Genomic DNA, 50,837 nt, shown 5'->3' with positions numbered 1-50,837 from the left:
AGGCCCGCCAGATCGCCCCGACCGATTGCGCCGTGTTGCTCGTCGGTGAATCCGGCACCGGCAAGACGTTGCTCGCCCAAGCCCTGCACGAATGGAGCCCGCGCGCCACCGGCCCATGTCACCACTTTGACTGCGCACACGTGCCGGTTGCCGAGTTGGCAGCGGAACTGTTCGGCCTCGGCGACGGCGGCCGTGGTAAGGGCGGCCGACTGGAACTGAGCGCCGGCGGGACGTTCATTCTGGGCGAGGTGGACGCGCTGCCACTGGCACTCCAGTCGCTGTTGTTACAACTCCTGGAAAGTGGGAGTTTTGAGCGCACGGCCAGCGCGCCGCCGGTCGCGGTCGACGTGCGTCTGATCTGCACCGCGCGCCATGATCTGCAAGCGCCGGTGCGAGCCGGTGAATTCCGCGAGGATCTCTACTACCGGCTCAGTGGCGTGTGCCTCACTCTGCCACCGCTGCGCGAGCGGCCGGACGACATCCCCCTCTTGGCGCGGCACTTGATTCAGAGGCACGCCGCGCTCGTCGGTGACCGGGCGGTTCACCTCGCACCCCACGCGCTCGACGAGTTGCTGCGGCATCCCTGGCCGGGGAACGCCCGCGAACTGGAGCACGTGATTGAGCGGGCGCTCGCGTTCTGCGGCGGATCAGAGATTCGAACGGAGCATATCTTGCCGCTCGGAGGTGAAGCTGGCGAACCGATTGGACCGCCCACGCTGGAACTGGTCGAAACGAGTTGCTTCAACCTCAACGAAACTGTGGCGGATATCGAGCGTCGCATGATCCTGCTCGCCTTGAGGCAATGCGACAACAACCAGGCCCGCGCGGCGCAGCGTCTCGGAATTCCGCGGACGACCCTGCGCGACAAGATGGCCCGTTACAGCATCCCCGGCGGATGAACCGGGGCCTCAGGCCGCTTGACGATGATCTGTTCGGGCGCGGAGGTGCGCAGCGGGCTTATGGCAAGCAGCTCTGAAGAGCCGAGAAAGCCCCGGGGAGTTCTTAGAACGCAACACTGCGTGCAACGGCGTTATAAATCGGTCCGCCGGGTGCGCTCACAGCCGAAATCCGATAACCCCGCACGAAAGCTGTGCCATACTAACGAATAGGGATCCAGTTTGGAGCCAGGCGCCGCAGGCCATGGCGGCGGGCGGGCGCGTACGCGCCTGGATGGTGGTGGCGATGGTGGCGGGGTTGGGAGCGGGCGCGGTCGTGGGGCAGGACTCGGGGGCGATCGTGGGGTGGGGGCGGCAGATCATCTTGCCGCCGAGTGTGCTGAGCGATGTCATCCAAGTCTCGTCCAATGGTCCGAACAGTCTCGCGTTGCGAGCGGATGGGTCGATCGTGGCGTGGGGGGCCTGCAGGAATGACATGTGCAACGTACCCGCGCCGAACGTGGATTTCCTGGCCATCTCGGTGGGCGAATCTCACTGCCTGGGCTTGAAGGCCAACGGATCGATCGTGGCGCGGGGCTCGAATCACCAGGGCCAATGCGACGTACCCGCGCCAAACACTGACTTCATCGGTGTCGCGGCGGGCAGTGGCGACGGTGTGCATCACAGTCTTGGTTTGAAAGCCGATGGCTCGATTGTGGCGTGGGGGGCAAACAATCATGGTCAGTGTGACGTTCCCGAACCGAACACGGACTTTATTGGCGTTGCTGCGGGTGTGACCTGCCCCCGTTTTACTAATACGGACACATAATACTGGACATTCTGTGGCTTTGTGATATAGTTCATGCATGAGTCAACTCGATACACGCAGGCTTTCGCCAGACGCGCAGGAGCAGCTTCGGGTGCGGGTGGTGACGGCGATCCGCGGCGGCGTGAGGAAGTCGGCGGCCGCGCGGACCTTCGGCGTCTCGGCACCTCGATCGACACTTGGCTGGCGAAAGTCGAATGCGGCAACATCACCTCGCTGCGGTTGAAGAAGCGGGCCGCCGGCCGAGCCGCGGCTGCCGTCGCATCAGGCGGCCACGATCGTCAAGCGTATGACGGATCGCACTCCCGATCAGCTCAAACTGCCTGTCGCGCTGTGGACGCGCGAGGCAGTGCGCGACCTCATCGCCCAGCGCACCGGTCTGGCGGTTTCGGCGCGAACGGCCGGCCGCTACCTGAAGCGTTGGGGCTTCACGCCGCAAAAGCCGCTGCGGCGGGCCTACGAGCGCGACCCGGTGGCGGTGGAGCGTTGGAAGCGCGCGGAGTATCCGGCGATCGTGAAGCAGGCCAAGGCCGAAAACGCCGAGATTCACTGGGGCGATCAGCTTGGGGCGCAGCGATCATCAAGCCGGCCGCAGCTACGGCCGACGCGGCGTGACGCCGGTGATCCCGGGCACGGGACAGCGCTTCCGGGCCAACATGATGTCGAGCATCACCAACCGTGGCCATCTGTGCTTCCTGGTCTTCGACGGCTCGTTCAACGCCGAAGTCTTCATCCGCTTCTGCCGTCGGTTGCTGCGTCAGCGGCGCCGGCGCGTGTTCCTGATCGTCGACGGTCACCCGGTGCACCGCTCGGCCGCCGCGCGACTGGCTGCACGCCAACCGACGACGCCTCCGCATGTTCTTCCTGCCCGGCTACAGCCCCGAACTCAATCCAGACGAGTACCTGAACAACGACGTCAAGACCAACGCCATCGGCCGGCAGCGGCCCGCGACCAAGGACGAGCTAATCCTCAATCTCGAACAATACCTCCGCGACACCCAGCGCCGACCCAACATCATCCGAAACTACTTCCAAGCCGATCCTGTCCAATACGCCGCAGGGTAGACATGTTCAATGTTTAGTGACCGGGGTAATATTTTGGTACTTGACTGTCCAGCCAGTGGCGATCGGGCGGGCCATAGGACAGTGATCGATCTGTCACCGGGGATGATACGCCGTATTACGGACGCAAGAACGGCGCTGCAGAATGCATTGATGGCTGCTGCGCCAGTTGAGGCGACGTCCAAGAGGATAGGTTGCGAGACCGGAGATCGACTGCGCGATCTTCTGCAGTTCGTATATCCAATTCAGGATAAGGCGTACAATCCCACTATGATGTACGATCTCGCGAGCGGACAGCACTGCCGGTCCTTTGCATTTAATTGGTTCAATGATACCGGACACTGGGGAGCTGATGAATGTGGTTTCTGATATGACCAAGTGGCCAAGGCTCCGGGGGCGATCGGCGCTCGTATTGTACGGATGCAGTGCTCTCTGTGTGATCGCCGGAGTGGTGGCTGTCCAGCTGCGGCCGAAGGCAGCCGACCTCGAGAGAGCCGCTGCAGAGGCGCAATCTCTGCGTTATGCACCCTATGACATAGCCGATGGTGCGCTTGTGTACATCAAGTGCACAGGCCTGACACCGTCGTCGATCTGGGATTTTGCAGTGCGGGAGCCCAACCCAACACAGGTGGCGCCGCGCGATCGCTATGGTTACATCGCCATCATCCTACCGTATGGTGAGTTTCTACACGATGAATCTGTACTAAGCGCAATACAGTTGCATTTTCCCCACTCACCCCATGCATATGAGGCTCGGGACGGACGGCTTATCTCGGTGGTCAGCGGTAAGCCGGTGTCGATCCTAACGTTGGAAAAGCCTTTTGAGTCGCGGGTCGATCTTACTCACGTGAATGTCTATTTGTGGAACGCATGGTCGCGACTGGAGGCGGGTGCGCCTACCGGCGACCTCAGCATCGATGAGTACGCGGCGGACGATGTGAATTGGCTGCGAATCCGGAGGGAGACGAGCGAGTCGGACGCGCGCTCGACTAAATATTACCCCGGCCACTAAAGGTTGGACTGTCTAGAACCTATCCCATAACCGGACACCTGTGTACTCCGTATACTGGAGCATGATCAAGCTCACGGATGAACACCTGCGATGGTTGGCGGAACGGATTCCCGATCATGAGGCCAGTCCCAAGGGCGGCCGGCCCGCGGCGGACAAGTACAAGGTCCTGCAAGGCATCTTCTGGATTCTGGACAACGGGGCGAAGTGGAAGGACCTGCCGCGGCGATTCGGGGCCAAGAGCACGGTCCACCGCTGGTTCCAGATCTGGACGCACGCCGGCGTGTTCGAGGAGATCATGCGCAGCGCCGGGCGGCTGGTGGAGCAGCGCGGCGGCTACCGACTGTACGAGTGCTACATCGACGCGACCTTCTCCAAGGCCCGCGGCGGCGGCGACGGCATCGGGGCCACGAAGGTGGGAAAAGGCGTGAAAATCATGGTTCTCGTGGACGCCCGCGGCCTGCCCGTGGCGATCGATACCGCCTCCGCCGGCCCGCACGAGAGCCAGCTCGTGCAACGGCTCTTTGACTTCATGCTGACCGCCGAGACGCCGCCGCGCCTGATCGGCGACAAGGCGTACGACAGCGATGAGCTGGACGAGCAACTGGCGGAGTAGGGCATCGAGCTTATTGCGCCGCACCGCTCGAATCGCAAACTGGAGAACTATACCCAGGACGGCCGCCCCCTGCGCCGCTACAAGCGCCGCTGGACCGTCGAACGCACGATCGCCTGGATTCAACACTTCCGACGGCTGTGCATTCGCTGGGAGAAGTCGACTACGTTGTTCCAGGGCTTCCTTCATCTGGGCTGCACAATGCTGCTGCTCAAAGAGGTTTTGGGATAGGTTCTATGCACCGCCCGCAACGGTCGCAAGCACTGCAAATAGCAACGCTTGCGCACCGCTGGGTAGGGGTGGGGAACTGAGGGCGGTGGGGCTCGAACCCACGACCCACGGCTTAAAAGGCCGTTGCTCTACCGACTGAGCTACACCCTCAGAATACGCACACGTGCCCGATTATAGCGATCGGCTACGAGCTTTCGTCCGCGAACACGTAGCTGTCCGCCTCGACCTCGTAGATACCCGTGAAACCCTCCTCCAGCTTTTCTGTCCCGACGAACTCACGAAGCACGGGATTTCGCTCGCCCATGCGCCGGGCGAAGTCCATCACCAGGCCGACGGCCTCATCGTGGTTGCGGGCCACCACCTGGTACGCCCGCACGAAGCGCGTGTAGCGCGGTGTGTGCTGGCCGCGCTCCCGCACTTCGGACAACCCTGGACGATAGTCCGCCTCGATCATGAGACTGAACCAGTAGCCGTTTTGCACATGCTCACCGGTGGCCTCGCGATAGGCATCACACAACTCGACCGAGCAGGCATTGTGTTCGTACGCCTGGGTGAGCAGCCGCTCGCACCGCGGTAGCATTCGATGGCGCGCGAAGAAATCCATCGCCATCTCGAAGGCGTAGCTCAACTCGCCGTGATCCTTGAACCGCGCACGTGTCAGGATCCGCTCATAGATCACCCGGGCGGCCGTCCGCTGGCCATCTTCCTCGAGTATGAACGCGCGCAAGAGCCACGGCCGGGTCGTCTCGGGCTCCAGATGCTGCAGCAGGCGCAACTGCTGGCGGGCAAGCCGCAGATTGCCGGCCTTCACAGCGGTGACACCCCAGTTGAGGCGCAAGGTCGGAGAATCGGCGTCGAGCGCCTCGGCCCGCTGATAACAAGAGAAGGCGTCCTCGTACTCCTCGTCGTCGCTATGCAGAATGCCGAGTGCAATCCACTGGGCGGCGTCGTCCGGTACCAGGGACAGATAACGCTTCAGCGTGGATTTGGCTTCCTTGTAACGGCACATCTCGGTAAGCGCGACCGCACGTCGCTGCATGATCCAGTCCATGTCCGCGCCAAGTTCCAGCGCCCGATCATACAGTTCCAATGCGTGCTCGTAGTCCCGCATCTTCTCGTACACGAGCGCCAGGTTGGCGAGCGCGACCTCGTCCTCGGGCACCAGATCGAGCGCTTCTTCGAGCGCATCACGGGCGTCCTCGAGCTCCTCGTTGTTCGAGAGCACGACCCCCAGTGTGGCGAGCAGGCGGGCCGACCGCGGAAATTCCTCCAGCAGCGGCTCGATGGCCTCCAGCGCCTCCTCGTCCCGGCCCATCTCGCTGAGCGCCCAGGCCCGCAAACTACCCCATTCGATGCGGTCTTCGCTTTCGAGGTTCTGGGCGTCGACACGATCGAGACACCGCAGTGACTCATCGGGCTTGCCGTCCTCCAGCAGACGGTTGGCCTCATCCAACAGGGCGTCGATCTCTTCGGGCTGCATCCATCATCTCTCGGGCCAGTCGTTACCGAGATTTCCGCCGCGGACCCGGAATTCCGGCCGGCCGCCGACGTATGCTCGCCTGACCACTGCCCGTATTATACCCGATCCAGCTGAGCCTGCCGGTGCGGTGCTACCCCGGTGAAACGTCTCAGCAGTTCAGGAGGTTTGACATGCAGCCGCCTCGTCATGGTTTGTACGGTCTGATCCTGCTCCTCACCGTTGTCACGCTCGGGAGCGGTTGCGCCCAAATGGGATATGATCGTATCCGGATTGGACAGGACCCGCGGGAATACGAACGGGCGTTTCCAACCGAAGACCTGCGGCAGACGCGCGCCGGGCTGGTGTATCTCGATGAGGGTGGGCGTGAGCGCGCGACGGCCGTGGTGGTACTGCTTACCCGTGATCGACTAGTGGCAGGTCGGTTTCTGGCACGCTTCGAGGAAGATCGGTTCGGACTGCCGCCTCAGACCCGGTATGCGCTGACGGGAGAACTCGATCCCGTCCTGAGCCGACTCGCGAACGTCGGGCCGGTGGACATGTTGCGGGTGATTGCGGACGACCTCAGCCGGCCTGAGGACGATGCCTTTGTGCGCGATGCCCAAGCTTGGGTGGCGGTGGGTCTTATCCGGTTGTTGCAGCAGTGGCCACAGGTACAGGACGCCGGTCCGGCGGTTCCACGGCTGGCGGATGTCCTGCAGCAGGTGCCCGGTGGTGGCGTCGCCCAGGTGCGGGTGACTCCGGCGGGGGTGATCCAGGTCGATTACACCGTGTGCGTGGGGCGATAACCGGGATTCGCTGGCTCGTAGAGGTCGGCGGCGGCGGTCAAGGCGGCCAGACAAAAGCGAGAAACAGGAACGTGGAACGGCAGCACGCGCAGCCGTTCCACGTTCTGGCAAGACGATCATTCTCAAACGTTATGGGCAGGCGCTCACGCACGCGGCGGGCGGGTTCTTCAACAGGGCGATGAAAGGCGAGATGTCGGCGAAGTTCACCACGCCGTCGCCGTTCGCATCACTGTTGAGATACGGTCCGAAACCGGCACCGAGGTCGCACGTCCAGTTCCCCGCATTCCCGGCCTTGAGAGCCGCGATGAAGGGCGAGATATCAGCGAAGTTCACCACCGTGTCGCCGTTGGCATCGCCGGGGCAGTTCGAGGGTGGCCGCGGCACAGGTACTCCAAGCAACGCCTGTTCCTCGTCGGTCGTGCCGATCCGCGCCATCCTGACGCGCAGGTACACGACGCCATCGTCGCTCAACATGAAGCCGCCGCCGCTGAACGCGTACGACTCGATATCGCGGATCACGTAGTCGGAGACACCGTTGCCGCTCGTGTCGATTTCCGTACCGACCGCCATGAGCAGGACCGCGTTCGAGAGATTCGCGGCATCGGGGGCGTAGAAGAACCAGCGCTGGATCGAGCTGCCGGTGCCGGCCCCATAGCCGTAGACCACCTCATTGTGATTATTGATCGCAATACCACGAACGTCATTGCCGTTGGCAAGGAAGATGCCGTCGATCGTGTCGCCCTCCCGGACGGAAACAACCCCGTTGTAGGCAATGAACGTGTTGCGGTCCGTCGGGCCGGAAGAAGTGCCGGTGTAAAGATAGTTGCCGAGGTTGTTGACGGCGATGAAGCGGACGGTGGTATACAGCGTGCCATCCGAGAGTGGGGTGCCCTGCTGGGCCACGAAGGCACCGTTGAGGTAGATGTGATCTTGGGTGCTGGTCGAACCGGTTTCCATGCTGACGATGTGGATGTGGTTCTGGCCATCACTCGAGAAATCGTAGACGAAGTTCGAACCTGCGGTGCGCACGATCTTGCCGGCGAGGGTATCACCACCGCTGAAGACCGGCACGATCGTGCTCGGGTCGGTCGGATCGGTCATACGCACAAAGTGGCGGTTCGTGGTCGAACCCCCCGCGCCGGCCGGCTTCGAGCCCGTCACCCAGTACGCGGTGCCGTCAGGCAGCATGCGCGGGGCGCTGTTGAAAACCGACTCCAGAGTCGGGTTCCACGGCATGAGATCGGTTTGTTTCAACACCGGACCGGCGTTGGTGTAAGCGGCATCGTTGCCGTTCACGCTCGGGCCGAAGATGAACTGCCCGGTGTTGCTCACGCCCAGGCGCGCTTCCTGCCCCGTAACCACATTGACCGTGTCCCAACTGTGGAGCCAGAGCACCTGGTCGCCCCAGTAGATGCCGCGGTCGGCATTCGTCAGGGTGAACATGAAGTACGGGACACCGTTACCATCGACATAGGCATCGGTCGAGATGGATGAGATGGTGCCGGGAACGCCGGCGCCTGTGTCCACGACGTCGCCCACCTTGAGTACGATCTCGGCCGACTGGGGTGGAATCGCCAGGGCCAACGATCCGCCGACGGCTACCAGTGCCGCGGCCAGACTTTGCAACGTGCTGTTTCGCATAACCTTTGCCTCCTCCAAGCCAGTGCGTGTCACCGGAATCCATCCGGGCGCCAGTCCAGCGCCCAGTCCGGCTGCACGCGTTACCCAAGAACCTCACACTTGTGCATGCGACCGCTCGCAACACCCGTTCCCGGAATGGTTGTGCCAGGGGGCCGCGCGCTCCTCACTGCGGTTACGGACCGCCGAATGCCCGCTGAAACGCGGCGACGTCCTCCAAGGCAATGTCGCCATCCGCAAACCAGTCGAAAACTCCGCAATCGGGCCCCAGTGCTACCCCCGGCCCCCGCAGGCAATCCGCCAGTGCGAGAAAATCGCCCGCGTCGAGTGACCCGTTGCCGTTCCAGTCGCCGTCGAACCCGACGCAATCGGTCGCGTAGATCTCGATGTCGTCGATGTTCCAACCACACGCTGACCACCCTGCATCCGTGGGACCCAGCGACCAGCGCAGATACACCGTCGACTGGTTGTCGGCCACCGCAGAGATGTCGTAGTCCACCCGGCGCCAACTGTTGTCCGTCACGGTCGCCGTGTTCTGCCAGAGGGGCACCCAGGTCAGGCCGTCGTTACTCACTGCCACCTCGGCGTAGTCAAACGGCCGCCGCTCCACTCCCAGCCAGCGCCAGTAGGAAAGCCGCAACCCCCACTGGACCCGACAGTCGATGGGCGTACTCGTCAGGTAGCGCGGCGCAGGCATCAGATTCGGATAGTCACCCAACAGGTTGTAGCCGTACACATGATGACCCGTGTAGCCGGTGACAGGATCCGGAGAGCCCTGCGTGCCACCGCCTCCCGTCGGTTGGCCATAAGCCCACAAGCCCTCGGTCGCCCAGCCCGGATCGACGTCCAGCGGCTCGGCGAAAATCACGCCACCACTCAGCATGCCGGCCGTAAACAACGACAGGGGCGCATCGGACGGCGCACTGCGTACGCCGCCCTCCGCTTCCACCGTAAAGAAATATTCCGGTTGCGCACGGCAGTGGGTGGGCGGCAGGAAGACCTCGAAAGCGGCGGGGCCAATCGCTGTCAACGGCAAGGTCGTGAAAGGGGCGCCGGGATCGTAGCGATAGTGTACGGCCGCGGTCGCGCTGAAGACGGACTCGACCCCCGAGGTGATCGCCACGGCGAGGCGGGTGGGCTGGCCCGCGTAGAAAATCTCGGGGCGGCCCTCGGGGAAGTTGAACTGCGTCGCCCGCACGGCGGAACTGTTGGCCAAGAACAACAAAGCCGGCAGGATTTCCTCGTTGTTCGGCCGAATCTGGCTCGCCGGCAATACGAAGCCGAACTGCCCCGTGTCACGCAACTCGTATGTAAAGGCCCAGGTGCCGCGCGCGCCGTAGCCCCAGTCTTTCGACGCCCCCGTCGTGGGATAGATCGTCGTGTAGGAGGGTCCGGCTTCGTAGAACTTCCCGTGCACGCCCAATACGAGCTGCTGCATGGCGAGGCCGAGCTCGCTGAACACTTCCTCGTCCGGGCATAACTCCGGTGTATAGCCCCAGGGCCAAAGGATGAGCTGCGAGTAGCTGTGAATGTCCAGCATCGCGCGCACCTGCCAGTTCGCAAGGAAGACATTGCGCAGGGCCTGTGTTTCCGGTTCAGAGAAGGGAAACGGGCCGCGGAAGGTGTTCGAGCTCCCGAAACTACTGGACCCGATCCCACCCCACTGGTAGGCCCAGTTGCGGTTGATGTCCACGCCGAAGGTGCCGTTGCCGTTGTCGCGCCGGTTCTTGCGCCACAGGCGATCCACGCTGCGCGTGTACTCGTAGCCATCAGGATTACCGACCGGTATCAGTACAAACGCCACGTGATCGAGCAGGTCCGTGATCTGCGGATCGGTACCGTAGCGCGCCAGCAAGTGATCCACGAGATACGGCACAACGGTGGTCGTGATCCACTCACGCGCATGCACCGTGCAGAAGTAGAAAACAACAGGCGCTGCCTCCGGCAGATTGGGACCCGCGACGCGCACACCCCAAATCGGGCGGTCTTCGATCGTGGTTCCGGCGATGAACATGGTTGCCAGGGTGGGGTGCGCCGCAGCCCGTTGGGTCAGGTAGTCCACAATTTCGTCATATGACCGATAATCATCGAGAAACTCTCGTGGCCCAACGCCGCGCTCCTGGTCGATCAGCGCCTGCACATCCGCTATCCAGATCGTGTAGCTGAAACCGGCTGCTGTGAGCGCCTGTTCCTGACCGGGCGCCAGGAGCACATCCGCAGTCCGGGTCGCGGGCGAAGCGGCCCAGAGATCGCCGCCCAGGGCTTCGATGCGCTCCAGGTCAGCGGCGGTTGCGATCGGCACACGCGCCACACGGTAGCCGTCGTAGCGGCGCGGTTCCGTGGCGGATGCGGCGCACACAGTACACCATGCCAGACAGAATAAAGCCGCCCCTGCTAGCGCAAAATCGCGGCCGGTCGTCATCCCGAAGTTCCTCCTCCGGTGGGTCCGCGCCCTGTACACAGAATCGCGGCAGCGTGCTTCGCGCAACCCTCACCCGCACGGCCAGTATACCGCGCGTGAGCCCGGTCGCAGCACCCAGACCGCGATTTTCGGGCAAGGGGGGCGAATTTCCACACACATCCGAGACCGCTCAGACCTCCGCAACCCTGGCCGCTCAGGCGCGGAACGCCGCTGGGAAGAGCCGCTCGATCTGCAAGTAGCGGTAATCGAAGATCGCGGCCACATCCCGTCGTACGGAAATGCCGTGCGCGATGCGCCCAAGTAATCCGAACGGCAGCGCGTAGCGCACGATGTCGGTCATCAGGGTGCCGGAGGGGTGGGGTTCGAAGAGATGGGTGTGATGCCAGAGGTGATAGGGACCGCGAATCTGCCGGTCGACGAAGCGTTCAGCCTCCTCGCTATTTTGTGTGGGTAACCTGAGCGATGGCCGGCAGCTTGAAGTCGAGTTTTCCGGCGATCAGGTAGACCATGGTGATCAGGTAGTGGGTCGAGCGGAAGCCGCGGGCTTTTCTCTTGGCCGACTGGATCAGGCTGTTGATCGCCTCCAGCGGTCCGTTACTGATTCGCGAAGTGAACCAGCCGCAGCACGCCGGCCCAGTGCTTCTTGATCGTCTTGGCCGCCTTGATCATGGCCGGAATCCGGCTGTGGGTGGCCAGAAGTACCACTGCTTGAGCAGCGGTTCAGCCTCTTCCACGGTGTCGCAGGCGAAGAGATCCTGGAAGACACTCTTCATGTGCGTGGCCCGCACGGTCGCCAGCTTGCTGGAGCGCAACTCGTCAAAGACGCGGGCCTGCTTCTCGGTGCGGTTCCAGTCGTTCTTCAACCAGACGTAACGCGTGCCCTTGAGTTCCGGGTGTGTCCGCTGTTCCTCACGCCGGACCTGATCGACCGCAGCCCCCAGCAGCTTCATCAGGTGGAAGTTGTCGAAGGTCAGTTGGGCCTCCGGGAACTGCTCGCGCAGACCGTTGATGAACGCCGCCGACATGTCCAGGCAGGCCTCCTCAATCTGCTCGGCCCGCCCGCCGTGAGCCTCCAGGTCGCGCTGAACGCCGCGACGGTCCGGGCATCCTTGCCTTCGGTGGCGAACAGCACCCGGCTTGGCTCGTTGCCCAAATCCATGAACACGCTGATGTAGTTGTGGCCGCGCCCGGGAAGTCTCGTCCACGCCGATGGCGGTCACCGGCGAGAAGTCCGCCGCGCGCGGGCCCGCTCGACATAGTGCTGCAAGACCCGCCACACCCGCGTGTCGTGCTCACCGATCAGAACGGCCACCTGCGCGGCGTCATGCCGCCCTGCACCAACATCAGGATGAACGCCTCCATCAGCAGCGTAAAACCCGAACCCGGCCGCGACCACGGCACTTCAACCGTCTTGACCCCGTGGTCCGGACACTCGACCCGCGGTTGCCGGGCGTGCAATAGCGTCTTGTGCTGAAAGAAGTTCAGGTGCCGCCAGGTCCGCTCCGTGCCGTCGTAGGCCCCGCAACCGCGTCCGCACTCCGGGCAAGCGAAGCGGCTGCCGGAAGGGAAGTCCAGCCAGAGTTCCAGCTGCTGCCGGTCCCCGAAAACTCGATCTTGCTGACGACCCACGGCTGGCCAGCCCCAATGCCACCCGGAACAGCTCCTGCATCTGATCGCGCATCACTCGGCTTCCTTGCAGTCTGGCCGCGAACTCTCCGGCGGCTTCCTTCTCACCGGAGGGAAAGAAGCCGGGGTTCAGGGGCAGAGCCCCTGGCGGGGTTTGGGGCGGAGCCCCATCGGATGCCGCTGCGGCCGCCTGATCCGCCGCATCCTCTCCGACCGCCGCCCGATCGAAAAGCGCCAGACCCCGCACAACTTACGTCACCAAGCTCACGGTCTTACCCACACAAAACAGCGAGGAGCCAGCGTTCATTGGGATGCCACGCTTCGATTTGCGTGCGCCAGCGCAACGGAATACCGCGCCAGCGAATGCGGTAGTCGAGCAGCAGGCCGGCTTGCATCGTCACAGGAAGTGGCGTCCGGATCTCAAAACGCATCCACGACGGGGTGAGGAGGTCGAGGTTCGCCGCGTCGGCAAAGAAGGGAAAGATGTCCGTCACGCGCCGCGGGACGACTTGCCGGCGCTCGAGTACATATTCTCGCATGCACGATTATCGCCGCCCGGCCGTGAAGGAGCGGGCTTTCAGCCGTTTTCTCGCAGGGCTTATTCGCCAGCCGCGGGCGCAGCAACAGTATGCGGCAGCGTGTGGCGCGGCGGCAGCGGATCTGGCAGCACGCCGCGCACCCTGGGCAGCAGGTACAGCCCTTCGACCACAATCCAGACCTGCATGAGCTGCACCGCGAGCGCGAGCGCCACGAGTAGGTAATTCCGGTCCGCCCACCAGCCGACCACTTCGTAAGACAGCGCCCAGCCGGGAATCACGAGCATGAGGATCGTCGGCACGACCAGGAACCAGACCGGCTTCCGATGACGCAGCAGGTAGAAGGCGATGACGAGGAACGCCAGCCCCGCAAGCAGTTGGTTCGTCGCGCCGAAGATCGGCCACAGGATCATCCCGCCAGAGCCGGGTCCGGCCGGGCCGCTGATCAGCGCAATCGCACCGGCCGTCACGACCGCGACGGTCGTCGCGACGTAGCGATTGGCCAGCACGGGTACGCCAACCGCCGTGCCGAGTTCGGCGACGACATAGCGTTGCAGGCGTGTGGCCGTATCGAGGGTCGTCGCCGCGAAGGAAGCTATCAGGACAGCGATCAGACCGATGGCATACTGGATCGGAATGCCGAGTGTGTGCAGCAGGTTCGCACCACCCTCGATGAAAGCCGCAAGCTGGTTCGCGAAGCGGAGCTCACGCCAGGTGTATTGCCCGTACAGGTGATGCCAGGCGGCCGCACCGGTGAGTGCGCCCCCGTCCGCGTCAACGAGCGCTACAGCCCGGCCGGTCCCAAGGTCCCACACTCCCATGCCGATGGCGGCGGTACAGGCGAGGATGACCACGACGGCGAGCCCACCTTCGAGCAGCATCGCGCCGTATCCCACCAAGCGGGCAGCGCGCTCCGAACGAAGCTGTTTGCTGGTCGTGCCGCTCGAAACAAGGCAATGAAAGCCACTGACTGCACCACAGGCGACGGTGATGAAGAGGAACGGGATCAGGGGCGGCGCATCGGCCGGCGGCCTGGTCACCGGAGCCGTGACGAAATGGAGACTTCCGAGGAAGGAGGCCATCACGAGTCCCGCGCAGAGCAGCGCTAGCGCGACGAAGAGCTGGTGGCTGTTGATGAAATCGCGCGGCTGCAACAGCGTCCAGACCGGCATGACCGAAGCGAAGAAGCAGTAGACGAAGAGGATCAACGTCCACGCGACGACGGCATTGGCATAGGGGGAGAGCCCCGCACTTTCCGCCGCGGCGCCGGTTCCGCCCAGCGCCAGCCAGGGGTTCTTGACGATGTCGAGCGGCAGGTGGTACGCCCCGACGTATACGCTGGCGTACATCAGCACGACCGCAATGATCGAGAGCGCGGTCACATTGCCACCTCGGCGATACACGAGGTAACCCACCGCAATGGCGATCGGCACCTCGATCCAGATCGCAAAGACCGATACAGGATAGGCCGCGAAGATGGTCGCGATGACGAGCCCGAACACCGCCAGGACGATCATCAGCGCCAGAAACAGCACCAGCAGCAGGAGGATGCGCACCCGTGGGTTCAGGACCCGTGCCGCGATCTCGCCGATCGTCTGCCCACGGTTGCGCAGACTCACCACCAGCGCACCGAAGTCATGCACGGCGCCGATGAAGATGCTGCCCAGCAGCACCCACAGTAAAGCCGGCAACCAGCCCCAGAATACGGCCAAAGCCGGCCCCACGATCGGCCCCGTTCCGGCAATGCTGACAAAATGGTGTCCGAAGACAACCGACGACCGCGTTGGCACGAAGTCCCGGTCGTCCCGCAGGGCCTCGCTCGGACACACGTTCGCAGCGCTCAGTTCAAAGACCCGCCTTCCGAGCCAACGCCCGTAGGTGTAATACGCCACAAGGTAGGCGACGAATGCGCCGCTGGCGACAACAAGCGGATGCACGTGAGAACTCCGGCCGGATCAGCCACCGCAGACAAGCGGGCGAACTGGAACTTCATGCTACCCGTGCGACCGGCCCCGCTTCAACCACGCTCTCCGGGCACCTGGATCAGGTGCCGTACTGCCGGAGCTTCAGCAGCAATTCAACCTCCCCGAGCGGCATCCGCAGATCACGCGCAATCGTGGTGGCACTCGCGCCGCCATCGGCAAGGGTGTAGACTTGTGTGCGTCGCGCCGCCATGGGCACCTCGGACGGCGTTTCACGCGGACGCCGCTCGGCCGTGGGTAAGCCCCCCACCGCAGGCATGGAACCCGCCTCCAACCGCCGCCGTTCCGCGGCCGGCGCAGTTATGCCGGGAGCCGGGCCGGCATTTCCGCCCGTGCCGTCGCCGCCGGACGCACCGCGCAACCGCTCAAGCTGCGCGATCCGGGCATCCGCATCGCGGATCAGCGTCTCGATCTTCACACAACGCGTTTCGATCTGCGCGTTGATGTCGCGGGAGAACTGTTCCAACCGCACGAGCAACTCGTCCAGTGAGCTGCCGATGTCGCGCTGTTCGCGGATGCGCGCCACCTGCTCCCGGGTCACCTCGCGGGCTGTCGCCCGTCGCCGCTCCGAGCGCCGCAGCATCGAGATCGACAGCATCACCAGGCACATCACCGCCAGCAATGCCATCAGTCCCGGATCCATCGCTACTCCGCTGCTTCGTCCGCAGCCGAGCGGCTGCTCCACGCCGCCAACGCCGCGGCCTGTACCTGTCGCAAGGCCACGCCGCGGGCCCGCGCCGCGGCGGCACAATCCTCGTACTCCGGCCATGCCTGGAGCGTCTCGGCGCCACGACGGCCGACCTTGATGCGGATCTCTCCGTAGGGCGTTGCGACCGACACTTGGGTCCGGGTCAGCTTGCGCCGTTCGCACAGGAACCGCCGCACGCCCAGCGTGGGGGTTTCGCGGAAGAGGACCTCCTCGACGCGCAAGACATCGGCCGGCGCTACGAGCACCGTCAGAAGCTGCCCGGGGCGCCCTTTCTTCATTCCTATCGGCACCACGTACGCGTCCAGCGCACCCGCTTCCCGGACCCGCTCCAGGGCGTAACCTACTACCTGGCCGGTGACATCGTCGAGTTGCGTCTCGAGCACGACGACTTGGTCCGCCTCCCCGCCGGCAGCATCCGCCGTCCCGATCAGCAGCCGAAGGAGATTCGGCCGGGAGTGGTTTTCACGCGTGCCGGCACCATAACCGATGCGCTCGATGGTCAGCGCGGGCAACGGCCCGAACGACTCCGCCAGAGTGGTGAGCAGCGCCGCCCCGGTCGGTGTCGTCAGCTCCCCCAACTCGTCGCAAGCCGCCAAAGGCACACCCCGCAGCAACTCGGCCGTCGCGGGCGCGGGGATGGGCATCGTGCCGTGATCACACTGGACGGTACCGTTCCCGGTGGGCACGGGCGAGCCGATCACGCGGTCGATCTCGAGTGCGACGAAACCCGCACATGCGCCAACGATGTCCACGATGGCATCGTCGGCGCCGACCTCGTGGAAGTGCACCTTCTCGACCGTGGTCTGGTGGACGGCGGCCTCCGCCTCGGCCAAACGCTGAAAGGTGCGCACCGCCAGTTCCATCACGCGCGCTGGCAGCCCGGCCCCGGCAATGAGCTCGAGAATCTGCGGGAGGTGTCTATGCTTGTGCCCCGTCTTCGGACCCAGTACGACCCGCAGGTGCGTGCCGGCGATGCCCCCGCGTCGCACGATCGTCGTCTCGACACTGACATCGGGCAGGCGGAGGCGGGCGACGGTGGCTTGCAACTCGGCGAGCGGGTAACCGGCATGCACGAGTGCGGCGAGCAGCATGTCCCCGGCGATACCACTGATACAGTCCACGTAGGCCAAACGCATGCGGGCTACTCCTGAGACAAACGGACCGAAGGTGCGTATGAAGGACCGCATTGACCGGGGCGACGCTGAACGCGTTGCCCCTATCGTACCGCGCGGTTGGCCCAGACGTAGGCAACGCGGCAACCAGGTAACAAGCGTGCCAGACACCGGCGGCCCATGGCGTGGCGTTGCCGCGCTGCACGCCCGCCGCTACAACGCCGAACGCGGGACGGATCGTGCGTGCTTTGGCCGCCCCCCCGCGAGGTCCTATGTTCCACGCCCCTGACCATGCCATGACCGCAGACTCGCCCACTTGGGCCGGCCGCGCCGCGTTGCTCGCGCTGACCTGCGTGGTGGTCGTGAACCTCGCGGTGGTGGCGCCGGTCCGTAACTACCTGCTGGACTTCCGCGCGTATTATGCGGCCGGTGCGGCACTGCGAGCGGGCCTGGACCCGTATGACACCGCGCTGGTCCAACAACACATCGCACTGCCTGGTCAGCAGTCCATCGTGCCGTACGTGTACCCCCCGCCCACGCTCGCGCTCGCATGGGCGTTTGCAGGACTACCCTATCCGGCGGCGCAGGTTCCGTGGGCCCTGCTTCAAGCCGGTCTGGGGGTGGCGGCGTTCATCTGGGTCTGCCGCACGTATGGGCTGGCACTCGGTGGACCGGGGTCGGTCCTGCTCGGCGTGGTGTTTGCCGGCAGCAGCAGCGTGGCCCAGCTCTTTCGCTGGGGGCAATTCGACCTGATCGTCGTAGCCCTGCTCGCCGTGGCCGGGCTCGCCCTGACCCGCGAGCGACGCGTACTTGGCGGCGTGCTGCTCGGCCTGGCAACGATCGCGAAAGTCACGCCCGGCGCCTACCTGATCGTCCTCCTGATGCGGCGCGAATGGCGGGCGCTGGCTGCCGCGGCAGCCACGATACTCGCAACACTCGGAGTGTCGGCCGCACTGCTCCCTGCCGGTACCTTCGTCGCCTGGCGTGCCAACCTCGCGCGCCTCTCCGGGGAAGTCACGGTGCACAATCAGAGTTTGCGCGGCTACCTTCTGGCGGGCTTCACGGAGTTCACCGAAAAGGGCGTGTTGTCAGTTCCGTGGGTCGCGCTGGCACCTGCGACCGTGCAAGCCGCCGCCATCCTGTTGGCCGGACTCATTCTGGGGGGAACGTTGCTGTGGGTCTTCCGGCACCGGAAGCACCTCACGACGGCCGAGAGCATCGCGGTACTCGTGCCGGCGGTGCTCCTGGCTGCACCGCTGACGTGGATGCACCACGGCGTGCAGTTGCTGCTGCCGCTGGCGGTTCTGGCAGCCCGGCTGGAACGTGGCCCGCAGGCAAAAGGGTTCGGCCTGGCGTGCGTGGCCACCGCCACCCTGCTGATGCTCTGGCCCGTGCAGCAATTCGAACTGGAACTGGCTCCGGCACTGCGGCACATCGTCGGGCCGACGTTCACCTACGGCGTCGCGCTGACGTGGCTGCTCGTGATGACTTGGGGACCGGTGAAAGTGAAGCCGCCGTCGGAAAGCACGCTCTGAGCAGCCGCCCCCGTTACACGTCCAGGTTCTTGACGTGAATGGCATTCGCCTCGATGAATTCGCGGCGTTTCTCCACGTTCTCACCCATCAGCACACTGAACATGTGATCGGCCTCGGTGGCGTCGATCTTGGTCTGTTCCGGATCGTCAGCAAGCGTACCCACGATCACTTTGCGCAGTACACGTTGCTCGGGATTCATCGTGGTTTCCCAGAGCTCTTCCTTGTTCATCTCGCCCAACCCCTTGAAGCGCTTGACCTCCCAGCCCTTCGCACCGGCCGCCCGTACTCCGTCGGGCACAGCCGCCAGGTTCTCCAATTCTCGCGCGTCCCCCTGCGCCGTGCGGAGCACGAAGATAGCCGGACTGAGCTCACCCGTGGCAAGCTCCTCGCGCTTCAAGAAGAGATCCTCGACCATGCAGCCGAACTCGGCGAGACGCACGAAGCAGCGCTCCAGGCCCGCGACCTCGGCCAACTCGTGTCGCACGTAGGGCTGGCCCGCCGTCGTCAACTCGCGGAGATGCTCTTCGGCCGCCGCATCATGGTCGAAGAAGCGCTCTTCGCCGGCGGCCTGAATCCGCACGGTCGGCAGGCGGCCGGTCTGGGCCCGCCGCTCCACAAACGGTTGGAACAGGATGCCGCGGCGCGCCAGGACGCGGGCGTACCGCTCGATCTCCTCCAGGATGTTCTGCAGCTCGCGCACTTGAACGGCGCTCAACTCGCGCGGCTCCGCCCCCGCCCGCTGGATCAGAAGCAACGTGCGTTCCTGCCCCAGTTCCGTCAGGCGACGGTTCAGGGCCCCGTCATCCAGCAGGTAGGAGCTGGTCTTACCCTTGGCGAGCTTGAACAACGGCGGTTGCGCGATGTACACCGAACCGTTGTCGATCAGCGGACGCAGGTGCCGGAAAAAGAAAGTCAGCAACAGGGTCCGGATGTGCGAGCCGTCCACGTCCGCGTCGGTCATGATGATGATCTTGCCGTAGCGCAGCTTGGAGAGGTCGAAGTCCTCCTCGCCGATGCCGGTGCCGATCGCCTTGATGATTTCCAGAATCTCCTCGTGGCTCAGCACCTTGTGAATGCGGGCTTTCTCGACGTTCAGGATCTTCCCGCGGATCGGCAGGATCGCCTGCGTCTTTGCGTTGCGATACCCCTTCGCCGATCCGGCCGCCGAGTCGCCCTCCACGATGAAGAGTTCGGTGCTCTCGATGTCCCGACTGGAGCAATCCACCAGTTTCCGCGACAGACCCATGCCGCTGAATGCACTTTTGCGCGCCGTTTCGCGCGCCTTGCGGGCCGCCTCCCGCGCAATCGCCGCCTGCACCGCTTTGCCGACGATCCGCTTGGCCTCCGTCGGATGCTCCTCCAGGTAGCTCCCCAGCATCTCGTTGACGGCCGTCTCGACGAACGTGCCGACCTCGCTGTTGCCGAGCTTGGTCTTGGTCTGACCTTCGAACTGCGGCTCCGGAACCTTCACCGAGACGATCGCGGTCAGCCCCTCACGCACATCCTCGCCCGTCGGGGTCGGGTCGTTGTTCTTCAGCAGGTTCGTCTTACGCGCATAAGCGTTCAGCGTGCGCGTCACGGCGGAGCGAAATCCCGACAGGTGCGTCCCACCCTCCTCGGTGTTGATGTTGTTCACGAAGGAGAGTGTGGTTTCGCTGTAGGCATCCGTGTACTGCAGCGCTACCTCGAGGATCAGACGCTGGTCGGAATCCTCTCGCGTGAAGGAGACGATCGGGTGCAGCCCCTCGCGGCCCTCGTTCAGGTGCTCCACAAACTGCAGCACGCCGTGCTCGAAGTGAAACAGCTCTTCCTGGTCGGTGCGTTCATCACGCACGGCGATGCTCAGGCCCGCGTTCAGGTACGCCAGGTAGCGCAGGCGACGCACGAGCGTGTCGTAGTTGAACTCGATCTCGCGGAAGATCGTGTCGTCCGGCTTGAAGCGCACGTATGTCCCGGTGCGCTCGGCCGGCCCCTCGTCGCGGATCGCCTGCACCGTCCGCCCGCGCTCGAACTTCATCGACCAGGTGCGCCCGTCGCGTTTCACGCGCACCTCGAGCCACTCCGACAGAAAATTCACGACACTGACGCCCACCCCGTGCAACCCACCCGAAACCTTGTACGAATCGCGGTCAAATTTCGCGCCCGCCCCCAGCGTCGTGAGGCAAACCTCCAGCGCCGTCTTGCCGATCTCGGCCTTCATTCCCACGGGAATTCCGCGGCCATCGTCGTCCACGCCCACGCTGCCGTCGGCGTGAATGACCACGACGATGTTCCGGCAGGCGCCGGCCATCGCTTCGTCGATCGAATTGTCCACGACTTCGTACACGAGGTGGTGCACGCCGCGCAGGCCCGTGTCGCCGATGTACATGGCGGGTCGCTTGCGCACGTGCTCCATGTCCTCGAGCACCTGCACACTGCTCTCGTCGTACTGCTTCGGATCGTTCCGCGGCGGCATCGCCGGGATCGAGAGACTGTTCGCCTCGTCACTCATCATGCTTACTCTCAATCCGTCTCGGCGACCGGCGGTCGGCCAACATCGAACCGCACATCGCGCACACCCGACATGCTGCGCACCAGCGCCGCCACGAGCTTCTCCCGCTGTCGCCGCAATTCGTAGGCCACCGCGGCGGAGCGCACTCCCACTCGCAGGATCGGCCCATCGACGCCAAGCACCCAAGTTTCTTGCACCAGTGCCGGCGGAGCCACCCGCGCCCAGGCCGCTGCCGCCGCCTCGCGTTGGCGCAGGCGCTCCGCCGCCTGCTGGATGATCCGGCCGAGTACGCTCACGCCATGCTCGGACCGCGGATGCGGTGTCGCCAAGCCCCGGGCTCCGACGCGCTGGCGGTTCAGCCACAGTCGCCGGTACTGGGCCTCAGTCACTCGCAGATCCTCATAAGGAAGAGGGTCACCCAAGCTGGGGCGGATCTCACCGGACACCAAGCCAGATTTCGGGTACCCGACACGGTCCTGTTCCGCTGCTCCAGGTCACCTCGTCAGAGCGATACCGGCATCACGACGTACAGGAAATCGTTCTTGTCTTCCCCGCTGAGCACGCCCGGCCGAAACGAATCGGTCAACTCGATCCGCACGTGCTCGCACGTCAGCACCTTGAGCGCATCATTCACGAAGTTCGGATTGAAACCGATCTCGACCGCTTCACCTTCATAATCGGCCGGCACCTGCACCCGGGCCTCGCCTTGTTCCGGGGAGTTGGCCGTGATGACCACCTCTTCCCCGCCAAAGGCCAGCCGTACGGCGCGGGCCTCGTCACTGGTGAGCAGTGCCGCGCGGCGAATGGCTCCGTACAGGTCGACTCGGGGGAGCTTCGCCACCTTGGTGGTCTGGTCCGGAATCACCCGTTCGTAATCCGGGAAGCTGCCTTCGACCAGCACGGTCGCCAGCATCCGATCCCCACTTCGCAGCAGGATCTGATTCGGCAGAACCTTGACCTCGACTTCCCAGTCCTGCGGTTCCTTGCCGACGTTGAAGACGCTCTTAAACGCGTGCAGTGCCTTACCTGGCACGATGACCGCAAAATCCCCGCCGTGGGCCTTCGGAATCGAGCCCCCCGCTCGTGCGAGGCGCCGGCCGTCCGTCGCCACCATGAACAGCTTCTTGCCCTTCTTCGACCAGAGTACTCCGTTGATGGCGTACCGGCTCATTTCGCGCGCGGCCGCATACACCGTCAGATCGATCATGCGACCCAGTTGGCGCCCGTCTACAACGAGGTCCGGGTCATCCTCGAATGTCGGCACGCTCGGGAAATCGGCCGCCGACTGCACGAAGATCTTGAAATCCCCGCCGGCCCCGCGCACCTGGCAATGCCGCGCATCCGTCTCCAGCACGATCTCCGCGTCTGGCAGTTCACGCACGATACTGAGCAGTCGATCGGCTGACACCACGGTCTCACCCGGGGTATCCACGGAGAAGGTGCTGACACTCAACCGCAGCGCCGCCTCTCCGTCGGTCGCGCTCAGTTCCAGGGCCTCGCCTTCCGACGTCAGTTTGACACAGGTGAGGATCGGCTTGGTCGTACGGCCGCCCGTAATGGCCGCCACGGCCGTGAGCGCATCGAGGAATTCCTGACGAGGCAATCGCGTCTTCATGTCGCAATCCATCGGTGCCGGCCCCCGCTCCGACAACCTGCCTGCGATCGATCCAGCAGCCCTGAACACCTGTCCGCAACGTGGCTGTTGGTAGCCCACGGGCGGCGGCGACTGCGGCCCCATATTTAACGGAAAATCCCCGCCCTCGCCACTGCCCATTGTGTGTTCACACCCGGTCAAGTGCAGCCGGGAGGGCACCGGTCGTTCCGGCCCGGTGACGGGCAACCGCGGGGCAACCAGGCCAGGGCGGTGCAGCGCTGCTGCGCTCGAAAGGCGGCCCCAACGGGCTGTGATGGGCCACGCGACATGGTATCATCCCTGCGACTCAGGCCCCCGGCATTCGGGCCGCTTCGAAGGAGCCGCTATTCATGGCCTACACCACGACCACCGTGCCAACCGGCGAGAAAATCACCATCTCCGGAGGGCGCCTGACCGTCCCCCACCACCCTATTGTGCCCTTCATTCGCGGCGACGGCACCGGTTCCGACATCTGGGCGGCCTCGCAGCTCGTCTTCGATGCGGCGGTTCAGAAGGCCTACCATGGCCAGCGCAAGGTGGCGTGGATGGAAGTGTTCGCAGGGGAAACCGCCTTCGAACGCTTTCAGGATTGGCTACCCGAAGAAACCTTGCAGGCCTTCCGCGAGTTCCTCGTGGGTATCAAGGGGCCCCTCACCACCCCTGTCGGAGGGGGCATCCGCTCGCTCAACGTGGCCCTGCGCCAGCAGCTCGACCTCTACGTCTGCCTGCGTCCGGTGCGCTGGTTTGAGGGCGTCCCCAGCCCGGTGAAAGAGCCCGGCCTGGTGGACATGGTGATCTTCCGAGAGAACTCCGAGGACATCTACGCCGGGATCGAGTACCGCGGTGGCACGCCGGAAGCCCAGAAACTGCTGGATTTCCTCGCCCGTGAGTTCCCCGCCGACTTCAAGAAAATCCGTTTCGGGACCGAGGCAGCCGCACGCGAGTTCTGGGGGCTGGTCGGCCGTAGCGACCTCGACAGTTCCATCCAGGTCGGCCTTGGGTTGAAGCCCATCAGTCGCACCGGCACCGAACGCCTTGTGCATTCCGCCCTGGCATACACGATCCGGGAGGGGCGCCCGAGTCTCACCCTCGTGCACAAGGGCAACATCATGAAGTTTACCGAGGGCGGCTTTCGCGACTGGGGGTACGAGCTCGCCGCGCGCGAGTTCGGCGCCGTCCCGCTCGATGGCGGCCCCTGGCAAGTGCTCAAGGCCGGCACCGCCACGCCGCTTGTCAAAGCCCTCGCCGGTGGCCCGCTCAAGCATGACATCATCATCAAGGACGTCATCGCCGACGCCTTCCTGCAACAGATTCTCACCCGTCCGGCTGAGTACGACGTCATTGCCACGATGAACCTCAACGGCGACTACATCAGCGACGCCCTGGCGGCCTGCGTGGGCGGCATCGGCATCGCGCCCGGCGGCAATATTAACTACATCACGGGGCACGCCATTTTCGAGGCGACCCATGGCACCGCCCCCAAGTATGCCAACCAGGACAAGGTCAATCCCGGCAGTGTCATCCTCAGCGGTGAGATGATGTTCCGCTACCTCGGCTGGACCGAGGTCGCCGACCTCATCATCCGCGGCATGAACGGCGCCATCGGCGCCCGCACGGTGACCTATGATTTCGAGCGGCTCATGACGGGTGCCAAGCTCTTGAAGTGCAGCGAATTCGGAGCGGCGGTGGTTCAACACATGGGTTAAGCGCGTCCCAGCCCAGGCGGAAGCTTCACGGTCGGGCAGCACGGTGCGCTGCCCAGGAACAGGGAGGCCATCATGCAACGTGGGATCTACTGGCTTGCGGGGAGCATCGCGGCGTTAGCGCTCACGTTCGGCTGCGCCGAAAACCAGGCCGGACCCGAGAGTCGGCCCACCGAACGTTCATCCGGAGCCGCGCCCATCTCACGCGCCGGCTGGGCCCGGCTGCAAACCGGTGCGACCTCGGACGAGGTCCTCGGCCGCCTTGGTCACCCCGTGCAGATTCGCGTCGGCATGCTCGTGACCTACTGGTACTACTCGGACCGCGGCGACGCCGGACCCTACGTCTGCTTCGACACCCGGCCCATGACCGTACTCCGCTGGCGCGAGCCCTAGCCGACTGCGGCCGGAACTCCGGCACAGGTACAGCGACTATTCCGCCACGCGGCGACCGGCGCGCTTGCGCTCCGTTTCCTTCAGGAGGCGCTTGCGCAAGCGGATGCCGTCCGGCGTCACCTCGACCAGTTCATCGTCCTCGATGAACTCGAGCGCGATCTCGAGCGTGATCTCCCGCGGCGGTTTGAGCACCACGGTCTTGTCGGCCGAAGCGGCGCGCACGTTCGTCAGCTTCTTCTGCCGGCAGACGTTCACGATGATGTCGCCGTCCCGGCAGTGTTCGCCCACGATCTGCCCCTCGTACACCGCATCCGTCGGCGCCACGAACATGATGCCGCGGTCGGCGAGTGCTTCCAGCGCGTACGCCGTCACCTGGCCGGATTCGCTGGCGACCATCACACCGGCCTGCCGCCCCGGAATTGCCCCCCGCAGGTGCTCGTACTCGTAGAAATTGTGGTGCATGATCACCGTGCCGTTCGTCGCCGTCAGCAGCCGGTTCCGCACCCCGATCAGGCCGCGCGAGGGCACCGTGAATTCCATGAAGGTGTGATCGCTGCGGCTCTCCAGCTTGGTGCAGATGCCGCGGCGCAGGCCAAGCAGTTCCATCACCGGACCGACATGCGGAGTCGGCACATCCACCACGCATAGTTCGATCGGTTCGGTCTTCTTGCCCGCCAGTTCGCGAAAGATCACCTTCGGCTTGCCGACCGCGACCTCGTACCCTTCCCGCCGCATGTTCTCAATCAGCACGGACAGGTGCAGAATGCCGCGGCCCGAGACATGAAACTCCTCCGGCGTCGGCCCCGGCTCCACCCGCAGGGCGACGTTACGTTGCAGCTCCTTCTCCAGGCGGTCGCGCAGGTGGCGGCTCGTCAGATACTTGCCCGACCGCCCGACGAATGGCGAGTCGTTCACGCGAAAGGTCATGTGCAGCGTGGGCTCATCGACGCGCAGCAGCGGCAATGGGCGCGGCTGGTCCGGGTCCGCGATCGTATCCCCAATGTCGATCGGATCCAGTCCGACAATCGCGCAGATGTCTCCCGCCGGCACACTCTCCACCTTGCGGCGGGCCAGCCCGTCGAAGACGTGCACTTCGCCGACCTGTTCACTCGCCCGCGTCCCGTCCCGCCGAATCACGACAACTCTCTGCCCCGCACGTAGTTCACCCGCAAAGACGCGGCCGATGCCGATCCGGCCGACATAGTCGCTGTAGTCCAGCGTCGTCACCAGCATCTGCAGCGGTGCGCCCGGCTCCACCTTGGGTGGCGGTACGAACTCCAGTATCGCGTCGAACAGCGCCCGCACCCCTTCCGGTTGCTCATCCCTCCGTGCCGAGGCCCACCCCTGCGTGGCCGAGGCATAGATCGTTGGAAACTCCAGGGCCGCTTCGTCCGCCCCCAACTCGATAAACAGGTCGAGCACTTCGTCATGCACTTCGCGCGGACGGGCGTCCGGACGGTCCATCTTGTTGATCACGACGACCGGCCGCAGGCCAAATTCAAACGCCTTCCGCAGCACGAACCGCGTCTGGGGCATCGGGCCTTCGAAGGCGTCGATGAGCAGCAGGCAGCCGTCCGCCATCTTAAGCACGCGCTCGACCTCACCGCCGAAGTCGGCGTGGCCGGGCGTGTCAATCAGGTTGATCTTGGTGCCGTGATAGTCGATGGCAATGTTCTTGGCGAGGATGGTAATGCCCCGCTCACGTTCCAGATCATTCGAATCGAGAATGCGATCACCCTTGAGCTGCTGGGCCCGAAACTGGCCGCATTGACGCAGCAACTGGTCCACGAGGGTGGTCTTGCCGTGATCGACGTGAGCAATGATGGCGACGTTGCGAATGCTGGGAATCACAAACGGGTCTCGCTTCGGATGTCCGGGAGCGCCGGAACCGTCGGCACAGGGTCCGCCGGCCGGCGTCGAAACGGTGTATGCTACCCGGAAGCCGGGCCGACCGCACAAGGCACCGCCCGGCACGCCTGGCCGTGGTTTGGGGAGTAGCAGAGTCCTTCCCGCTCATTCTGCAAAACGGCTCGTGACGGTGCGGCCGGTCGCGGGGACGGAGGCGGCCGGGTTGAGCCGGGTGGAGTTCGGGTATGATGCGGGTTGGCGGCGGGTGCGGAAGACCGTGACGCCGTGGGACGAGCAGACGAGCAACTGGGCGAGTGCACCGTCGCTGGACCGGAAGTACCTGTGGTCCGGGTGGCGGCTGTTGCTGGAGACGGACGTGCTGGCGAGCGGCGGGGAAGCCGTGCTGCGGTCGTTCACCTGGGGCCTGGACCTCGCGGGCCTGGGCGGGGCGGTGAACTCGCTGGAATCGGCCGGCACCATCGGCGGGCTGCTGGCGGTGCGGAAGTACGACGTCAACGGCGGGCCCGAGCCCGACGATCCGGTGGACTATGTGTACGTGTACGACGCGATGGGAAACGTTGCCCAGGTGGTGGACTGGTCGAGGCCGGCCAGCCAAGCCGGCGCGGCCGTCGTGGCGCACTACGAGTACGACCCGTACGGCGGTGTGACGAAGGCCGAGGGCGGCTACGCCGCGGACAACGCCTGGCGCTTCAGTACGAAGCAGTGGGACAACGAAACGGGTCTGGGATATTGGGGCAAACGGTATTACTCACCCAGTCTGGGGCGATGGGCGTCGTGGGATCCAGCTTCCGAAATCGGATTCTCCCTCGCGCAACACGCTCTTCCGGCAAGCGATCGGGCCCCTACGGCCGACCTACCTGAATTGAACACCTACGCGTATGTTCTTAACGGTCCGACGCGCGCCATCGATGCCCTGGGGCTCAATCTGTATGCAGTAGACGGGACCTGGAGCGGACAGCCTTGGAGCGCTAAGGGTACGAATACCTGGTGGATCTATAACTTGGCGCGCGAGGTTAAGCAGTACTGGCACGGTCCATATATAGGTATCACTGGGAGTGATGCCCGCGCGATAGCGAAGGACGTTCTGAATCGTATCTGCAGCGACCAGCGCGCCGCCTATGCGAAGTGCGAGGAACAGCCGCTAGTCAATCTGGTCGGCTGGAGCCGAGGTGGCGCGATTGTAACGTATGTAACCCATCGCCTTGCAGACGATGGCTGTTGCGTTTCAAGGGCCTGGTGGGGGAAATGCAATGTGAGGATTCGACCATGGGTGAATTGGCTTGGACTTTTCGATGCAGTAGATATGGCACCCGCGATTCCAAATTGGGCAATGACTGCGCCGACACGTGTTGATCGAATCTCGCACGCAGTAAAGACAACAACGAGTGTGTCGGAGTGGTCCATGTTTCCGACAGCTCCGATTGACCCGCAGACATTCTTCTGGCGCAAGGACGGCACAGGCACAACGCATCGCGACATTGGTACAAACATGTTCAATAACGACGCGTTCTTCTGGATGCTCGCCGAGGCTCGTCAGATTGGAGTGGAGCTCTAGCGATGACGTCGAGTGTGTGGCCCCTAGTCGTGCTCATCATAACCGATGTGCTTGGCGGCGGATCGCTTCTAATCCTATGGTCTCGAGCCACGTACGAGTCGGGTATGGCTGCCGGGTTCCTCGGGGTCGCCCTCGCGCTTGTCCAAGTACCGCTGTGCATTCTTGGCTTCTTTCGCGCCCGTAGGCTGCTGCAACCCAATTTGGCGCTTGTGTATGCCGCCCACCTTGCACTTACGGTTGTCGGGTTTGTCCTTGCGGAGACGGGTGCGCCCATGGCATTGTTCCACCTGCTGCGCTTCGCGTGAGGGTGAATCTGTGATGCAGGTCGGCCGACCGCCGGACGATGTATGCACGCCGTTGCGCGATCAAGCGCGGTACGGCAACGGAAGCAGGCGTGTGTTGCAGCGCCAGGTGGGAGCAGTCCGCTGAGCGAATGTAACTGTCCGGCAAATCGTAACGCTTCACCCGTCTGCAACGGTCGCCACCGGTAGCGGCGGGAGCTTGCCGGTTTGCAGGTAGGTTCGCAGGGCCTGGGAGATCGTCCGCAGCGGGTCGTGGCCGCGGAGCCGGAGCGTGCGGTAGATGCTCATCAGCACGGCCTGTGTCAGCGCTCCGCGGTCCGAGCGGTTCGACTGGCTGTTCTTCCTCAGGATCACGGCCGGCCGGATCTGCCGCTCGGCGAAGTTGTTCTCGAACGGGATCTGCGGATAGTCCAGGAACGTGAACAAATGATCGCCCGTCCGCCGCAAGCGCTTCAGCAGCCGCCGGGCATCGACATCCTCCACCTCGGCCGCGATCAACGCATCCAGCCGCCGACCGATGCGCAGAATCCGGCCGCGGTACTTCTCCGGCGTGAAGTCGCGCCGCTTGCGCAGCCGGATGCCGTCGCGGATCAGGCGCCGCAGCGCCTTGGCGAAGGCCCGCCAGGCCGGGGATTCGTTGTGCCGATCGACCTTCTCCAACTCGCGCAGCAGGTGCACCAGCCAGGTAGGGCTGCGGTACTCCGCTGCCCACCATTCGTCTGACGCTGGTGACGTTTGGCCGGGAGACGATTTGCGGTGCAGAACCTGGAAGGCTTGGTTGACGACGCAGATCACGATAATCTTCTTATGGAGGTCGACGCCGATGAAGTTTCTCACGGTTGGCTCCTTGTGTGGAAACACGCTTCGAGAACGATCACGAAACGCGGTTTACCACGATCTCAAGGAACCGCAACCGGCCGGCGCGGCCTCCACCTCATAGTTTCACCCTACGCGACTTGGCGCCGATCTAAAGCAAGTGCCGCGCTAGTCCGACCTGCTTGGGCAGCGTACACAGTAGGTGCATCATGTATGTAGGTAAGTACTGGCTGTGTCTTCTTGCTACGGTGGTGGTCACATTCGGATACGTCATGGGATGTCGCAAGGACGAAGGGGATGAGGGCAACGCCGCATCCCTGCCCGAGCGACCCGGATGGAGCCAGGCCAAGATAAACGCCCGACTTGAGAGCGCAGTGAGTCAGTACCTTGCTGACAATGCTGAGACCATAGGTGACGTTTACGGTCAACCGGAATTGATGGTCGCGCACTCGCTAGCGGCACTGTCCAGGGCCAGGGAGTATGATGGAAAGATGCATTGTCCGCCGCTTGCACTGCTCGCAGCGAGGGGCATCGACTTTACCGGCTGCGAATACCTCATGCTACTGTTTCTTAACGAGAATCGGGAAACGGACGCGCTCTGCGTGGTGGGTAGTGATGAGAGTGGCGCCAGTGTTCGGTTGATGTTGGAGTGGACGCCGGAATTCAAGGATATCGAGCCCATATTCGTGCATGTGATCCATTGGCCAGCATCCGGAGAAAATCAGATCGTGTTGGAGCGTGATCGAGGTGAATGGCAACGGATCGGGGTGACGCCCGATTGGAGGGTAGCGTTGCCGAGCCTTGACGGGATGGTGCTGTACGCTGCCGCTCGTGATCGGCAGAAAGGCATTGGAAACTTTGTTCGGGTTGTAGACAAGAACCTTGGCGGGAAAACGACAAGTGAAGTGACGGAGGAGTAGCGTGATCCTGACTAAGCGATACCATGGGGTGGAGGCCGAGCAGAACGGGTTCGGCTCCTTGGGACGCCGAGAACCGCCTGGTCCGCGTGCGGCCGGTCGCGGGGACCGAGGCCGACGGTGTCAGCAAGGTCGAGTTCGAGTATGATTCGGGTTGGCGGCGGGTGCGGAAGACCGTGACGCCGTGGGACGAGCAGGCGAGCGGCTGGGCGGGTACTCCGTCGCTGGATCGCCGGTTCCTCTGGTCGGGGTGGCGGATGCTGCTGGAGTTCGACATCCTGGCGGCCGAGCCGGACGAGCCGCTGCGGGCGCTGTCCTGGGGCCTGGACCTCGCGGGCCTGGGCGGGTCGCAGGGCGGCCGGGCGTCGGCCGGGCTGTTCGAGCGGGCCGGGACGATCGGCGGGCTGCTGGCCGTGCGCGTGTGCGACGTGAGCGGCGCGCCCGAGCCCGACGATCCGGTGGCCTACGTCTACCTGTACGATTCGCTGGGCAACGTGGGGCAGGTGGTGGACTGGTCAAAGCCGTTCGGTCAAGCGTCCGCGGCCATTGTGGCCCACTACGAGTACGACCCCTACGGCGGCGTGACCAAGGCCGAGGGCGCGTACGCATCCGACAACGCCTGGCGCTTCAGCACGAAGCAGTGGGACGATGAGACCGGGTTGGGGTGGTGGGGATTCCGGTACTACGACGCCGTGATCGGGAGGTGGATGTCGAGGGATCCGATCGGCGAGCACGGGGGGCGACACCTGTATGGATTCGTAGCGGGTAGACCCGTCACCACCTTCGATCCAACGGGATTGGCGCCGCGCTCAGTCTCGCTGGAACCTCAAATGTCCTCGCGCAACGGCGATGCGTGGATACTAATAGCTGACTCCGGGTGCACACGGAATATAGACATCATTATTGATGGACAATTCGTCACCTCATTCTCCACATCTGAGGTTACTCCCAAGGTTGGGGCTGAGCAACTGTATGCAAAGCGATTCAATCTGACGCGGCTTCGTGAGTCCGGAAGTCTCACAGTGCGGTGGAGCGACCACGGGTCGCGCTTAAACCAAAGCATGACGCTCAGCTATAGCGCAGAAGACAAGATGCATGAGTTTGCACCATTCGGCAATGTTACATATACCCTCGCGGAAAAGGTCGGACTCAGCCGCTACCAGTCTGAGCTAAGGGTGGGTTTCCGGCAATGGGATGCTGTCGGATCGGCATTCTCGGTATCAGGTCCAGGGGTCCCCGGCGGCAGCTTCCAGATGGACAACGTCTTCACTCTCTTCAACGAACGCCACCGGCTACCTGCGATGCGATTTGGGCCGTTCGCGAGATTCACCAGCCCTGCAGTAGTTCGCTCGCTGTTCGTCACAAATCACACCGTAGAGACGGCATTTTACAGTATTCTGGATGTCGCCTCCGCATACGGCGACGCGTCGGGCGAGAGCGAAAGCAAGGCGCATGTCGTCGAACGCGGAGCCGAGTTGGTTGCACCCGGCCGGAGCTATACCTCGCGGCTTGACTCCGTACTCCATGCTGTCGAGGCTCAAGTCTCGCACCACGCCGTGAACGGTAAGTGGTTTAACCCCATCGGTTCTACGTCTTGGTCCGTTACGCATCTGGCACAAGGTGGAGTCATGACCTATGCTGAACTTGGATGGAGTCGAACTCCTGCGATTCCGCGGCAGATATCGCTCCCTCTCCCCGGAAGCCCGCTGCCCGAGAGTCTCCCGTCTCCACCACCAGGAGCGATCGTTGTTCCCTGAGTTGTCAATATCATGCTAAGATCTACAACGAAGTTCCGGCGCCGGCTGCTGCTTGCGCTTGGCGCCGCCCTGTTGCTCGGTGTCGCCATTGCCTGTGCGGCGATGATATACCACGTCATGCTCGGCCACAGAAGTTTACCCAGTCCGCAGATCGAGATATCCGCTGAACAGATGGAGCGCCATCTGCGCTCCGCAGGGATCAAGTTGGCTCCGGGGCGGTCGATACGCAAGGATCTTCCGGCATACGTAAGCCACGGGGAAGGCGCAACTGCTTATCTGGGTGCCGTCCATGGAAGTGACGAGACAATTCCGATGCACGTGTTGATAGTGGTCGACTCTGCTCAGGCGACGCTTCTTCACGAGTACGGTTGGGTAGACACCCTCGGCGATGCCTCCTACTTCTGGCGCTCGCCTGCATGCGATGCGCCCTTGATACTCTGGAGTCGACACGCGCGTGGCCCTTCGGAGCCTAGGAGAGTACTCGATCGCGCCGTGGGGACACAGACGGTCCCTGATAATGACATGCTGACCTGGGCATGCGTTGTCCAAGTGGCCGCCCATGATACCGTGCCAATAGCAATCGGCATGCCCCACAGGGCCTTTAGGTCGTGCACATGGGATCGCGAAGGAGTGTACTGGTATAGGGTAGACATGCGAATCGATGGAGAGTGGAAATCGGCGGCGATAGGTGTATGCTTTATGACGCTCGAAGTGCATGTTGAGGACCCTGACGGGTATCTTTCTGATCTCATGGAGTTACGTGGTCCATGGCTTGAACATATGGTGCAGACACCGCGATAGTTGTGGCCGCGTCAGGGTGGGCCTGCATCGTTCTGTGCGGCCCCGCCTCTGTCCGAGTCATTGGTGCCGACGAATGTTCGATACCTCGTACGGTAGTGTCCGATGCGGCTCGCCGGGTAGTTGTCGTGGCTGAGCGCGCGCTAAACGCTGCGTAGGGAGGGTTAGCGGAGCTATGTTATGAAATGCCATAGGAACGGTCGATCAACACTTGTTCTAGTTGCTGTTGTTGCTACGACAGTCGGGGGCGCGAGCGCACAGACGTCGTCGGGGTTGCACGTCACGGCGAACGGTTCGCCTGGTGCGGTTCTGCCTGCCGCCCAGGCGTGCCTCCAACTCACCCCCGCCTCCTGGGACTTCGGCGAGGTCTGGTTCGGTGAGCCAGTGTCGAAGGGCGACATCACGATCACGAACGTCGGCGCGGGCACGCTCGAGATCACGCGCGTGCAGAGCAGTTGCGGGTGCACGGGCGTGACCGTGGGCAAGCGCTCGCTCGGGCCGGGCGAGTCCACCTTCCTCCGGGTCGGCTACGACACCACCCAGGGCGCCGAGCAGGTCAAACAGACCGTCACGCTGCACACCAACGACCCCGAGCAGCCGGCGGTGAGGTTCGAGCTGCGCGGCCGCTGCCGGCCGCTGTTCGACATGCAGCTCGGCGAGCGGCGCGTGACGACGCCGACGCTGCAATTCGGGCAGCTCTCGCGCACCGAGCCGGCGACCGCGGTGCTGCGGCTGCGGAACCGCTACGACCGGCCGGTGTACCTGTCGCTGCCGAAGGGCGAGCTCCGGCATTACGGTGTCGAGTTGCGGGAGATCGAGCCGGGGCAGGAATACGAGCTGACCGCAACGACGATGCCGCCGTTGCCCTCGGGATCGGTGACGCAGTTCGTGATGCTCGCGACCGACCTCGATTTCCTCCAGGAGCTGCGCGTGCGGGTTACGGGCCGCGTGCCGGCGAACGTGCGGGCGGCGCCGGCGATCCTGACGCTTCCGCCGACGACGAATGGGCCGGTCACTCGCGACGTACGCATCATTTATCCGGGCAACCAGCCGGTGAGCCTGCTGCGGATCGAAGCCGATGACCCGCGCGTCAGGTGGGAGATCGACAAGCCCGCTTCCGTAGCACCAGGTGCAAGCGCGTTCCACCTGATCAAGGTGACGCTGCCACCTGCCGAGGAGATTCCGGCGAAGGGTTTCAAGCTGACTATCACGACCGACTCGCTTGACTCGCACCACCTCATAGATGGGCTGCGGTACATGGAAACCATTCACTACAATCCGGTGAAGCACGGGTACATGCGCTGTCAGCACGCATGGGAACCAGCGGCATGATGAAGACGACTGAACGACCGGGGCGCGCGGCCAGCGCACCCAGGAGCGCGAGAAACAGTAAGGAGCCACCCGAAACACTCCATGTGAGCGCGGCGCTCGGTTTGACGAGAACCAGAACGAGCGGCAAGGCCGCACCGACCGCAAACGTGCCTGCCGACGCGAAGGCCGCCTGAACATGTCGATCCCGACGGCAAGCCGATCGGCATCATGCCGGCGGTGATTCTCGTGCCGACCGCGGGGTTAACGCACGTCATCACCGGGCAGTCCGAGGCGTGTGCAAGTCAATTGCGGAGCAGACACCGGCCCAACACGGGGCGCCTCCCGGGACGGCGGGTGATACCGGCCGGGCGATTTGCTACCCACACGGAACACGCCGGCGCGGCACTCGACGGGCCGGTCTGGCGTCGTCGTGGCGCTGCCGCTATTCTCGCCGCTACGGCGCGCGGCGCGCGGCGGCCAGGAGAGGTGCCAGAGTGGCCGATCGGGCACGCTTGGAAAGCGTGTGTACGGGTAACCGTACCGCGGGTTCGAATCCCGCCCTCTCCGTACGACTCAGCGGGTAACGATCCGCAAACACTTCATTTTCAGGCGCTTACGGTACATTGCCTGTCCGGACCCTTGAACTGACGGTTCTGCACGACTGGCCTCGACCGCCGGAGGCACGTCCTGGGATTTGAGTGCGGATGCGCTGTCCGCCGCTGCAATGGCCTCCCCCTCGGGTGCAACCGGCACCCCGAGACGAAACATCGAGGCCCCGACGGGCGTAAAAAACTGGTTTCCCGGTCGACAAATCATGAAACAATGGTCATTATATCTTGATATGGATGCCGCGCGCCGGCGCCGGCCGCCCAGCCCGCGCTCGCCGACGGCAGAGGTCCCGGAGCGCCCCTCATGCGCGACGCGTGCGGCCGTACAGTTGATTACCTGCGCCTGTCGTTGACGGCGCGCTGCAATCTGCGCTGCGCATACTGCCGGCCCGCAACGCTCGACCCGGCGGACCGACCTCCGGCTGGACGAACGTTGCCGACACCGCCCGTCGCGCTGCCCCTCCGCGCAGACGAGATCGTAGCACTCGTCGCACACCTCGCGGTCCAGCACGGTCTCCGGAAGGTTCGGCTGACCGGTGGCGAGCCCACCTGCCGCGCGGACTTCGAGCCCATACTTCGAAGACTTACGCGGATTCCCGATCTGCGCGAAGTGACGATGACCACGAACGGCCTGATGCTTTCGCACCAGGCACAAACGCTCGCGAGCGCGGGGTTGCGGCGCTTGAACATCAGTCTTGACGCGCTCCGTCCCGACGTTTTCGCCTGCATGACCGGTGCCGCCGCACTACCGCGCGTGCTTGCCGGCATTGCCGCTGCGCGGCGCGCCGGTCTTGATCCGATCAAGCTCAACACGGTTGTCATGCGTGGCGTGAACGATGCCGAGTTGCCCGGGCTGGTGCGTTTCGCTGCTGCTACGGACCTGGAAATCCGCTTCATCGAGTTGATGCCGATGGGACCGCTCGCGGGGCAGTGGTCACAGCACTTCCTGCCTGAATCCGGGATGCGGGCAATTCTGGACGCGGTGGTGGCCGAATGGGAGCCGCTTCCCGGGAACGGTGCAGGGCAGCGCTCCGGTTCGGCCCGGCGCTACCGGGCGTGGCTGCGCGGCGGCGGCACGGGCAAAGTCGGTTTCATCACACCGATGAGCTGTGACTTCTGCGACGCGTGCAACCGCATCCGTATCACCGCCGACGGCCGCGTGCACCCTTGCCTGATGGGCCCGGCGACCGGCGCGCTGCTGCCGGCACTTCGGCCGCACTTCGACCCTGCACGGCTCAGCACCATCCTCACGCAAGCGCTGGCGGGGAAGGCCGCGGTGCACGCCACCGTAGGTACGACAATCATGACGCAGCTTGGAGGTTGACGAATGGCGACCAGGAAGGTGACGGGGAAGCCCGAGGCACAGCGGGCGTCACGTGGCAAGGAGGAGTTGCCGAAAACGTTTCGCGAATTTGTGCTGAAGTTTCCGGAGTTGGGTGCTGCGCACGAGAAGATAGCACACGCGGTGGACGGCGCCGGTCCCCTGGACGCACGGACAAGTGCCCTGATCAAGATCGGCATCTGCCTAGGAGCCGGCCTCGAGTCCGCACTGCGCAGCCACGTACGCCGCGCCCTGGAGCACGGCGCGAGCCCGGCCGAACTAGAGCAGGCCGTGCTGCTGGGAATGAACACCTGCGGCTTCCCCCGGACAGTGGCGGCCTGGCAGTGGACGTGGCAGCAGATCGAACGAGGAACGTAGGCGCGGGCGACTCGTCCGCCAGCGGAGCGTGAGGCCATGCAAGTCATTGTGCACTTTTTCGGAGCCGAGGCACAAACCCTGGGACGAGATCGCCTTGCAGTGGAGCTGCCGGAAGCGGAGCCGACGTGCGGTACGCTTCGCACGTACCTGTCCACGACTGAACGGGTTCTGGCCGAACCACTGCGGACGGCGCGTTTCGCCGTCAATCATGCTTTTGCGCCCGATACACAACGGCTTATGCCAGGGGACGAAGTGGCCCTGATTGGAATGGTGTCCGGCGGATGAACGTTCACGTCATGATCATTACCGGTCCATTACCGCGCGACGCGGCTGACCCGCCGTTCACGGGCGCCGGTGCCGTGTTGCGTTTCGAAGGCATCGTGCGCCCACACGAGAACGGGCGCGCGATTGCCGCGCTCGAGTACACCGCCTACGAGCCGATGGCGAATCGCGTCATGTGCGAGCTCGGATGCGACGTCCTGCAGCGTTTCGGGCTGAGCGCGCTGCTCGCAGAACATAGCCGCGGGCGCGTGGCTGTCGGTGAGTGTGCCTTTCGCTTGCGCATCGCATCCGTACACCGCCGGGAAGGGCTGCTGGCGATGGCTGAGTTCCTCGACCGGTTGAAGCACGATGTACCGATCTGGAAGTCGACCGTGTTCGTGGAGTCCGTGGCGCACAGCAAACCGGCCGCTACGGCACTCGTGGAGAAGCACACGTGACTCCTGCAGCTCGTGAGCCGCGCCCCTGCGAGAGCGCCACGCGCGAACAATCGCCGGTCGCCTTGCTGGCTGAATTCGCTGCGCGGCTTACGCCGTTGGCGACGGAAGCCGTGCCAATCGCACATTGCGGTGGTCGCGTCCTGGCAGAGCCCTTGTGCGCAGATCGCGACAGCCCGGCAGCGGATGTCAGTGCGATGGACGGGTACGCAGTTTGCAGCTCGGATTTCGTCGGTGGCCGGGGGCGCACACTTCCCCTGATCGCGGAGGCCCGGATCGGGTGCCCACCTTTGGCGGTGCGGTCCGGCGGGGCAGTCATCATCGCGACCGGCGCCCCAGTGCCCGCTGGAGCGGATGCCGTCATTCCGCGTGAAGAGGTCGCTGAGCACCTGCACGAGATTGCAGTACCCGCAGGACTCTCTGTTCGACCGGGGCAGCACGTGCGCCGCACAGGGGAGAACACGCGCGCCGGGGAAGTCGTGTTGCCAGCGGGCGTACCGATCACACCAGCGGTTACCGCGGCGCTCGCGGCGTTCGGTGCGGTCACACCGCGCATTCACCGACGCGTACGCGTGGGACTGCTGGTGACGGGTGACGAATTGCTCTGCACGGCAGCACCGGTGGGCGTTGCACCATGGCAGCTTCGCGACATGAACGGACCGGGGCTGAGCACCCTGCTCATCGCGGCCGGATGGGTTGAGGTTGTAGAAATCACACACGCGCGCGACGAGTTCGCCCATCTCGCACAGACACTCGCCAAGCTGCTCGAGCGCTGCGACGCCGTATTCCTCACCGGAGGCGTGTCGAAGGGTGATCGCGACCATGTGCCGGCCGCTGTGCAGCACGCCGGGGCGGAGATCGTTTTCCACCGGCTCCCGATCCGTCCCGGCAAGCCGTTGCTCGGTGCGATCGGCCCACGCGGCCAGGCGATCCTCGGCCTACCGGGGAACCCGGTGTCGGTGCTGGTGACCGCGCGACGCTTCGGCGTGACGGCATTGCGACGCCTCGCCGGTTTTGCCATGTTCGATCCACCCGTGCCGGCGATATCGCTACCCGAATGCGCGGCCGGCTCGGCCGACCAGCCACCGCTGAATCTCTGGTGGTACCGCACGGTACGACTGACGGCCGCCGGCTGTGCTGTGCTGGTGCCCACGCAGGGTTCGGGCGACATCGTCTCGGCCGCCCGCGGCGATGGGTTCATCGAGATTCCGCCACTCGGTACCGGGGCCGGGCCATGGCCGTACTACTCGTGGAAACTGTGAGTGGATCGGAGGACTGCGATGGGCACTCACGCGCCAGACACGCCGCTATCACACGTGGATGAAGGCGGACGGCTTCGCATGGTTGATGTGGGTGAGAAACCCGTGACGGCGCGGCGGGCCGTGGCAACCGGCACCGTACGTGTTTCGCCTGCACTGGCGGTGGCGATCACCGCAAACACACTCGCCAAGGGGGACTTGCTGAGTACCGCGCGGCTGGCCGGCATCCAGGCGGCGAAGCGAACCTGCGAGCTCATACCGCTCTGCCACAACCTGCCACTCGATCACGTGGATGTAGAGGCGACACTCGACGGCGGGTGCGTGCGGCTGCGGGCCGAGGTCCGTTGTCACGGTCGGACTGGCGCCGAGATGGAGGCGCTGACGGCCGTGACCATCGCGGCGTTGACGGTGATCGACATGGGTAAGGCGGTCGATCCCGCAATGGTGATTGCAGAGGTGGCGTTGTGGGAAAAGACCGGTGGCAAACACGGCGACTTTCACGCCGGTGAACAGGGAGCGATCACGGCGGCACTGCGATGACCCCGATCCGTGCGGCCATCCTGACGGTGAGCGACCGCTGCGCGGCCGGAGTCACAAGCGACACCTCCGGACCCGCACTCGCAGAACTGCTGCGCGCCGCACTAGGTGCAGAAATCGCCGCCAGGGCTTGCGTACCCGACGAAATCAAACTGATTCGCTCTCAACTGACGGCGTGGGCGCACCAGGCACCCCGGCCGGACCTGATCGTGACAACCGGCGGCACCGGTCTTGCTCCGCGAGACGTCACACCCGAAGCCACGCGCGGCGTACTCGAACGCCCGCACCCCGGCTTGCTCGAGCTCGCGCGCCTGCGGTGTTACGAAAAGACACCGCGCACATTCCTGGCGCGCGGCGAAGCCGGCACACTTGCCGGTTCGCTGGTCCTCAACCTGCCGGGTTCACAGCGCGGTGCAACGGAGATGCTCGAAGCGCTTCTTGACGTACTGCCGCACGCGATCGAGACGCTGCGCGGCGAGGTGCAGGATGACGGCCGGCCGGAGGCACTGGCTCAAACGGGCAAAGTAATCGAGCACCGAGCATGAATCTGTTTGAGCCCCACCTTGACACCGGGTCCCAGGCGGCCACGCGCCAAGCACGCCCACAACGCGCCTGGGTGCGATTCGATCGCAACGAGTTGGCAGGCAGCTTCGGCGACATTGGGACCGATCTACCGCTGATCATCGGCATCATCCTCGCCGCGGGACTGGACAGCGCCAGTGTTTTCATCGTCTTCGGGTTCATGCAGATCGTGACCGGAGTGGTGTATGGCTTGCCGATGCCCATGCAACCGCTCAAGGCGATGGCCGTACTGGTCATCACGCAGCAACTTGACGGCGGAGTGCTCTACGGTGCGGGTCTGGCGATCGGTGCGCTGATGCTGGTCCTGACCGTGACGGGGATGCTGAGCTGGCTGGCGCGCGTGATTCCGCGCTGTGTCGTGCGTGGCGCGCAACTGGGACTGGGGTTGTCGCTCGCGGGTCTCGCCCTGCGCAACTACGTTCCCGCGATGGGTTGGCAGGGCTATGCCCTTGCGGGGTTCGCATTTGCGGCCACCGTCGTCCTGTGGGGCAACCGCCGGTATCCACCGGCGCTCTTCGTGATCGGCGCTGGCATCGTTTATGCTGTCATCTTCCACGTGGACCTGCAAGGCGTGGCGCAGGGGGTGGGGGTAGCACTGCCGAATTTTTATACCCCCACTTGGGCGCAGATCTGGACGGGACTGCTGGTGCTTGCACTGCCGCAACTGCCACTCTCGCTGTCGAATTCGGTCGTAGCCACACAGCAGTCGGTACGCGATTTGTTCCCGGAACGGCGCCTGGACGTTCGCCAGATCGGAACAACCTACGGCGTGGCGAACCTGCTCTGCCCATGGCTGGGTGGCATTCCGGTCTGTCACGGCTGCGGGGGACTGGTCGGGCACTACGCCTTCGGCGGCCGCACCGGCGGCTCCGTGGTGCTCTACGGTCTGCTCTACGTCGTGATCGGACTGTTTTTCAGCGGGGTTTTTGCACAGGTCGTCCAGGTATTTCCGCTACCGATTCTCGGCGTCGTACTGCTCTTCGAAGCCGTTGTGCTGATCGCGCTACTGCGGGATACGGCGGTCGGTCCTCCACGCGAGCTGACCATCGCCCTGATCGTGGGAATGATCGCGTGGACACTGCCCCAAGGATACGTGATCGGGATGCTGATCGGTTGTGCGATGTACTACCTACAAGACCCTATGGGTGTAGCTGCGGCGCAGGAAACGCTGCCGGGACGTGCAGCATGACCGAGCTGCCCGTGTACATCCTGGCCGGCGGACGGAGCAGGCGGTTCGGGAGCGACAAGGCGCGCGCACTCGTCGCTGGCGTGCCGTTGCTGGTGCACGTGGCCGCAGCGCTGCGGCCTGTTACACCTGAGCCGACCGTCGTGGCGGACACGCCCGGCAAATACGCGGATCTGGGTTTTCGTACCATCGTGGATGGCTACCCGGGACGTGGCCCCCTCGGCGGCCTGCACGCGGCACTCGCCGACCTTGCGGCGCGCGCCGGGGTCAGGTCGTCACAAACAGGCGGCGCTGCCAACGCAGCACTCGTGCTGGTCTCGTGCGATTTCGTCGTACTGCGCGCGGCGTGGATCGAAGCACTCCGGGCTGCGTTGCACGGTGACACCGTCGCCGCAGCATTCGGCGGTGCACACTGGGAGCCGCTGCCGGGGATCTACAGGGCGCCCCTGCTGGAGGTGGTGGAGAAGCGTCTGCAATCCGCATCCGGTGGAGCGCTGCATGCGTTGCTCGACACGGTGAACGCCGTGCGTGTGCCGGTACCGAGCGACTGGCCGCCACTGGCACACGTCAACACACCACCTGAACTGGCACTCGCGATCGATACGCAGCGCATGCACGGAGCGGGGCAGCGTGGTCGTCAATCTGCGGCGGAGTAGTCCCCGCCGCTTGACACAACGCACTCATACGGAGATTCGGGCTCGAGGATCGGCAGTGACATCGCAGTCCTAACCACTTTCCAGTGGTGCACGGTGGTGAGCGCCTCCCATACACTGGCGAGCACGGCGCCGAGCTGCTGGAAGTATGCAACCGCGGTGCCGTTGCGCAGCCGCGCGCCTACCGCTGGCGCCCAATCACCGAGGTGGGCATCGGCGAAACGCTCGAGCGCGGCGCACGTGATCTCCCAGGCCTCGTTCCGCCCGTCCTGTGCGGCGGAGGCGCGCATCACCAGCAATAACGCGACGAATTCCAGCTCGCACACGAGATGATCCGGCTTTTCGGCCGTCCCGGCGGCGGGTTGCCAGCCGAATGCCCGGTAGAAGCCGCAGACATCCCCGAGGAGCGCACCTTTGTCACGCCGGATATAGGCCGTCTCGTTGAGTGGACAGGGCATGCCGCCTTCGAAGAGCCGGTGAAACTCGGCGGTGGCGGTCTCCACGGGTAGTTCACGCCCTAAAACCAGCAGCGCATCGAATTCCCCGGCGAGTACGGCTGCGTGCGCCGGAAAGGCGAGACGTACAAGGTCGGCCACATCCTCGCGGGCGACCTCCCCCAGACGTTCATGTGCTAGAGGTGGCATACGGAACGCGTCTGCCAGGAGGAGGAGAAGATCGGACTGCGCAAGCAGAGTCTGATTGGCGTCGTTTGTGTTCATGGTTCAATCCGCAGGGGGACCCAGTTGCACCAGTGCTTGCGGCCACCCGTGTTACCGTGACCCCCGTCCCAGACAGCCAGGGACACGGCCGCGCTGCTTGCACCAAGCCGCTCAATCAGCGGATCGGTCGGATCGAACGGTCGGTCAATCACGACCGTCCAGCGACCTGCTTGCCATGCCCCGCGGGCTTGGCTGGGCGTGTCGTGTACATGCGTGAGCGAGCCGAAGCCCTCCGCGACCAATTCTTCGACCGGGTGGTCGCGTTCGAAATCCGCCATCGGGTTGCCTGCGCGGTACGCCACCAGCCAGTCGCGGGCGCGCTCGTCGCCGAATGCCGCCGGGAAATGGTGCGGTGGCGGTCCCTCCGCAAACCAGTACAAGTCGTTCCACGTGTTGGGGTGCCGGCTGTAGACGTCCTGAAAGCCCGCATCGAGATCCTGTTGCCAGAGCGCCCGCCAGTAGAGCACACGCACCGGCATACCCGGCCCGCCCATGGTGAAGGGGGCGCCATCGACCATCGGGAACTGAACTGCAATGGCGTCGGAGAAGGTGCTTACATCGACTTCTCGTGCGGGCTCCTCTTGCCCCCAGGACAGCCGCCAGACAATCCTACGATCATCCCGCGCCGCCTGCACACGCACGGTTGCGATCGTGGCGGTGGCAAGCATCGGCGGAGCGGTCTGCTGCGGCTGCAGTGGCAACTCTACCGTTGGCACACGGTCCCAGGCCGGATCGAACGGGTTGCCGATGCCGGGGGCGGCGGGCAGGCGCGACACGCGGATCGTCGGCGGCTCTGGGGCGGCGACGCTGTCCGGTCCCGGCGGAGTGGCGCCCACCGGCGAGGCGACGGCTGTAGGCCCCGGGGTTGCGGCGAGCACCGGGGGCGGAGATTCGTTTGGCGTTCCAGGCAGGACCACGACGACCGGGCGCTGACCGGCGATGAAAACCGCCGCCACCATCGCTGCCACCGTGACGAAAATGACAACCAGCAGGGTGCCAAACAGTTGCGTGCTATGCGGGCGTATTTCCATGGTCTGCCTCATCGCCCGCCCAGCCCGGCGGGCCGCGCGGTTCGCATTACGCGGTGTTATGGCGGTACACGTCGAAGCGCTCGTCATGGTGCGGGCGCTCGTAGCATGGCTCGGTGAACGGAACACGGGCGACTTCGGACCCGGTGTCATCCCAACCGACGGCCTCAGCGCCCTGCACTTCGAAACGCGTGATGATGCGGGGGCTGGCACCGAACAGCAGCAGCGCGCCGAGCAGGTTCCGGTCGTCCTTCAGGTGCCGGTAGATTTCCTTGGCGGCCGCCACGCCAGGGCCCAGCAGTTGCTCAAGAAACGCGTCCGGAACGTGAACCGGCGGGATGTAGTACACATTGGGAGCCGTACCGAACTGCGGATAGCTCGGCAGCGCCAGTTGCCGGATTTTCACGATGTAGTCGAGCGGATTGTCTTCCCGCGGCGGTCCCTGCGTGGTGAGGAAGCCGTGCATGCGGATCTTGCCAATGCATGATTCAACGCAGAGTGCCACTTCACCCTGTTCCACCCGCGGGTAACAGCCGATGCACTTGGAACTTGACCGGCTGATGGCGTTGAAGAAGACCTTCTTGTAAGGGCAGGCCTGCACGCACTCCTGGTAGCCGCGACAGCGCTCCTGGTCGACGAGGACAATTCCGTCTTCGGCACGCTTGTAGATCGCCTTGCGCGGACAGGCCGCCGCACAAGCCCGGCAGCGTGCAGTGGTTGCAGATGCGCGCGAGGTAAAACATCCACATCGGATGGACGCCTTCGAAGTGCTGACCACGGTCGGCCATGCCCGCGACTTCATCCTCCCCGAGATTGGGGGAAGCGTAGTCTTCCGGCCGCGGGGCGTAACCGAGTGGTGTGCCGTTGGGCTGGCCCTCAAAGATCGTGCGACTGCCGAGCTTCTTCCCGTCCTCCCACTTCGCGGGCTCGGCACGCTCAAGCAGCTTGACATCCCAGCCGACCGGGTAGCCCCCCCAAGGCTTGGTCTCAACATTGTTCCAGAACGTCTGCTCCTCCCCCTTGCCGCTGGTCCAGCAGGTCTTGCAGGCCACCGTGCACGTCTGGCAGGCGATGCACTTGTTGGTATCGAAGATATACGCCACCTGCCGTTTAGGCGGCGGGGCGGCGTAGGGGTAATCCATCTCACGACCGAGTTGCCAGTTGCTCTGCTTGGCCATCGCTTGGTTCTCGCGCGGTTGAGGTTGCGGTCGTCTCTCCGTAGTCTGCGTCGGCACACCGACGCTCTCTCGGGCGCCGGCGGCTAGGCCACGAATCCGCCCGCGAAATACTTTTTGAGCGTGTCGGTCTCGTAGGTCGGCCGCAGGCCGAGGGCGGCCGGACGCCACAAACCTTTGCCGTCGATTCCACCGGGCTCGGCGCGCGTGACCTTGACCAGCGCTTCGCGCGGCGCACCGACCGGACAGTGCACATCCGGGACGAACCCCTGCGTGACGGCCTGCCCGAAAACACCCTTCACGGTCAGCGAATCGGTCATCCAGGTGGGCTTGAGCCAGGCCCGCGTGCACGATTGCTGGCTGCCGCTGCGCAGCAGGGCCTGGTAGTTCGTATCGGGGTTCTTGGCGAGGCCGGTGGGGTTGGCCTCGGCGCCGCGCACCGAACCCCAGGTTGCTGCGTAGGCGTTGTGCCACATGCGTGTCACGCCGCGCGGCGTGCCGGGATAGTACCGGGCCCGCGCCAGGAGCCGTGCGACTTTGTACCAATCCGGCTTCTGCTGCCAACCGCGAAAAGGTCGGTCGGCAGGGTCGGCGTCGATCCACACGTAGTCGCCGTCCTCGACGCCCACGGCCCTGGCATCCAGCGGATGAATATCGACGTACAACTCGGATACAAATGGCGTGCGCTTGTCGTGGCGGTGCATGTCCCCGAACGGTCCGAACCACACCGCCACGATGTCCGTGTCTACCGGTGTACTGTGTGACCCGTGGCGGTACTTCGGCGTGTGGAAGATCAGGTTGTAGCCGAACTTGTCCAGTGGGTGCCTGGTCTTCAACAGCTCCTCGACCGTGCGCACCACGTGCCGCGCCTGCCGTGTGTCGGCATCCATCTGCGCCGCGGGTACTCCGTAGTCTTCCGGCCGCTTCGGCCGCAGCAGCGGGTGCGGTGCGGCCACGATGACGTTGGGCTCGTAGAAGGTCGAGTCGATCGGTTCACGGTGCAGGACGAGGTTTTCGCCACTGTCGAGAAACTCGTCTTCCTCACGATAGAACTCGAGCCGGCCGGTCTTCGTGTACCAGGGCTTGTCCTCGTGGGCCTGCTCCCAGCCGCCGTACTTGGGGTAGGTCCGCGTCTGAATCATGGCCGGGATGCCTTGGGCCGCCTGGCGCTCAAGATCCTCGATCCGGTAGCCGCGGAGCGCGTTGGACGCGTCCATGATGCGCTGGAGGTAGGGCCGGGCCTGACCTTGCTTGACGAACTTCCACATGTCGGCGAAACGCGGCTCTTCATTGAGCCGTCCGAGTGCTTCGCACAGACCGGCCATCACTTCGAGGTCGCTGCGGGTGTCGTGGATGCGCGGTAGCGGGGTGGCCGGAAAGATGTAGACAAATGGGTTGGTGACGCTGATCGTCAGGTCGGGATACTTGAACTCCGCCCAGGAATCGACCGGGAAGACGACGTCAGCGTACTCGCAGCTTGCCGTCCACCACCACTCGCTGACGGCGATGAACTCCACCCGCGGGTAACCATTGACCACGTTGTCATAGTGGCCCTTGGCGGTGCCCATCAGCGAGTTGGAATTCGAAACCAGAATCGCCTTGGTCGGAGTGGGCAGGTGGGATTTGCCGGTCAAAGCGTGCTTGCCCATCCGCAGGATGCGGTCGCCGGCATTGAAATAATGGGCCGATTCACCCCGATAACAGGTCCGCACGCGCACCGGCTTGCCGGGCTCGGTCTCGATGTCGAAGGGATCTTCGGCGATGTACTGCGGCATCCCGCTGAAAAACGCGGTGCGATAGTTGCCGGCATATGAGCCGACGTTACCGCCGATATAACCCACGTTGCGCGTGAGCGCTGCGACCAGGAACACGGCCCGGTCCTTCAGGTCGCTGTTAAAGAATTGGTTCGGCCCCATGCCCAGCGCAAAGAGAGTCTTCTCAGGATTCGCAGCCACCAGCCGGGCGAGTGCGCGGAGCGCATCCGCCGGCGCCCAGGTCAACTGCTCAACCTGCTCGGGAGTGTAGCTGGCGTCGATCACGTCACGTGTCACGCTGAAGACTGTGCGGCATTCCACTTCCGCGCCGTCGCGGAGCTTCACCGTCACCGTACCCTCCAGCAGCGGATCGAAATCGAGCGCATCGAAGTGGCCGCCGACCTGATCTCGATTCACCGCCACCGGGCAGCCGGCCTCGCGCGGATCCCACATCACGTGGTCACCCCATTCCGTGCGTCGGGCGGCGCCCACGACCGGGCCGGGCTGCCGGATTGTCGGCGGTCCGGACTCGCCAGCGCGCACCTGTAAGAGGTTGTTCTTCAACTCTGCCTGCTGGTAGTCGGGGAACACCTCCGCGGCCCGCAGCAGCTTGCCGGTATCCAGGCGCACCAGCAACGGTAGGTCGGTGCGGCTCTTGACATAACGTTCGTCGTAGAGCTTCTCCGCGAGAATCACGTGCGCCAGCCCCAGTGCCAGAGCCGGCGTCGTACCGGGGCGCACAATCAGAGCGGTGTCCGCCTTGTTCATCGTGGCACTGTATTCACAGGCAATCACCACGACCTTCGTACCCTTCATCCGGGCCTCGGACAGCCAGTGCGCATCGGGCATCTTGGTGGTGGTCCAGTTCATACCCCAGACGAGCACGACATTGGCGTGCTCGACGTTGCACAAGTCGAACTCGAGCGTCTGTTGGCCCGTCACCATCGGGTGTCCCGGCGGCAGATCGGTGTGCCAGGTGTAGCTGTCCCAATTGCGCGCCCCCAGGGCCCGTTCCGGCTCGACGCCGCGCAGCTTGCTGTCGAGCAGAGCCAGCGCGTTCGCCGTGCGATGATGGGCCATGATCCGCGTGGCCCCCAGCGCCGGCATGCCACCGCGGAACTTCAGCGTCTGCGTACCGGCACCCGCCGTCGCCGCAACCATGAGTTCGTCGTAGCCCTGGGCTTGTAGCCGCTTTTGTCCCTCCTCGCCGCTGTAGGTCCGGGCGATGTCCGTCAAAGCTTTCGCGCTCAGGTCCAATGCCTCTTCCCAGCTCACGGCTTCCCACGCATCCGGTCCCCGGCGCAGGTACTTCTCGCGGTCCACCTCGCCGGTGGTCAAGTCGCGCGGCATGCCGTCCTCGATCCATTGCTTGAAACCGCGGCGCACCATCGGACGCTTGCAGCGGCGGTCACCATAGAACCGGCGCACCAGTGCCAGCCCTTTCTGGCAGCAGCGTGGCTCCCAGCGACGGCTCGCGCGGTTGCCCTCCAGGTCCGTTGCCTTGTGAAACCCGAACGTCGGACTGATCCGCGTCACCACACCATGCTTGACGTGCGCGTTCAGCAGGCAATTGTGCGTGTCGTTGGGCGCACACAGAAAAGTGAAGCTCGAATCGGATTGGAACAGGTTGCGGTAGACCTTTTCCCAATCACGATTCGGATAGCCGCTCAGGGGATTGTCAACGACCAGCGGGTTGAGCATCTGCGTTCGGGCGGCCGCCAACCGCCCCAGCACGCTGAAACTGACCCCCGCGGCCGCAAGTTGGGAAAGAAACTGCCGCCTGGAAAGGCCCGGCTGAAGATCTCCGCCGCCCGCCTGCTCGGGGGATGGTGGCGCAGAACGGAACTGGGCACCGCTGCCAGGATCGCTCATGACATCCTTCCTTCTTTCCGCATGCTTGCGGGGACACGGAACCCGCGCGGTAACAGAGCAGCGGCGTGGCTGGCCCGCTGCCCGGAGACCCCAACGCTGAAATCGAGATTGTTCTTTCGCGATTCGGGCAGTATCCTCGGCGCTGACGCTGTTTGCAGGGTCGGCACCGACCGTACCGCGCCCTGGAAGCCGGCATGCGAGAGGGCGCGCGAGTGTTTCGCCAGAACCGCAGTACGCAGCACGCGATTGCCGCACTCAGTCGGCTGGCTGAGTTGTACGGCGATCCCGGTCGACGCGTTTCTTCGATCGAGATCGCTGCCACCCGCAATTTGCCGAAGCCCGTCGTCGCGAAGATCCTGACCATCTTGGCACAGGCCGGCCTCGTCGCCGGATCGCCGGGTCCGGGCGGGGGTTACCGCCTGGCGAAGCCACCCGGCGAGATCTCGCTTCAGGATGTGGTCGAACTCTTCGAACGCGAGGATGAATCCAATTGCCCTTTTGGCCCCGGTTGGTGTGGCAACCGTGAACCCTGCCCACTGCACGATCGGTTGATCGCGCTGCGCGAACTCGTCGACAACTACCTGAAGAAAACGCATTTCGATATCTTTCAGAGCAAGATCGAATCCTCGGTTCGATCCGTCCGGGCAAAGTCGAACCGCCGTTCTCGCGGCCGATCGTGAGTACGGGCTCGCCGTGAGATGGGCAGCCCACTCTGGGGCACCACGCCCTGACAGGCACCCGCCTGGCGGCCCGCAAGGGTGCGGTAGCCCGTACGCGCGCCGCGCTGGGTTAGGCCCGTGGCGCGACTTTCTCGCTGGGGGCGCACTTCTGCGTGTGAGCTGGCGCTGCGACTCTCGTATGCCGCCAGCCCCAACGCGGTCGCGGCGGCGAGCGACGCGACGATGAGAAGAAGCAGGGCGATCGCGAGCATGCTTGTTTCGCTGCGAGCCACGAGTTGGCCTCCGCTCGCCGAAGTGCCGGCACCAGAATCGCTGCCGCGGTGACTTTACAATTCACGAAACAATGGTAATGATATCGTTATATGGGTGGCGCGCCAATGGGGCCCGTGGCTGCCCGCAGGTTTTTCGGCCGGGCGGCAGCCCGAACATCTGCCGCCGCGGCCGGTGTCGCCCCGGAAGAAGAACCGATGCAGCCGCTTGCACCCCCGGTTGTGACCCCGCCCCTACTGGCCTGGAGGGACGCGGCGCGCGCATCAGGACTGCCGGCCGGCCTCCTCATGCTGCTCGCACTGGAACTCGCGGTGTTCACGGGACTGCTTGCGACCTACGCAGTCGCAGTCCACTCCTATCCGGATGCACTCCGACTCCCCACCCCGGGCCGGCCACATTGGGGGGTTCTGTTGTTGGCCGTCAGCGCCTTGGCGGCGCTCAGTGCGCTCATCGCCGGCCATTGCACACGCCAGGGCGCGCGCCTGCCCGCCGTGCTGCTGTTGACTGCAACACTGTTATACGGCGTGGTTTTGCTCGGCGCCTTGGCGTCCGAGCACGCCGCGCGCAATGCCCGGGCACAACACGGAAGAGTCGTGGACCTGGGCTTGCTGCTCGCGGAGCTGCGCTCGGCTGGGGCGCACGCCCCCGCCCTCCCTGCCGCTGAGCCCGTCGCAACCACCCCCGTGACCGGTGACGCCGCGCTTGGGCGGCAGGCATACAACAACTCGTGCGCGGCTTGCCACGGACCGCAGGGACAGGGTCTCCCGGCGCTGGCACCGGGCCTGCGCGAGGCACCCTTCGTACGCACCGCCACGGATGCACAACTCTATGCCGTGATCGTGGATGGTCGCGCCGCCGCTGCACCGGACAGCGTGAGCGGCCGGGTGATGCCGCCCCGCGGCGGGAACCCCTTTCTATCCGACACCGATGTGCGAAACATCATCGCATTTCTGCATGAATTGACCGGCGGCGGCACTACGGATGCGGTTGCCGCGGCGGTCGACTCGGCAACACGGATTCCTCAATGGGTTGTGCCGTGGCCCGCCGACGGCCCAATCGGTCTTGCCCCGGAAGTGCGCACGGGGCCTGTCACCGCAGCGGCGCATCTGCCCCTATTTTCGCTTTCGGCACCCTGGTGGAGACCCCTCGATACGCTCTACCTCATCTTCACTGGTTTGTTCGCATTGCACGTGTTGTTCGGCATCGCGTCATGCGCCTGGCTGCTGCTCCGCGTGGGGATGGGACCGGTGGACTCGAAAATTCTGGCAGTTAGCCACACTGCCGGTGTGCAATGGGTTGCTGCGGCCGTCGCTTGGATTGTCATACTGCCGCTTTTCCACTTCTGGCGTTGAGGGCGCGCTGCGGCGCGAGATCTGATGTCGGAATCACGTTCTCAACGATTCGTCTTTCCACCCTGGGCCAATTACCTGATGCCGGCTGCGCTGCTGCTGATCGTCGGCGGTGGCATCTACACAACCGCACTGTTGACGTTCGCCGGCGCGCCGAGCTCGACCGCCGTCGGCTATGCGCCGGTCCAACCGATTCCATTCTCACATGCCGTGCACGCCGGATCGCTCGGGCTCGACTGTCGCTATTGCCACACAACCGTGATCAACAGCGCATTCGCCGCACTTCCGGCGACGCAGACGTGTATGAATTGCCACGCGACAGTACTACCGGACAGTCCCAAGCTCGCTCTCCTGCGTGAGTGCTACGAGACCGGCCTGCCGATCCCCTGGAGGAAGGTCCACGATCTGCCCGATTACGTGCACTTCGATCATTCCGCCCACGTGAACAAGGGCATCGGCTGTACGACCTGCCATGGGCCGGTGCAGACGATGGATGTTGTGCGCCAAGTCCACCCGCTTTCGATGGCCTGGTGCCTCGACTGCCACCGCGACCCGACCCCACACCTGCGGCCGCGTGATGCCGTGACGCGCACGGACTGGGATCCCGCCAACAGCGGCCGTACGCAGCGCGAGCTTGGCCGCGAGCTCGCCGAGCTGCTCCGCATTCCCCCCCGCCTCGTGCTGGAGAACTGCTCGACATGCCACCACTAGACGGACATGCCATCACACGAGACGACCTACGGGGCGCCGCCGCCCAGACGTAC

45 protein-coding genes, 2 tRNA genes and 2 pseudogenes (1 of these 49 cut by a window edge) are annotated in these 50,837 nt (G+C 64.4%); 30 read left to right on the top strand and 19 right to left on the bottom strand.

Features of this window, described 5'->3' with window-relative positions:
• The 7 genes from IPM18_07545 to IPM18_07515 all read left to right on the top strand — a co-directional run.
• Positions 1–899: sigma-54-dependent Fis family transcriptional regulator (locus tag IPM18_07545; GenBank protein ID MBK9119440.1), on the top strand; the 899-nt coding region annotated here is incomplete at its 5' end.
• 241 nt (positions 900–1,140) lie between these two features.
• Positions 1,141–1,704, top strand: coding sequence for a hypothetical protein (locus IPM18_07540; protein MBK9119439.1), 564 nt, complete (start codon positions 1,141–1,143; stop codon positions 1,702–1,704).
• Positions 1,705–1,990: 286 nt separating this feature from the next.
• Positions 1,991–2,608, top strand: a complete 618-nt coding sequence (locus tag IPM18_07535; protein MBK9119438.1) for a winged helix-turn-helix domain-containing protein — start codon at positions 1,991–1,993, stop codon at positions 2,606–2,608.
• Positions 2,557–2,766, top strand: coding sequence for a transposase (locus IPM18_07530; protein ID MBK9119437.1), 210 nt, complete (start codon positions 2,557–2,559; stop codon positions 2,764–2,766). Before IPM18_07535 ends, IPM18_07530 begins: the two co-directional genes overlap by 52 nt.
• Positions 2,767–3,199: 433 nt before the next feature.
• Entirely contained in the window at positions 3,200–3,775 is a 576-nt protein-coding gene (locus tag IPM18_07525) for a hypothetical protein (protein ID MBK9119436.1), read from the top strand.
• Positions 3,776–3,836: 61 nt separating this feature from the next.
• Positions 3,837–4,388 carry an IS5 family transposase gene (locus IPM18_07520; protein ID MBK9119435.1) on the top strand — a complete coding sequence of 184 codons (552 nt, stop codon included), beginning with the start codon at positions 3,837–3,839 and terminating at the stop codon, positions 4,386–4,388.
• Positions 4,389–4,391: 3 nt separating this feature from the next.
• Positions 4,392–4,616: a transposase gene (locus IPM18_07515; GenBank protein MBK9119434.1), complete on the top strand. Its 225-nt coding sequence runs from the start codon at positions 4,392–4,394 to the stop codon at positions 4,614–4,616.
• A 77-nt stretch (positions 4,617–4,693) separates the two neighbouring features.
• Here IPM18_07515 and IPM18_07510 read toward each other — a convergent pair.
• Together IPM18_07510 and IPM18_07505 are read right to left on the bottom strand one after the other, a co-directional pair.
• Positions 4,694–4,766, bottom strand: a tRNA-Lys gene (locus IPM18_07510).
• Between the two features lie 34 nt (positions 4,767–4,800).
• Positions 4,801–6,096, bottom strand: a complete 1,296-nt coding sequence (locus IPM18_07505; GenBank protein ID MBK9119433.1) for a tetratricopeptide repeat protein — start codon at positions 6,094–6,096, stop codon at positions 4,801–4,803.
• A gap of 170 nt (positions 6,097–6,266) precedes the next feature.
• Here IPM18_07505 and IPM18_07500 point away from each other — a divergent pair, with 170 nt between their 5' ends.
• Complete coding sequence (locus IPM18_07500; protein ID MBK9119432.1) at positions 6,267–6,881, top strand: hypothetical protein; 615 nt, start codon at positions 6,267–6,269, stop codon at positions 6,879–6,881.
• A 129-nt stretch (positions 6,882–7,010) separates the two neighbouring features.
• On the opposite strand, the gene IPM18_07495 is transcribed toward IPM18_07500, so the two are convergent.
• The 8 genes and pseudogenes from IPM18_07495 to larC all read right to left on the bottom strand — a co-directional run bounded on the left by IPM18_07495 (position 7,011) and on the right by larC (position 16,930).
• Positions 7,011–8,522, bottom strand: a complete 1,512-nt coding sequence (locus tag IPM18_07495) for a hypothetical protein (protein ID MBK9119431.1) — start codon at positions 8,520–8,522, stop codon at positions 7,011–7,013.
• A 172-nt stretch (positions 8,523–8,694) separates the two neighbouring features.
• Complete coding sequence (locus tag IPM18_07490) at positions 8,695–10,941, bottom strand: hypothetical protein (GenBank protein ID MBK9119430.1); 2,247 nt, start codon at positions 10,939–10,941, stop codon at positions 8,695–8,697.
• Between the two features lie 193 nt (positions 10,942–11,134).
• A complete protein-coding gene (locus IPM18_07485; protein MBK9119429.1) occupies positions 11,135–11,281 on the bottom strand; it encodes a hypothetical protein in 147 nt (48 codons plus the stop codon).
• Positions 11,282–11,378: 97 nt separating this feature from the next.
• Positions 11,379–12,587, bottom strand: a pseudogene (locus tag IPM18_07480) (ISL3 family transposase).
• A 252-nt stretch (positions 12,588–12,839) separates the two neighbouring features.
• A complete protein-coding gene (locus IPM18_07475) occupies positions 12,840–13,106 on the bottom strand; it encodes a hypothetical protein (GenBank protein ID MBK9119428.1) in 267 nt (88 codons plus the stop codon).
• Positions 13,107–13,165: 59 nt separating this feature from the next.
• Positions 13,166–15,040 (bottom strand): carbon starvation protein A, encoded by a 1,875-nt coding sequence (locus IPM18_07470; GenBank protein ID MBK9119427.1) that lies wholly within the window; start codon positions 15,038–15,040, stop codon positions 13,166–13,168.
• 106 nt (positions 15,041–15,146) lie between these two features.
• Positions 15,147–15,728, bottom strand: a complete 582-nt coding sequence (locus IPM18_07465; protein ID MBK9119426.1) for a hypothetical protein — start codon at positions 15,726–15,728, stop codon at positions 15,147–15,149.
• A 2-nt stretch (positions 15,729–15,730) separates the two neighbouring features.
• Complete coding sequence (larC, locus tag IPM18_07460) at positions 15,731–16,930, bottom strand: nickel pincer cofactor biosynthesis protein LarC (GenBank protein ID MBK9119425.1); 1,200 nt, start codon at positions 16,928–16,930, stop codon at positions 15,731–15,733.
• A gap of 248 nt (positions 16,931–17,178) precedes the next feature.
• Between larC and IPM18_07455 the strand changes: the two genes are divergently transcribed.
• Entirely contained in the window at positions 17,179–18,441 is a 1,263-nt protein-coding gene (locus IPM18_07455) for a DUF2029 domain-containing protein (GenBank protein ID MBK9119424.1), read from the top strand.
• A gap of 13 nt (positions 18,442–18,454) precedes the next feature.
• Here IPM18_07455 and IPM18_07450 read toward each other — a convergent pair whose 3' ends face one another.
• The 3 genes from IPM18_07450 to dnaN all read right to left on the bottom strand — a co-directional run bounded on the left by IPM18_07450 (position 18,455) and on the right by dnaN (position 22,547).
• Positions 18,455–20,932, bottom strand: coding sequence for a DNA gyrase subunit B (locus IPM18_07450; protein ID MBK9119423.1), 2,478 nt, complete (start codon positions 20,930–20,932; stop codon positions 18,455–18,457).
• Positions 20,933–20,943: 11 nt separating this feature from the next.
• Positions 20,944–21,321 carry a DUF721 domain-containing protein gene (locus tag IPM18_07445; GenBank protein MBK9119422.1) on the bottom strand — a complete coding sequence of 126 codons (378 nt, stop codon included), beginning with the start codon at positions 21,319–21,321 and terminating at the stop codon, positions 20,944–20,946.
• Positions 21,322–21,434: 113 nt separating this feature from the next.
• Positions 21,435–22,547, bottom strand: a complete 1,113-nt coding sequence (gene dnaN, locus IPM18_07440) for a DNA polymerase III subunit beta (protein ID MBK9119421.1) — start codon at positions 22,545–22,547, stop codon at positions 21,435–21,437.
• A 368-nt stretch (positions 22,548–22,915) separates the two neighbouring features.
• Here dnaN and icd point away from each other — a divergent pair, with 368 nt between their 5' ends.
• On the top strand, positions 22,916–24,271 hold the full coding sequence (icd, locus tag IPM18_07435; GenBank protein MBK9119420.1) for an isocitrate dehydrogenase (NADP(+)): 1,356 nt from the start codon (positions 22,916–22,918) through the stop codon (positions 24,269–24,271).
• Between the two features lie 72 nt (positions 24,272–24,343).
• Positions 24,344–24,661 carry a hypothetical protein gene (locus IPM18_07430; GenBank protein ID MBK9119419.1) on the top strand — a complete coding sequence of 106 codons (318 nt, stop codon included), beginning with the start codon at positions 24,344–24,346 and terminating at the stop codon, positions 24,659–24,661.
• Between the two features lie 36 nt (positions 24,662–24,697).
• On the opposite strand, the gene typA is transcribed toward IPM18_07430, so the two are convergent.
• On the bottom strand, positions 24,698–26,509 hold the full coding sequence (gene typA / locus IPM18_07425; GenBank protein ID MBK9119418.1) for a translational GTPase TypA: 1,812 nt from the start codon (positions 26,507–26,509) through the stop codon (positions 24,698–24,700).
• 184 nt (positions 26,510–26,693) lie between these two features.
• Between typA and IPM18_07420 the strand changes: the two genes are divergently transcribed.
• Positions 26,694–28,085, top strand: coding sequence for an RHS repeat-associated core domain-containing protein (locus IPM18_07420; protein ID MBK9119417.1), 1,392 nt, complete (start codon positions 26,694–26,696; stop codon positions 28,083–28,085).
• 104 nt (positions 28,086–28,189) lie between these two features.
• A complete protein-coding gene (locus IPM18_07415) occupies positions 28,190–28,390 on the top strand; it encodes a hypothetical protein (protein ID MBK9119416.1) in 201 nt (66 codons plus the stop codon).
• Positions 28,391–28,546: 156 nt separating this feature from the next.
• Here the strand turns inward: IPM18_07415 and IPM18_07410 are convergent, their stop codons facing one another.
• The gene (locus tag IPM18_07410; protein MBK9119415.1) at positions 28,547–29,224 is read right to left on the bottom strand and encodes a transposase; all 678 of its coding nucleotides are present in this window, start codon (positions 29,222–29,224) and stop codon (positions 28,547–28,549) included.
• A gap of 188 nt (positions 29,225–29,412) precedes the next feature.
• On the opposite strand from IPM18_07410, the gene IPM18_07405 reads away from it, so the two are divergent.
• The 13 genes from IPM18_07405 to IPM18_07345 all read left to right on the top strand — a co-directional run bounded on the left by IPM18_07405 (position 29,413) and on the right by IPM18_07345 (position 41,229).
• The gene (locus tag IPM18_07405; GenBank protein ID MBK9119414.1) at positions 29,413–30,123 is read left to right on the top strand and encodes a hypothetical protein; all 711 of its coding nucleotides are present in this window, start codon (positions 29,413–29,415) and stop codon (positions 30,121–30,123) included.
• A 23-nt stretch (positions 30,124–30,146) separates the two neighbouring features.
• On the top strand, positions 30,147–31,877 hold the full coding sequence (locus tag IPM18_07400) for an RHS repeat-associated core domain-containing protein (GenBank protein MBK9119413.1): 1,731 nt from the start codon (positions 30,147–30,149) through the stop codon (positions 31,875–31,877).
• Positions 31,878–33,059: 1,182 nt separating this feature from the next.
• Positions 33,060–34,007, top strand: a complete 948-nt coding sequence (locus IPM18_07395) for a DUF1573 domain-containing protein (protein MBK9119412.1) — start codon at positions 33,060–33,062, stop codon at positions 34,005–34,007.
• Positions 34,008–34,466: 459 nt separating this feature from the next.
• Positions 34,467–34,553, top strand: a tRNA-Ser gene (locus tag IPM18_07390).
• Between the two features lie 345 nt (positions 34,554–34,898).
• Positions 34,899–35,918: a GTP 3',8-cyclase MoaA gene (moaA, locus tag IPM18_07385; GenBank protein MBK9119411.1), complete on the top strand. Its 1,020-nt coding sequence runs from the start codon at positions 34,899–34,901 to the stop codon at positions 35,916–35,918.
• A gap of 3 nt (positions 35,919–35,921) precedes the next feature.
• Complete coding sequence (locus IPM18_07380; GenBank protein MBK9119410.1) at positions 35,922–36,293, top strand: carboxymuconolactone decarboxylase family protein; 372 nt, start codon at positions 35,922–35,924, stop codon at positions 36,291–36,293.
• Between the two features lie 36 nt (positions 36,294–36,329).
• Entirely contained in the window at positions 36,330–36,578 is a 249-nt protein-coding gene (locus IPM18_07375; GenBank protein MBK9119409.1) for a MoaD/ThiS family protein, read from the top strand.
• The gene (locus tag IPM18_07370; GenBank protein ID MBK9119408.1) at positions 36,575–37,012 is read left to right on the top strand and encodes a molybdenum cofactor biosynthesis protein MoaE; all 438 of its coding nucleotides are present in this window, start codon (positions 36,575–36,577) and stop codon (positions 37,010–37,012) included. Before IPM18_07375 ends, IPM18_07370 begins: the two co-directional genes overlap by 4 nt.
• Positions 37,009–38,271, top strand: a complete 1,263-nt coding sequence (locus IPM18_07365) for a molybdopterin molybdotransferase MoeA (GenBank protein ID MBK9119407.1) — start codon at positions 37,009–37,011, stop codon at positions 38,269–38,271. Before IPM18_07370 ends, IPM18_07365 begins: the two co-directional genes overlap by 4 nt.
• Before the next feature lie 18 nt (positions 38,272–38,289).
• Complete coding sequence (gene moaC, locus IPM18_07360; GenBank protein MBK9119406.1) at positions 38,290–38,808, top strand: cyclic pyranopterin monophosphate synthase MoaC; 519 nt, start codon at positions 38,290–38,292, stop codon at positions 38,806–38,808.
• The gene (locus IPM18_07355) at positions 38,805–39,350 is read left to right on the top strand and encodes a MogA/MoaB family molybdenum cofactor biosynthesis protein (protein ID MBK9119405.1); all 546 of its coding nucleotides are present in this window, start codon (positions 38,805–38,807) and stop codon (positions 39,348–39,350) included. The genes moaC and IPM18_07355 overlap by 4 nt, the downstream gene beginning before the upstream one ends.
• Entirely contained in the window at positions 39,347–40,576 is a 1,230-nt protein-coding gene (locus IPM18_07350) for a putative sulfate/molybdate transporter (GenBank protein ID MBK9119404.1), read from the top strand. The genes IPM18_07355 and IPM18_07350 overlap by 4 nt, the downstream gene beginning before the upstream one ends.
• A complete protein-coding gene (locus IPM18_07345; protein MBK9119403.1) occupies positions 40,573–41,229 on the top strand; it encodes a molybdenum cofactor guanylyltransferase in 657 nt (218 codons plus the stop codon). The genes IPM18_07350 and IPM18_07345 overlap by 4 nt, the downstream gene beginning before the upstream one ends.
• On the opposite strand, the gene IPM18_07340 is transcribed toward IPM18_07345, so the two are convergent.
• From IPM18_07340 to IPM18_07325, 4 genes and pseudogenes are all read right to left on the bottom strand, one after another.
• Entirely contained in the window at positions 41,211–41,945 is a 735-nt protein-coding gene (locus tag IPM18_07340) for a molecular chaperone TorD family protein (protein ID MBK9119402.1), read from the bottom strand. The genes IPM18_07345 and IPM18_07340 overlap by 19 nt on opposite strands.
• Positions 41,942–42,976 carry a hypothetical protein gene (locus IPM18_07335; GenBank protein ID MBK9119401.1) on the bottom strand — a complete coding sequence of 345 codons (1,035 nt, stop codon included), beginning with the start codon at positions 42,974–42,976 and terminating at the stop codon, positions 41,942–41,944. The genes IPM18_07340 and IPM18_07335 overlap by 4 nt, the downstream gene beginning before the upstream one ends.
• 46 nt (positions 42,977–43,022) lie before the next feature.
• Positions 43,023–44,151: pseudogene (locus IPM18_07330) on the bottom strand (4Fe-4S dicluster domain-containing protein).
• 83 nt (positions 44,152–44,234) lie between these two features.
• Positions 44,235–47,774: a molybdopterin-dependent oxidoreductase gene (locus tag IPM18_07325; GenBank protein ID MBK9119400.1), complete on the bottom strand. Its 3,540-nt coding sequence runs from the start codon at positions 47,772–47,774 to the stop codon at positions 44,235–44,237.
• 194 nt (positions 47,775–47,968) lie between these two features.
• Here IPM18_07325 and IPM18_07320 point away from each other — a divergent pair, with 194 nt between their 5' ends.
• The 4 genes from IPM18_07320 to IPM18_07305 form a co-directional block, all read left to right on the top strand.
• Positions 47,969–48,454, top strand: coding sequence for an Rrf2 family transcriptional regulator (locus IPM18_07320; GenBank protein ID MBK9119399.1), 486 nt, complete (start codon positions 47,969–47,971; stop codon positions 48,452–48,454).
• A 467-nt stretch (positions 48,455–48,921) separates the two neighbouring features.
• Positions 48,922–50,076, top strand: coding sequence for a c-type cytochrome (locus IPM18_07315; protein ID MBK9119398.1), 1,155 nt, complete (start codon positions 48,922–48,924; stop codon positions 50,074–50,076).
• A gap of 78 nt (positions 50,077–50,154) precedes the next feature.
• Entirely contained in the window at positions 50,155–50,784 is a 630-nt protein-coding gene (locus tag IPM18_07310; GenBank protein MBK9119397.1) for a cytochrome c3 family protein, read from the top strand.
• Positions 50,772–50,837: the beginning of a TAT-variant-translocated molybdopterin oxidoreductase gene (locus tag IPM18_07305; protein MBK9119396.1), read on the top strand. The gene runs 3,081 nt beyond the window's last position; only the first 66 of its 3,147 coding nucleotides appear in the window; the start codon lies at positions 50,772–50,774; the stop codon falls past the right edge of the window. Before IPM18_07310 ends, IPM18_07305 begins: the two co-directional genes overlap by 13 nt.

The organism is Phycisphaerales bacterium, from assembly GCA_016716475.1.
Classification (GTDB): domain Bacteria; phylum Planctomycetota; class Phycisphaerae; order UBA1845; family Fen-1342; genus JADJWG01.
The sequence above is the reverse complement of the archived record's forward strand: the minus strand, read 5'-3'. Positions and strand labels throughout refer to the sequence as shown.

What these genes read in the sequence shown, in the direction of transcription:
- IPM18_07540 (MBK9119439.1), top strand. Translation starts at nt 1,141, where the DNA reads ATGGCGGCGGGCGGGCGCGTACGCGCCTGGATGGTGGTGGCGATGGTG.
- IPM18_07535 (MBK9119438.1), top strand. Translation starts at nt 1,991, where the DNA reads ATGACGGATCGCACTCCCGATCAGCTCAAACTGCCTGTCGCGCTGTGG.
- IPM18_07530 (MBK9119437.1), top strand. Translation starts at nt 2,557, where the DNA reads ATGTTCTTCCTGCCCGGCTACAGCCCCGAACTCAATCCAGACGAGTAC.
- IPM18_07520 (MBK9119435.1), top strand. Translation starts at nt 3,837, where the DNA reads ATGATCAAGCTCACGGATGAACACCTGCGATGGTTGGCGGAACGGATT.
- IPM18_07505 (MBK9119433.1), bottom strand. Translation starts at nt 6,096, where the DNA reads ATGCAGCCCGAAGAGATCGACGCCCTGTTGGATGAGGCCAACCGTCTG.
- IPM18_07500 (MBK9119432.1), top strand. Translation starts at nt 6,267, where the DNA reads ATGCAGCCGCCTCGTCATGGTTTGTACGGTCTGATCCTGCTCCTCACC.
- IPM18_07495 (MBK9119431.1), bottom strand. Translation starts at nt 8,522, where the DNA reads ATGCGAAACAGCACGTTGCAAAGTCTGGCCGCGGCACTGGTAGCCGTC.
- IPM18_07490 (MBK9119430.1), bottom strand. Translation starts at nt 10,941, where the DNA reads ATGACGACCGGCCGCGATTTTGCGCTAGCAGGGGCGGCTTTATTCTGT.
- IPM18_07485 (MBK9119429.1), bottom strand. Translation starts at nt 11,281, where the DNA reads ATGACCGACATCGTGCGCTACGCGCTGCCGTTCGGATTACTTGGGCGC.
- IPM18_07475 (MBK9119428.1), bottom strand. Translation starts at nt 13,106, where the DNA reads ATGCGAGAATATGTACTCGAGCGCCGGCAAGTCGTCCCGCGGCGCGTG.
- IPM18_07465 (MBK9119426.1), bottom strand. Translation starts at nt 15,728, where the DNA reads ATGGATCCGGGACTGATGGCATTGCTGGCGGTGATGTGCCTGGTGATG.
- larC (MBK9119425.1), bottom strand. Translation starts at nt 16,930, where the DNA reads ATGCGTTTGGCCTACGTGGACTGTATCAGTGGTATCGCCGGGGACATG.
- IPM18_07455 (MBK9119424.1), top strand. Translation starts at nt 17,179, where the DNA reads ATGTTCCACGCCCCTGACCATGCCATGACCGCAGACTCGCCCACTTGG.
- IPM18_07450 (MBK9119423.1), bottom strand. Translation starts at nt 20,932, where the DNA reads ATGAGTGACGAGGCGAACAGTCTCTCGATCCCGGCGATGCCGCCGCGG.
- dnaN (MBK9119421.1), bottom strand. Translation starts at nt 22,547, where the DNA reads ATGAAGACGCGATTGCCTCGTCAGGAATTCCTCGATGCGCTCACGGCC.
- icd (MBK9119420.1), top strand. Translation starts at nt 22,916, where the DNA reads ATGGCCTACACCACGACCACCGTGCCAACCGGCGAGAAAATCACCATC.
- IPM18_07430 (MBK9119419.1), top strand. Translation starts at nt 24,344, where the DNA reads ATGCAACGTGGGATCTACTGGCTTGCGGGGAGCATCGCGGCGTTAGCG.
- IPM18_07415 (MBK9119416.1), top strand. Translation starts at nt 28,190, where the DNA reads ATGGCTGCCGGGTTCCTCGGGGTCGCCCTCGCGCTTGTCCAAGTACCG.
- IPM18_07405 (MBK9119414.1), top strand. Translation starts at nt 29,413, where the DNA reads ATGTATGTAGGTAAGTACTGGCTGTGTCTTCTTGCTACGGTGGTGGTC.
- IPM18_07400 (MBK9119413.1), top strand. Translation starts at nt 30,147, where the DNA reads ATGGGGTGGAGGCCGAGCAGAACGGGTTCGGCTCCTTGGGACGCCGAG.
- moaA (MBK9119411.1), top strand. Translation starts at nt 34,899, where the DNA reads ATGCGCGACGCGTGCGGCCGTACAGTTGATTACCTGCGCCTGTCGTTG.
- IPM18_07380 (MBK9119410.1), top strand. Translation starts at nt 35,922, where the DNA reads ATGGCGACCAGGAAGGTGACGGGGAAGCCCGAGGCACAGCGGGCGTCA.
- IPM18_07375 (MBK9119409.1), top strand. Translation starts at nt 36,330, where the DNA reads ATGCAAGTCATTGTGCACTTTTTCGGAGCCGAGGCACAAACCCTGGGA.
- IPM18_07370 (MBK9119408.1), top strand. Translation starts at nt 36,575, where the DNA reads ATGAACGTTCACGTCATGATCATTACCGGTCCATTACCGCGCGACGCG.
- moaC (MBK9119406.1), top strand. Translation starts at nt 38,290, where the DNA reads ATGGGCACTCACGCGCCAGACACGCCGCTATCACACGTGGATGAAGGC.
- IPM18_07355 (MBK9119405.1), top strand. Translation starts at nt 38,805, where the DNA reads ATGACCCCGATCCGTGCGGCCATCCTGACGGTGAGCGACCGCTGCGCG.
- IPM18_07350 (MBK9119404.1), top strand. Translation starts at nt 39,347, where the DNA reads ATGAATCTGTTTGAGCCCCACCTTGACACCGGGTCCCAGGCGGCCACG.
- IPM18_07345 (MBK9119403.1), top strand. Translation starts at nt 40,573, where the DNA reads ATGACCGAGCTGCCCGTGTACATCCTGGCCGGCGGACGGAGCAGGCGG.
- IPM18_07340 (MBK9119402.1), bottom strand. Translation starts at nt 41,945, where the DNA reads ATGAACACAAACGACGCCAATCAGACTCTGCTTGCGCAGTCCGATCTT.
- IPM18_07335 (MBK9119401.1), bottom strand. Translation starts at nt 42,976, where the DNA reads ATGGAAATACGCCCGCATAGCACGCAACTGTTTGGCACCCTGCTGGTT.
- IPM18_07325 (MBK9119400.1), bottom strand. Translation starts at nt 47,774, where the DNA reads ATGAGCGATCCTGGCAGCGGTGCCCAGTTCCGTTCTGCGCCACCATCC.
- IPM18_07320 (MBK9119399.1), top strand. Translation starts at nt 47,969, where the DNA reads ATGCGAGAGGGCGCGCGAGTGTTTCGCCAGAACCGCAGTACGCAGCAC.
- IPM18_07315 (MBK9119398.1), top strand. Translation starts at nt 48,922, where the DNA reads ATGCAGCCGCTTGCACCCCCGGTTGTGACCCCGCCCCTACTGGCCTGG.
- IPM18_07310 (MBK9119397.1), top strand. Translation starts at nt 50,155, where the DNA reads ATGCCGGCTGCGCTGCTGCTGATCGTCGGCGGTGGCATCTACACAACC.